Source organism: Ferrimonas sp., assembly GCF_048263965.1.
Lineage (GTDB): Bacteria > Pseudomonadota > Gammaproteobacteria > Enterobacterales > Shewanellaceae > Ferrimonas.
On record NZ_JBLXDO010000018.1, the window covers coordinates 1 to 57,146 of the forward strand.

50 protein-coding genes and 2 tRNA genes are annotated in these 57,146 nt (G+C 57.3%); 33 read left to right on the top strand and 19 right to left on the bottom strand.

Going from position 1 to position 57,146, the window contains the following annotated elements; translation table 11 throughout:
- Positions 1-128: 128 nt before the first annotated feature.
- Together ACN0RV_RS14650 and ACN0RV_RS14655 are read right to left on the bottom strand one after the other, a co-directional pair.
- Positions 129-1,661, bottom strand: a complete 1,533-nt coding sequence (locus tag ACN0RV_RS14650; RefSeq protein WP_417348662.1) for a glutamate synthase-related protein — start codon at positions 1,659-1,661, stop codon at positions 129-131.
- 68 nt (positions 1,662-1,729) lie between these two features.
- A complete protein-coding gene (locus ACN0RV_RS14655; protein WP_417348664.1) occupies positions 1,730-2,737 on the bottom strand; it encodes a diguanylate cyclase in 1,008 nt (335 codons plus the stop codon).
- A 357-nt stretch (positions 2,738-3,094) separates the two neighbouring features.
- Here ACN0RV_RS14655 and ACN0RV_RS14660 point away from each other — a divergent pair, with 357 nt between their 5' ends.
- From ACN0RV_RS14660 to ACN0RV_RS14690, 7 genes are all read left to right on the top strand, one after another.
- Positions 3,095-4,849, top strand: a complete 1,755-nt coding sequence (locus tag ACN0RV_RS14660; RefSeq protein WP_417348665.1) for a hypothetical protein — start codon at positions 3,095-3,097, stop codon at positions 4,847-4,849.
- 15 nt (positions 4,850-4,864) lie between these two features.
- On the top strand, positions 4,865-7,150 hold the full coding sequence (locus ACN0RV_RS14665; RefSeq protein ID WP_417348667.1) for a WD40 repeat domain-containing protein: 2,286 nt from the start codon (positions 4,865-4,867) through the stop codon (positions 7,148-7,150).
- A complete protein-coding gene (locus ACN0RV_RS14670; RefSeq protein WP_417348669.1) occupies positions 7,150-8,016 on the top strand; it encodes a toll/interleukin-1 receptor domain-containing protein in 867 nt (288 codons plus the stop codon). Before ACN0RV_RS14665 ends, ACN0RV_RS14670 begins: the two co-directional genes overlap by 1 nt.
- Before the next feature lie 175 nt (positions 8,017-8,191).
- Positions 8,192-9,376, top strand: a complete 1,185-nt coding sequence (locus ACN0RV_RS14675) for a PrnB family protein (RefSeq protein WP_417348671.1) — start codon at positions 8,192-8,194, stop codon at positions 9,374-9,376.
- On the top strand, positions 9,373-10,488 hold the full coding sequence (locus ACN0RV_RS14680) for an aminotransferase class V-fold PLP-dependent enzyme (RefSeq protein WP_417348673.1): 1,116 nt from the start codon (positions 9,373-9,375) through the stop codon (positions 10,486-10,488). Before ACN0RV_RS14675 ends, ACN0RV_RS14680 begins: the two co-directional genes overlap by 4 nt.
- A gap of 218 nt (positions 10,489-10,706) precedes the next feature.
- Positions 10,707-10,782 (top strand) — tRNA-Gly (locus ACN0RV_RS14685).
- A gap of 29 nt (positions 10,783-10,811) precedes the next feature.
- Positions 10,812-10,885: transfer RNA gene (locus ACN0RV_RS14690), tRNA-Cys, on the top strand.
- 311 nt (positions 10,886-11,196) lie between these two features.
- Here ACN0RV_RS14690 and ACN0RV_RS14695 read toward each other — a convergent pair.
- From ACN0RV_RS14695 to ACN0RV_RS14705, 3 genes are read right to left on the bottom strand one after another with little or no spacing between them, the layout of a single operon-like run.
- Positions 11,197-11,568: a lysozyme inhibitor LprI family protein gene (locus ACN0RV_RS14695; RefSeq protein WP_417348675.1), complete on the bottom strand. Its 372-nt coding sequence runs from the start codon at positions 11,566-11,568 to the stop codon at positions 11,197-11,199.
- 55 nt (positions 11,569-11,623) lie between these two features.
- Positions 11,624-12,379, bottom strand: coding sequence for a bifunctional 2-polyprenyl-6-hydroxyphenol methylase/3-demethylubiquinol 3-O-methyltransferase UbiG (gene ubiG / locus ACN0RV_RS14700; protein WP_417348677.1), 756 nt, complete (start codon positions 12,377-12,379; stop codon positions 11,624-11,626).
- A gap of 57 nt (positions 12,380-12,436) precedes the next feature.
- Positions 12,437-12,703 carry an acyl-CoA-binding protein gene (locus tag ACN0RV_RS14705; RefSeq protein ID WP_417348679.1) on the bottom strand — a complete coding sequence of 89 codons (267 nt, stop codon included), beginning with the start codon at positions 12,701-12,703 and terminating at the stop codon, positions 12,437-12,439.
- 262 nt (positions 12,704-12,965) lie between these two features.
- On the opposite strand from ACN0RV_RS14705, the gene ACN0RV_RS14710 reads away from it, so the two are divergent.
- From ACN0RV_RS14710 to ACN0RV_RS14730, 5 genes are all read left to right on the top strand, one after another.
- Positions 12,966-13,406, top strand: coding sequence for a hypothetical protein (locus ACN0RV_RS14710; RefSeq protein WP_417348681.1), 441 nt, complete (start codon positions 12,966-12,968; stop codon positions 13,404-13,406).
- 102 nt (positions 13,407-13,508) lie between these two features.
- Positions 13,509-14,798: an alkaline phosphatase gene (locus ACN0RV_RS14715; RefSeq protein WP_417348683.1), complete on the top strand. Its 1,290-nt coding sequence runs from the start codon at positions 13,509-13,511 to the stop codon at positions 14,796-14,798.
- 192 nt (positions 14,799-14,990) lie between these two features.
- Entirely contained in the window at positions 14,991-16,949 is a 1,959-nt protein-coding gene (locus ACN0RV_RS14720) for an alkyl/aryl-sulfatase (RefSeq protein ID WP_417348685.1), read from the top strand.
- Positions 16,950-17,106: 157 nt separating this feature from the next.
- On the top strand, positions 17,107-17,532 hold the full coding sequence (locus tag ACN0RV_RS14725) for a hypothetical protein (protein WP_417348687.1): 426 nt from the start codon (positions 17,107-17,109) through the stop codon (positions 17,530-17,532).
- An 84-nt stretch (positions 17,533-17,616) separates the two neighbouring features.
- Positions 17,617-18,432, top strand: coding sequence for an MBL fold metallo-hydrolase (locus tag ACN0RV_RS14730; protein ID WP_417348689.1), 816 nt, complete (start codon positions 17,617-17,619; stop codon positions 18,430-18,432).
- A gap of 67 nt (positions 18,433-18,499) precedes the next feature.
- On the opposite strand, the gene nrdG is transcribed toward ACN0RV_RS14730, so the two are convergent.
- The 3 genes from nrdG to pepF form a co-directional block, all read right to left on the bottom strand.
- On the bottom strand, positions 18,500-18,997 hold the full coding sequence (nrdG, locus tag ACN0RV_RS14735) for an anaerobic ribonucleoside-triphosphate reductase-activating protein (RefSeq protein ID WP_417348690.1): 498 nt from the start codon (positions 18,995-18,997) through the stop codon (positions 18,500-18,502).
- A 61-nt stretch (positions 18,998-19,058) separates the two neighbouring features.
- A complete protein-coding gene (gene nrdD, locus ACN0RV_RS14740; protein ID WP_417348692.1) occupies positions 19,059-21,176 on the bottom strand; it encodes an anaerobic ribonucleoside-triphosphate reductase in 2,118 nt (705 codons plus the stop codon).
- A gap of 498 nt (positions 21,177-21,674) precedes the next feature.
- On the bottom strand, positions 21,675-23,534 hold the full coding sequence (pepF, locus tag ACN0RV_RS14745; protein WP_417348694.1) for an oligoendopeptidase F: 1,860 nt from the start codon (positions 23,532-23,534) through the stop codon (positions 21,675-21,677).
- A gap of 85 nt (positions 23,535-23,619) precedes the next feature.
- On the opposite strand from pepF, the gene ACN0RV_RS14750 reads away from it, so the two are divergent.
- The 6 genes from ACN0RV_RS14750 to ACN0RV_RS14775 all read left to right on the top strand — a co-directional run bounded on the left by ACN0RV_RS14750 (position 23,620) and on the right by ACN0RV_RS14775 (position 29,050).
- Complete coding sequence (locus tag ACN0RV_RS14750; RefSeq protein ID WP_417348696.1) at positions 23,620-24,876, top strand: integrase arm-type DNA-binding domain-containing protein; 1,257 nt, start codon at positions 23,620-23,622, stop codon at positions 24,874-24,876.
- A 559-nt stretch (positions 24,877-25,435) separates the two neighbouring features.
- Complete coding sequence (locus ACN0RV_RS14755; protein WP_417348697.1) at positions 25,436-25,711, top strand: polyhydroxyalkanoic acid system family protein; 276 nt, start codon at positions 25,436-25,438, stop codon at positions 25,709-25,711.
- A gap of 108 nt (positions 25,712-25,819) precedes the next feature.
- Entirely contained in the window at positions 25,820-26,320 is a 501-nt protein-coding gene (locus ACN0RV_RS14760) for a phasin family protein (protein ID WP_417348699.1), read from the top strand.
- Between the two features lie 23 nt (positions 26,321-26,343).
- A complete protein-coding gene (locus tag ACN0RV_RS14765; protein WP_211219929.1) occupies positions 26,344-26,694 on the top strand; it encodes a phasin family protein in 351 nt (116 codons plus the stop codon).
- 16 nt (positions 26,695-26,710) lie between these two features.
- Positions 26,711-28,108 (top strand): wax ester/triacylglycerol synthase domain-containing protein, encoded by a 1,398-nt coding sequence (locus ACN0RV_RS14770; RefSeq protein ID WP_417348701.1) that lies wholly within the window; start codon positions 26,711-26,713, stop codon positions 28,106-28,108.
- Between the two features lie 9 nt (positions 28,109-28,117).
- Positions 28,118-29,050, top strand: a complete 933-nt coding sequence (locus ACN0RV_RS14775) for an alpha/beta hydrolase (protein ID WP_417348703.1) — start codon at positions 28,118-28,120, stop codon at positions 29,048-29,050.
- On the opposite strand, the gene ACN0RV_RS14780 is transcribed toward ACN0RV_RS14775, so the two are convergent.
- Genes ACN0RV_RS14780 through ACN0RV_RS14790 form a run of 3 tightly spaced genes read right to left on the bottom strand, consistent with a single transcriptional unit; the run spans position 29,001 to position 32,075 of the window.
- A complete protein-coding gene (locus tag ACN0RV_RS14780) occupies positions 29,001-29,588 on the bottom strand; it encodes a TetR/AcrR family transcriptional regulator (RefSeq protein WP_286339113.1) in 588 nt (195 codons plus the stop codon). The two genes, ACN0RV_RS14775 and ACN0RV_RS14780, sit on opposite strands and share 50 nt — an antisense overlap.
- A gap of 1 nt (position 29,589) precedes the next feature.
- The gene (locus tag ACN0RV_RS14785) at positions 29,590-30,087 is read right to left on the bottom strand and encodes a DUF2505 domain-containing protein (RefSeq protein WP_417348705.1); all 498 of its coding nucleotides are present in this window, start codon (positions 30,085-30,087) and stop codon (positions 29,590-29,592) included.
- An 8-nt stretch (positions 30,088-30,095) separates the two neighbouring features.
- A complete protein-coding gene (locus ACN0RV_RS14790) occupies positions 30,096-32,075 on the bottom strand; it encodes an SDR family oxidoreductase (protein WP_417348707.1) in 1,980 nt (659 codons plus the stop codon).
- 280 nt (positions 32,076-32,355) lie between these two features.
- Here ACN0RV_RS14790 and folD point away from each other — a divergent pair, with 280 nt between their 5' ends.
- From folD to ACN0RV_RS14815, 5 genes are all read left to right on the top strand, one after another.
- Positions 32,356-33,228 carry a bifunctional methylenetetrahydrofolate dehydrogenase/methenyltetrahydrofolate cyclohydrolase FolD gene (gene folD, locus ACN0RV_RS14795; protein WP_417348708.1) on the top strand — a complete coding sequence of 291 codons (873 nt, stop codon included), beginning with the start codon at positions 32,356-32,358 and terminating at the stop codon, positions 33,226-33,228.
- A 93-nt stretch (positions 33,229-33,321) separates the two neighbouring features.
- Complete coding sequence (locus ACN0RV_RS14800; protein WP_417348710.1) at positions 33,322-33,630, top strand: hypothetical protein; 309 nt, start codon at positions 33,322-33,324, stop codon at positions 33,628-33,630.
- A 2-nt stretch (positions 33,631-33,632) separates the two neighbouring features.
- Entirely contained in the window at positions 33,633-34,505 is an 873-nt protein-coding gene (locus ACN0RV_RS14805) for a patatin-like phospholipase family protein (RefSeq protein ID WP_417348712.1), read from the top strand.
- Positions 34,502-35,377, top strand: coding sequence for a fructosamine kinase family protein (locus ACN0RV_RS14810; protein WP_417348714.1), 876 nt, complete (start codon positions 34,502-34,504; stop codon positions 35,375-35,377). Before ACN0RV_RS14805 ends, ACN0RV_RS14810 begins: the two co-directional genes overlap by 4 nt.
- Before the next feature lie 108 nt (positions 35,378-35,485).
- A complete protein-coding gene (locus ACN0RV_RS14815) occupies positions 35,486-36,535 on the top strand; it encodes a hypothetical protein (protein ID WP_417348716.1) in 1,050 nt (349 codons plus the stop codon).
- Positions 36,536-36,867: 332 nt separating this feature from the next.
- Here the strand turns inward: ACN0RV_RS14815 and ACN0RV_RS14820 are convergent, their stop codons facing one another.
- From ACN0RV_RS14820 to ACN0RV_RS14830, 3 genes are all read right to left on the bottom strand, one after another.
- Positions 36,868-37,503: a DUF3299 domain-containing protein gene (locus ACN0RV_RS14820; RefSeq protein WP_417348718.1), complete on the bottom strand. Its 636-nt coding sequence runs from the start codon at positions 37,501-37,503 to the stop codon at positions 36,868-36,870.
- Between the two features lie 87 nt (positions 37,504-37,590).
- Complete coding sequence (locus ACN0RV_RS14825; RefSeq protein ID WP_417348720.1) at positions 37,591-38,979, bottom strand: amidohydrolase family protein; 1,389 nt, start codon at positions 38,977-38,979, stop codon at positions 37,591-37,593.
- 380 nt (positions 38,980-39,359) lie between these two features.
- A complete protein-coding gene (locus ACN0RV_RS14830) occupies positions 39,360-39,863 on the bottom strand; it encodes a hypothetical protein (RefSeq protein WP_417348722.1) in 504 nt (167 codons plus the stop codon).
- Positions 39,864-40,053: 190 nt separating this feature from the next.
- Between ACN0RV_RS14830 and ACN0RV_RS14835 the strand changes: the two genes are divergently transcribed.
- Positions 40,054-40,419 carry a hypothetical protein gene (locus tag ACN0RV_RS14835; RefSeq protein ID WP_417348723.1) on the top strand — a complete coding sequence of 122 codons (366 nt, stop codon included), beginning with the start codon at positions 40,054-40,056 and terminating at the stop codon, positions 40,417-40,419.
- Here ACN0RV_RS14835 and yfaE read toward each other — a convergent pair.
- From yfaE to ubiG (ACN0RV_RS14860), 5 genes are all read right to left on the bottom strand, one after another.
- Entirely contained in the window at positions 40,352-40,609 is a 258-nt protein-coding gene (gene yfaE / locus ACN0RV_RS14840; protein WP_417348725.1) for a class I ribonucleotide reductase maintenance protein YfaE, read from the bottom strand. The genes ACN0RV_RS14835 and yfaE overlap by 68 nt on opposite strands.
- A gap of 2 nt (positions 40,610-40,611) precedes the next feature.
- On the bottom strand, positions 40,612-41,748 hold the full coding sequence (nrdB, locus tag ACN0RV_RS14845; RefSeq protein ID WP_417348727.1) for a class Ia ribonucleoside-diphosphate reductase subunit beta: 1,137 nt from the start codon (positions 41,746-41,748) through the stop codon (positions 40,612-40,614).
- A 48-nt stretch (positions 41,749-41,796) separates the two neighbouring features.
- Complete coding sequence (gene nrdA / locus ACN0RV_RS14850) at positions 41,797-44,073, bottom strand: class 1a ribonucleoside-diphosphate reductase subunit alpha (protein WP_417348728.1); 2,277 nt, start codon at positions 44,071-44,073, stop codon at positions 41,797-41,799.
- 363 nt (positions 44,074-44,436) lie between these two features.
- The gene (locus ACN0RV_RS14855) at positions 44,437-45,114 is read right to left on the bottom strand and encodes an HAD family hydrolase (protein ID WP_417348730.1); all 678 of its coding nucleotides are present in this window, start codon (positions 45,112-45,114) and stop codon (positions 44,437-44,439) included.
- On the bottom strand, positions 45,107-45,817 hold the full coding sequence (gene ubiG, locus ACN0RV_RS14860) for a bifunctional 2-polyprenyl-6-hydroxyphenol methylase/3-demethylubiquinol 3-O-methyltransferase UbiG (protein WP_286339094.1): 711 nt from the start codon (positions 45,815-45,817) through the stop codon (positions 45,107-45,109). Before ubiG (ACN0RV_RS14860) ends, ACN0RV_RS14855 begins: the two co-directional genes overlap by 8 nt.
- A 315-nt stretch (positions 45,818-46,132) precedes the next feature.
- On the opposite strand from ubiG (ACN0RV_RS14860), the gene gyrA reads away from it, so the two are divergent.
- The 9 genes from gyrA to lapB all read left to right on the top strand — a co-directional run bounded on the left by gyrA (position 46,133) and on the right by lapB (position 57,118).
- The gene (gene gyrA, locus ACN0RV_RS14865; RefSeq protein ID WP_417348732.1) at positions 46,133-48,769 is read left to right on the top strand and encodes a DNA gyrase subunit A; all 2,637 of its coding nucleotides are present in this window, start codon (positions 46,133-46,135) and stop codon (positions 48,767-48,769) included.
- A gap of 115 nt (positions 48,770-48,884) precedes the next feature.
- Entirely contained in the window at positions 48,885-49,949 is a 1,065-nt protein-coding gene (gene serC / locus ACN0RV_RS14870; protein ID WP_417348734.1) for a 3-phosphoserine/phosphohydroxythreonine transaminase, read from the top strand.
- A gap of 22 nt (positions 49,950-49,971) precedes the next feature.
- Positions 49,972-51,072 (top strand): histidinol-phosphate transaminase, encoded by a 1,101-nt coding sequence (gene hisC / locus ACN0RV_RS14875; RefSeq protein WP_417348736.1) that lies wholly within the window; start codon positions 49,972-49,974, stop codon positions 51,070-51,072.
- A 68-nt stretch (positions 51,073-51,140) separates the two neighbouring features.
- Positions 51,141-52,421 (top strand): 3-phosphoshikimate 1-carboxyvinyltransferase, encoded by a 1,281-nt coding sequence (gene aroA, locus ACN0RV_RS14880; protein ID WP_417348738.1) that lies wholly within the window; start codon positions 51,141-51,143, stop codon positions 52,419-52,421.
- 191 nt (positions 52,422-52,612) lie between these two features.
- Complete coding sequence (cmk, locus tag ACN0RV_RS14885; RefSeq protein ID WP_286339089.1) at positions 52,613-53,296, top strand: (d)CMP kinase; 684 nt, start codon at positions 52,613-52,615, stop codon at positions 53,294-53,296.
- 102 nt (positions 53,297-53,398) lie between these two features.
- A complete protein-coding gene (gene rpsA / locus ACN0RV_RS14890) occupies positions 53,399-55,066 on the top strand; it encodes a 30S ribosomal protein S1 (protein ID WP_417348741.1) in 1,668 nt (555 codons plus the stop codon).
- 68 nt (positions 55,067-55,134) lie between these two features.
- Entirely contained in the window at positions 55,135-55,425 is a 291-nt protein-coding gene (ihfB, locus tag ACN0RV_RS14895) for an integration host factor subunit beta (RefSeq protein ID WP_028108420.1), read from the top strand.
- 255 nt (positions 55,426-55,680) lie between these two features.
- A complete protein-coding gene (locus ACN0RV_RS14900; RefSeq protein ID WP_417348743.1) occupies positions 55,681-55,968 on the top strand; it encodes a LapA family protein in 288 nt (95 codons plus the stop codon).
- Positions 55,961-57,118 carry a lipopolysaccharide assembly protein LapB gene (lapB, locus tag ACN0RV_RS14905; protein WP_417348745.1) on the top strand — a complete coding sequence of 386 codons (1,158 nt, stop codon included), beginning with the start codon at positions 55,961-55,963 and terminating at the stop codon, positions 57,116-57,118. The genes ACN0RV_RS14900 and lapB overlap by 8 nt, the downstream gene beginning before the upstream one ends.
- Positions 57,119-57,146: the final 28 nt, after the last annotated feature.

A 57,146-nucleotide genomic window follows, 5' to 3' on the forward strand; every position in this document is an offset into this window, starting at 1 on the left:
GAGTGCGCTTACGCCTTGCTATTGTTGGCTTGCCCATAATAGGTCTCCAATGTGTAAACCTATTTCAGGACGGGACAGATAGGCATAAAAAAGCGCCAACTCTGCTGGCGCTTTTTTGTGAGCCTGAGTCAGCGTTTGCGGGCGGAGCCCACACCGGCGTATCTCACTCCGGCGAGTTGGGCTACCTCCTTCTTCCAGCTGCACAGATCTGCAGTCTCGAACTCGGCCAGGCTGTGGTGGCCGCAGGCCCGTGCCATCATCTGCATCAGCTGGGTAGAGGCGGTCAGGAACCGCGCCAGCCGCTGGGCACCGTCGTCTACATCCAGGCGCTCCCGCAACTTGGGATCCTGGGTGGCGATGCCGGCGGGACAGAGGTTGGTGTTGCACATTCTGGCGCCTATACACCCCACTGCCTGAATGGCAGAGTTTGCCAGGGCGACGGCGTCGGCCCCCAGGGCCAGGGCTTTGATGAAGTCTGGTGCAGTGCGCAGTCCGCCGGTGATGATCAGCGATACATCGCTGGCACCGCACTGATCCAGGTAGCGGCGGGCACGGGGCAGCGCCGCCAGGGTGGGTACCGAGATGTGGTCCCGGAACAGGGCGGGGGCAGCGCCGGTTCCACCACCTCGGCCATCAAGGATCACATAGTCGGCGCCCGCGGCCAGGGCAAACTCGATGTCCGCCTCGATGTGGTTGGCGGAGAGTTTAAAGCCGACGGGTATGCCACCGGTGATGTTGCGAATGCGCTCGGCGAAATCCGCAAACTGGCTGGCGGTGTGCAGCTTGTCGAAACTCGCCGGAGAGATGGCATCCTGGCCTGAAGTTAATCCCCGGACTTCGGCAATCTTGTCGGTGACCTTCACCGCTGGCAGGTGGCCGCCTATGCCGGTTTTCGCGGCCTGGCCCCCTTTAAAATGAAACGCCTGGGCCAATTTCACCTTCTCTTCGGTGTAGCCAAACTGGGCCGATGCCATCTCGTAAAGGTAGCGACTGTTGGCCGCTTGCTCTTCTGGCAGCATGCCCCCCTCACCGGAGCAGATGGCGGTTCCCACCAACTCGGCTCCCTTGGCCAGAGCAACTTTGGCCTCTTGAGACAGTGAGCCAAAACTCATGTCGCTGACCAGCAATGGGATGGCCAGCTGCAGGGGCTTTTCCGCCCTGGGACCAATTATGGTTTCGGTGGTGACCCGGACCTCCTCATCCAGGGGACGCTTGGCCAACTGAGCGGTGAGAATCTGCAGGTCATCCCATTGGGGCAGCTGGGTTCGAGGGACGCCCATGGCCACCATCTCGCCGTGGCTGCCCGACAGCCCGTCTCTGGCCAGCTTGTGAATCGCCTCCACATAGGGCTCTTCCGGCGTCGCTTTGGCTTCGGGGCCTTGCGGCTGGTTCAGGTGGAGGGGGCGGCCGACCTTGGTGGCATCGAGTTTGGCGTGGCTGCCGTCGCAGAAGGGCTTATTGCCAGACTGTTTGCACTGACACAGGAAGGCGTCCTGATCCATCTCGGCGGTGAAGGGAATGGGGGTCAGGCCGGTGCCACGGTGGGACCCATCGCAGAATGGCTGGTTCTTTGAGCGGCCACAGGCGCAGTAATAGTACTCTTTTCCTTTCTCCAGACTGACTTTTTTCGGTTTGATGTCGGCGACGATGGGTTTGGTCATCCGCGGCTCTCCTTGATGCAGGGTGAACCCTTAGAGAACTAGGACAGTATTGTGGGATTGGCAAGGGATCAGCTGGCCAGCATCACTCTGTTGCGTCCAAGGTTCTTGGCCTGGTACAGGTGTTTATCTGCCCGGTTAAGCAATTGCTGCAGGTCATCGGCCTGGGTCACCAGGACAACACCAATGCTGACAGATAGGTTGATGACTCGCCCCTGGTAAATGAAAGCATGATGGTCAAAACCCTGACGTAGGCGTTCAGCCTGTGCCAGTGCCTGCTCCTCGGCATCACTGGAAAGCAAAATACAGAACTCTTCACCACCGATGCGAAAAACCTCGCCACCCTCGGCATACACTTGACGCATCAGGGCACCACTTTGGCGCAGCATCTCATCGCCGGTGTCGTGACCGAAGCGATCGTTGATCCGCTTGAAGTAATCAAGATCGGCCACCAGCAGGGCAAAGGGTATTCCGGAGCATTCCAGACGCTGCCGATACTCGCGGTAGGATTGGCTCAGGGCATGGCGGTTGTAACACCCGGTCAGGGCATCGCGCATCGCCATGTCACAGAGCAGTTGAGCACTCTTCTCCCGGTTGGCTTCATACACATGGGCCAGTGCCCAGATGCACAGGTAGGCCAGTACCAGGTTAATCAGCAGCAAAGAGAGGGGCAGGGTGTTGCCAGGGTGCACCATCAGGGTGATAACCGCGGCAGACAAAGTTAATCCGGTGGCCAACACGCCTTGGCGTCTTCCCAGGATGACGTAATGCACCAGGGGGAAAAACAGGAACCAGGCGAAGATCGCTTCAGAGACCGGCTTGGCGAATACGGCGATCACCGCCAGAGCGACGGCACAAGAGACATAGGCAAAGCGCAACAGCCCAAGATCATGATGGGTGCGGCTGTATTGCAGCAGGGCTACCGAGCCGACAGAAAACACCAGCTCCAGGCCGGCGAGCATGTAATTGGCACTGATAAAGAGATTGGCCAGGGCAACAGCAAAGGTTGCCAATGCCAAAGCCAGGCACAGTCCTTGAAAGACGCGCAGTCGCAGTGTTTGTGTATGAGCCAGATCCATCTTAACTCCTGTTTTACTGCTCTTTCCTGAGCAGCACTAAGATATGCTCTAACAAACACTGACCAAATTCAATGCTGGCAGAGGATGGAACGGAGACATTCATTGTTGCTTTCTTCAGCGCTGGTCCGACCATAATTCGAAAAGTTGGGCCTTTGTCATACTGTTTAAAATAAATTGATTTGAATCAGTTGTTTGTATGTGGTTTTATGAACCACATTAGAAAAATTCCGATTAAGGTGCCCACCGCACCGGAGACGACCCTTGATACCCGCTGATCCCCACCTCTCTGCGCTTCCCTTTGTTATTGGTGTGTCCGGACACCGAAATCTTGCTCCAGAAAGAGAACAGGAAACCAAGATGCATATCCGAGGGGCTCTCAGCTATTGGTTGGAGCAACTGGATGAGGTGACCCCGCTGTGGGTGTTGACCGGGCTGGCAGCCGGGGCGGATACCTGGGTGGCGGAAGTGGCCCTGGAGATGAAGCAGCAGCCCGGCGGACAACGTATCCGGGTGAAGGGGTGCCTGCCCATGCCCCTGGCCCATTACCGGCAGGATTTCGACCAACTGGGATACGCCCCGGATGCGGTTGTCCGCCTGGACTCTCTGGTGGAGACACTCCAGCAGCAGGGAGAAGAGATGCTGGTGGTGCCAAGCCACCTGTCTGATGAGCAGCAGACCTTTGCTTACTCCGACAGCCATTACGGTGATGAGCGCAATACTCTCTATCTGAATCAAAGCCTGTTTGTCGCCAAGTACGCCAACGTGCTGCTGGCGCTGTGGGACGGGCAGCCTGCCAGAGGCTCAGGCGGTACCGCCGATGCGGTGGCGTATAAGTTGGGCCTGCCACCTGTGTGGCCTCTGGGTGAAGCTAACCCAGCGCTGGAGCCTGTGTCCCAATTCGATGGTCAGATGGGGGGGGTGGTGCATCAGTTGCCACTGACTCGAGTCGGGGGCGAGCCTGTTATCACGCCAGAGTTTTGCGCCTTAAAGGTGGAGGGCCTCACGGGCGAGGCGCCCGCCTTTGGACACCTCTGGATCAGTCAGCATGACAATGGCATGGGGGAGGGCTCATGTAGTGAATTTCTTTCCGCCGAGCTGTCACGTCTGTTGATGGACTTAAACCAATACAACGCTCTGCCGGTGCCCGAGGTGGCCAACCCCTATCCGGCTGCTGGGCTGGCGCAGACTCAACCGATTTTCCTGCGAGCCGATGGCATCGCCCTGGAGCGGCAGTCTCGATACCGTCGTACCGTTCAGCGCTTCTTTATCTCAGCCCTGCTGGTGCTCGCCCTTTATGAGATTGTGTCCAACTTCCTCGATGGCGATATGGGGGCCTGGATCTTTGCCGGGATGCTCGGAGGCCTGCTCTACTGCGCCGTGCTGGTTAAGCAGGCCGCGCGCAATGAACTTAAGTGGAAGTATCAGCTGGCCCGTGGCATCGCCGAAGGGATGCGCATTCGTGGCTTCCTGAACCTGTCCGCCGTGCCTCCCAAAGCGGCGCCGCTGATCCCCAGACGCTTCAGGCAGCATCTTCCTTTGCTCAACCATGCCATCGCCATCGCCGAACTGGACTGGTGGCGGGCGCCCACCGCCTTCGTTGCCGAAGCCACCCGGGCTTCGTGGATCCAGGACCAACGCAACTTCCTCAGTGCAAGGCTAAGTCAGGAGGGGGTGGGCAAACTCAAATGGAGCGAGCGATTCTACAAACGCCCCCTCTACGCCGCCGAAGTGTGTCAGAAGTGGGCCAAAAGCCTGTTTAACGGCAGCATCGTCTTTGCCCTGGCGCTGTTTATGGTGGTGGTGCTGCAGTATGTGCTGGGCAATCCGGTGTTTGCCGACAGTAAAGATTACCTGATGCTGGGGCTGCAATACGCCTTGATGGCCGCCGGTGCCATCGCCCTGTGGAGCGAACTGGCCGGTTATGAGACCACCGCCGAAGGCTACCGCAGCATGGACCAGCTTTATCAGCGGGCCGATGGCCTGCTCAGTGGTGAGATGAACCCCGCCAAAGAGGCGATGCTGACGGAGCTGGCCCGGGAGGCGATGTTTGAACACGTCACCTGGCACAACGCCGAAGCAGAAAACGACTTAAAACAGAAACAACAACCTTGAGATGGATGAAGATTGATGAGTAAGCAAAGCCGTTGCGAAACCCTGACCGACAACGAGCTGGAACAGGGCTTGCTGAAGGATACCAAACTGGACAGAAAGTACCGGGTAGAGTGGGGCCAGGGGCCTGACTACACCCTGATCTGTGACGATGAGGATACCCGTAAGCCCTATCAGCGCCACTCAGGGGACGTAATTGCCCTGATGCCCCTGCGTAAGATGGACCGGACCTTTGTTAGCGTCGGCCTGGACCACAACATCTGCGTATCCTCCTTCAACGGTCGTCAGCAGCACCTGCTCACCGGCCATGACGACCGCATCATTGGTTTGATTGAGCTGGACAAGGGTAAGCTGCTCAGTGTTGCCAAGGACAACACGGTTCGGGTCTGGGATCTGTTTGTAGGTCGTGAGCTGTCGGTCATGGAAGCGGAAGTGGCCGAACTCAGCTGCATCAAGCTGTTCTCCAACTCCGAAAAGCTGGCCATCACCGAGCCCAAGGATGTCACCATCTGGTCCTTTACCGGCGAGAAGGTGGCGGTGATGCAGGGACTGAAGTCTGCCATCAATGAGGTGTTCACCCTGGATGACGGCAGCTGGTTGATCAAGACCGAGAAGAATCCGCCCAGCATCTGGTCTGCCACCGGCAAGTTCCTCCATCAGTTCAGATTCGACTTCAGTTTCGAGGAAGACCTGGCCGAGCTGGATGGCAACCGCCTGCTGCTTCGTCGTGATACCAGCATCAGCCTCTGGTCTACCGAGGGCGAGTTGCTCAGCAGCCACGAAGCGGACGACGACCTGGTGGCGGCCTTCAATACCCTGAAAAAGGGCCAGCGTGACAGCCGCAATCATATGGCGGACCACCCTGAGATCATCGATTACCCTCACCTGAGAAACCCGCTGCACCTGCCACACTCCCGCTTTAATGCCCGCGAGGAGATCGAGTCGCAGGACCTCAAGCTGAGCGGCGAGCGCAAGATGTTCTGGGACTTCTTCAACCGCCCCCTGTTTGAGCCGGTTAAGACCGCCATGAAGGGCACCATCGCTTCGGCTCGTCGTCAGCTTCGCAAGTTGGATGAGAAGCAGCAGGCCACCGCCGAAGAGCGCGACCTGGCTGAGCGCAAGCGCAATGGCGCCGCTCGTTGGAGCTGGTTGTTCCTGATTCTAACCCTGGCACTGGCCGGCACCGGTTACCTGGCCTTTATCGGCAACACTCTGGTGATGGATCTGGCCCGTCAGGTGGTAACTGAGCAACTGGATGCCGCCAGGCTGGCGGGTAAACGCGATTTCTATCTGGTGGTGGCGGTCCTCTTCGGTGCCGCCGCTGGTGTGATGCTGCTGCTGGGTCTGATTCTGTTTGGCCGCAACCGCAAACACCGTGGTCGTCAGTTGCAGCTGGAGGAGAACCTGGCGGTTCAGGCGGTGATTGCCCCTGCCTATCACTCCATGATCAAGCGCATCAAAGCTTATCGCCGCAATCTGCTAAGCCAGATCCCGATCTTCTCCGACAACGAACTGTTTGCCGGTCGCAAGGTGGCTGAAGTGATCAATCACCAGATTGACAACACCCTGAAGCAGATGGCGATGGACGAGTGTGGCCTGGAGAAGAAGGAGATTATCTACACCGACCATGAAGCCATCGTTCTGGCGGACTGGGCGCTGATTCAGGATGACGATAAACGTCGTCAGGTGAAATCCAAGCTGAACTTGAGCAATGAGCTGAGTTTCTGGACCGGTGCCGACAAGCAGATACTGTTTGCGGTGCAGTACGTTCAGTACATCTTCCTCACCGAAGATAAGGTGGATGTGTTCACCACCTATTACGACTTCATCGCCGGCAAGTGCATCGGTAAAGAGGCCAACGCCTTCTACTACAAGGATGTCACCAACGTAGCTAAGAGGGATGTGGACCGCAGCAACGGCTACAACGCCGACAATGGCTCCATCTCCGCCACCGAGATCACCCTGTCCGTGGCCAGTGGCGAGCGCATCCGCCTGACCATCCTCAACGAGGACAGCGTCAGCTCCATGGCCAACGACGCCAAAGACAACGAGAGCACCTCCATCGAAGTGCGTATCGAGCAGCTGGAGCAGGATCGTCGTGAGATCCTGGAAGACACCGAAATGGATGAGGAGGAGCGGGAAGAGGAGCTGGCAATGATCGACGCTCACATGACCGATCTCCACAACCAGGACGTAGTTCAGGACACCACCGCATCGTCCACCAAGGCGGAGGAGACGGTGCGCAACATCCGTAAACAGCTGCATGACCACAAGCAGCACGGCCGTAGTGAGGTGAAGATCTAATGCGACTCTTCCTGAGCTACTCCAGCCGGGACTTTCCTCTGGCCTCTGCCATAGTGCAGGGGCTGGATGCCTTGGGTCATTCGGTCTGGTTTGCCCCCGAACAGATTGGCGCCAGCCGCTGCTTCGCCACCGAGATCAGCGCCGCCATGAAGGAGGCAGAGGTGCTGCTTCTGCTGGCCAGCCGTAACTCAATCGGCGATGCAGCCCATCCAGGCTCTGCCGAGGTGATGACCGAGATTAAGATGGCCCGGGAGAAGAAGATCCCGGTGGTGCCCCTTAAGGTGGATGCCAGTCTGGAGTGTGGCGGTGCCGAAGGGTTTGATTATCTGCTGAAGAACTTCCAGTGGCTGGACCTGGAGTCGATGTTGGCCATGGAGGATCACAACGCCATCGCCAAGCTTATCGACGCGGCCCTAATCACCGGCGCCAGCGCCGACACTCAGCTGTTTGATCACCAGCTCATGGAAGTGGAAAAGCTGCTGCGGGACAAGCACTGGCAGAAAGCCAAGGCGCTGCTTGAGGCTCTGGTGATGCCTGCGGATCTGCGCCAGCAGCAGGAGCTGCTGAAGCTGGTGGCTTTGCTGCAGTCCAGGCCCATTAAGAGCCTGTCCAAGCAGCAGGCGGATTGGTTAGTGGGCAGGTTGACTGCTCTGGCTCAGGGAGAGCATGCATCAGTGGCTCTGTATATGTTGGCGCTGATCTCCCAGGGCTTCTACCAGGCCAATGCCATTGCCGATGCCACGCCAGGAGTGGCTAACCTGAAGCAGCAGGCCCAGCCTTTGGGTCGGCTTAAAGCCAAGTACATCAAGATGACCGACGCCATACTGGCTGACAGCACCGCCTTTGCCACCAACTGGCGTTACTGATCGGCATGCAACATTACAGGGCTCCTTCGGGAGCCCTTTTTTATGGCTTTACACTGGAACGCATTGTGTACGCCAATCGAAACACCCCGGTTGTTGAAATTGTGTTGCTAAGGGGGCAGGGTTAACCAATAACAAGGAGCCTGCCAACGAGCGGGCAGAAAAGGAAGGAAGCGCCATGACCCACACAGAGTCGTTCGATCGCTGGATTCGCAGCGAGTTTATTCAATTGAATACCGAGCTAGAGCAGCTCTACTTTGCCCAACAGGACAGGGCCAATGTCCTGGGAGTGGGGGACGAGCTGAAACAGGCAATGGAGCGCCGCGGGCGCGAGCACATCAGTCGGTTGCTGGCCGAGGGCAATACCGACCAGGGGTTTGACGCCAATTTCGATCTCCTCGGCAATGTGGGGATGTACATGGCAGCCTGTCGCCGCCATGATCTGACCGAGCCTTCCAGAGAAACCAGCTCGCCCCTGAAAGAGGCGTCGGCGCTGGCGCTTCATATCGGAGCCTCGCTGGGCGTCACCCCCAGGTTTGCCACCAGTCACCTCACTACCCACTGTATGGCGAAAGAGGGCCAGCCCAAGCGCTTCACCTCTTTGGAAGATGAAGCCCTGTTCATCGACTTCAACACCCTGGCGGTGCTGGCCTACAAGCGGGCGGCCGATGCCCTGGTGCGTATTTTGCCTATGGGGATCACTCACCCTATCGCCCCCTATCTGCTGGAGGACGCCAGGGCGGCGTTGGTGGATGTGGCCAAGTGGAATCAGGTGCTGTTTGACCGCCTGGACGGAGATCGTTTCTTCCATAGTGTGCGCCCTTACTACAAGCCATTTCGAGTCGGTCAGCATGAGTATCGCGGCGCCAATGCCGGCGACTTTGCCGGCATCAACGTCATCGACATGCTGCTGGGCTTGTGTCAGGCCAACAATCCTTTCTACTCACAGCTGCTGGTGGACAAGTTCCTCTACATGATGCCTGAGGACCAGACCCTGCTGCGGGATGTGATGCGTCGCCGCAGCTTCCTGGATCAGTTGTTGGAGGTGCCACCGGCGCAGCAACAGAGCGACTGGTATCAACAGGTAGCGTCCAAGCTTATCGAGGTGCTCGATGCCCATGGCCATACGGCTCACCAGCATCATGACCAGCTTGTATCCCGCTTTATTGCCAAGCCCTCGGAAACCATGGCCAAACAGCACCTGGCTCAGGTGACTGCCAGTGGACCGCCACTGGAGGTGCTACTGCGCTCTCTGGCCAAGCTCAGGGATCTGCGCATGGCGGCGGACCGGGATGACATCCCCAGTCGTCACACAGAGGTGGCCCAGCTGAAAGCCAGTGTAAGCACAGGAGGGCAGAAGTGAGTCAGTTTCCCGTTGAGCCGGTAGAGGGGATCTATCTGCAGAGTCACTCTGTAGGTCGTCCCTGGCTGGGTGCCCAGCAAGCGGTGGCAGATCGATTTTTCCAACCCTGGAGTGAGCAGGGTGAACCCTGGGGCCAATGGCTGGAGGGAATTGGACGGTTTCAAACTGGCTTGGCCAAACTGATTGGGGGTAAGCCAGAGCAGTTCTGTCCCCAGGTCAATCTTTCCAGCGCCCTGACCAAGCTGCTGGGCGCCATCGAGCCAGATCCCAAGCGAGCCGTGTTGCTGATGTGCGAGGAGGACTTCCCCTCCATGGTGTTTGTGGCGCAGCAGGCGCAGGCCTGGGGCTGGCAGCTGAGGTTGATTCCCAAGGGCAGCGACGTCACCGAACTGCCCATGTGGCAGAGTCAGCTGACCCGAGAGGACGTGGGCCTGGTGTTCGTCACCCAGGTGCAGTCCAACACCGGCCAACAGGCACCGGTTGAGTCTATCTGCAGTTTTGCCAGAGACAGAGGCATTCGCTCCGTGGTCGACATTGCTCAGTCCATGGGCATTCTGCCGATGCAAATAGAAAGCTGGCAGGCAGACGCGGTGATCGGCTCCTGCGTGAAGTGGCTAGGGGGAGGGCCCGGTGCCGGCTTTATCTGGCTGTGTCCGGAGTTTATCCCTCAACTGGCCCCCAAGGATGTGGGTTGGTTTTCACACGCCAACCCCTTTGAATTCGACCCCCACCACTTCGAGTATCACGACGAGGCGGCGCGCTTCTGGGGGGGCACGCCATCGGTGATGCCTTACTTGCTGGCGGCTTATGCCCTGGAGCAGGCGGCAGAGGTGGGCATTGAGCGGATTCGAGCCCATAATCTGGCACTTGTGGATATGCTGGTCGTCTCCTGCCCTCAGTGGATTCGTTCACCCACAGAGGTTCATCGACGAGGCGGCACGGTGATCATTGATCCCGGAGCACGCCTGGCTGATGTGGAGGAGAGGCTGGTGAAGCTTAAGGTGCATTATGATCGCCGCGAGCTCGGCCTCAGGCTCTCCCCCCATCTGTGCAATACCCCAGAGCAGCTGCAGCAGGTTGCCGAGCTATTGAGCGCTTTGGCGGCCAAATGATCGGTCGGATTCCGGGTGATGCTCTCTTAGCCTGGAATCGCGCGGCAAATAGGCAAACGATCCCTTGGGGGGTTGCAGAGAAAACCTGTGCCGCTACAATGACTCTCGTCCTCTGGAGACAGAGACAGAAAGATTAAGCGGCACTAGCTCAGTGCAGGGTAAAGAGCAGCGCAACCTTGCTGTGATTAGCCTGACACTAAATAGATGCGAAGATTTAAGCGGCACTAGCTCAGCTGGTAGAGCGCAACCTTGCCAAGGTTGAGGTCACGAGTTCGAACCTCGTGTGCCGCTCCAAACTTTCCCTGACCGGGAATCAAAAATATGGCGCGTTGGCAGAGTGGCTATGCAGCGGATTGCAAATCCGTGGACCTCGGTTCGACTCCGGGACGCGCCTCCACTTTGACGAGAAAGCGGTAACCTTTGGGTTGCCGCTTTTTTCGTTTCGGGCGTTTAATGGCGAAGAGGATTGCAAATCCGTGGACCGTAATTCTGCCAACCCCCTCGACTCCGGGACGCGCCTCCACTTTTGACGAGAAAGCGGTAACCTTCGGGTTGCCGCTTTTTTCGTTTGGATTCAGAGTGGCAGGAGCAGCGGATTGCAAATCCGTGGACCGTAATTCTTCCAACTCTCGACTTAGCCTGTGTCGCCAAAGCAAAAAGAAACGGCCACCTTTGGTGACCGTTGTACTTATCGTCTGTGATGGAGCCTCAGTAGACATCTTCCAGTTCGAGGGCGCGCTCCAAAGTCTCTTTTACCTTGCAGTGCAGGGCGTCGGTGATCCCCCCGGTGCCACTGGCCCTGTGGGAGAGGAACTCGCACTTGGCGTCACGGTAATCGATCCATTGTCGGTGCAACCCCTCAAGCTCCTTTTGCCGCTCAGGAGTAAGTCGCTCCAGTGCCTGCTCCAGGGCGTAGAGTAACCTTTCCGTCTTCCTGTCCAGTTCCAGCTCCAAGCAGCTGTTCAGTTCAGTTTCGCTGCTGGCCTCTCGGGCACACAACTCATATTCGCCGCTGTAGCGCATCTCCTCTGCCAGGGTGGGCAGAGTCAGCAACGCCAGGCAAAGGCCTAGGGCACGCATGAGGGTCTCCTGATGACGTCTCGTACACCCAGACTATGCATTAGGCGCTTAATACTCAAGTATCTTGCTGTATTGAAGGATCTTTAATTGCTGACATCAGGTAGTTCACCTTGTCGCTGGAGCTAAGTCGCCAGCGGCGGGTTAGCGGGTTGTAGCTCATGCCACGGGGAGAGTCACACCGGAAACCCATGGGGGTGAGGGCGTCTGCCGCCTCTTCGGGCGTCACGAAGGCCTGCCAACTGTGAGTGCCCCTGGGCAAAGCCCGCAGAACGTACTCGGCCCCGATGATGCCGATCAGATAACTTTTCCAGGTGCGATTCAGTGTGGCCACCACCATCATTCCCCCGGGATTTACCAGATCGCCGCACTCTTGCAGCAGGCGCGTGGGGTTCGGTACGTGCTCCACCACTTCGGTATTGAGCACCAGATCAAAGCGGGCACCTTCCTCCACCAGTGTCTGGCTCAGGCAGTGACGGTAGCTCAGATGGGCAGACAGTTCCCAGCCATTTTGCCGGGCAACCCGAACATTGACCGCGCTGGCATCGATGCCCAGGACCTGATGCCCTGCGCGAGCCAGGGGCTCGGTAAGAATGCCGGCGCCGCAGCCGACGTCGAGAATAGATAAGGGGGTATTGCCGAAATGTCGTTGAATTTCATTGAGAATGTGGTGAAGTCGTACTCGGTTAAATTCGAGCACGGTGTGGAATGCGCCGTCTGGTTTGCGCCACTCTTCGGCGAGGGCGTCAAAGCGCCGAACCTCCTCGGGAGAGAGGTTGTCCGGCGTTCCAATGAGCTTGTCTTTGCTGAGCATGGCCCTTAACTCTCTGAAATAGCTAAGTATGACATACGAAAGTCAGGGCCGTTGGGATCACCCTTGTTGGCGGATAAGGGTTTTCACCAGATCGATGTAGCGCTGCTTGCACTCATCGGATTGGGTGCCCGTCAACGCTTTCCAGGCTTGATACTTGGCGTGTTCTGCCATCTTGAATACCGATGGAGCGCTGCCTGTCACGTCTCCCTGAGTTGCCTGCTTGAACAGGCCATAGAGCGACAGCAGGTGGTCATTGCTTGGGCGGCTGGGCAGTTGCTTCACCTCTTGCTGGCTTTGCTCAAATGCCTGGTTCAGTTCATCCATGTGGGGTCTCCTTTGGGTGGGTTAAGGCTAAAGCTAGCGTCTTTAATGAGGACTGACCAGTCGATTAGATCAAGAAAACGTCGATTTTCCATTGGCTTGTCTTCGAACCTCGGTGAACTGACCGTGGATTGATGTATAGGGGCTAGCAACGCTAAACCGTGCAGAAATTGTGACTTAAATCGCTGTTTCTATGGTGTCAGGTCAATAAACGCGCTGTAGGGGACAGTAGACTGGTTTCAGCACAACGATTAATGGAGGCGTTATGCACCAAGGCGCTCAGCAGAAGCAGACCCAGGAATCCAACCTGAAACGCACCCGCGTATGGCGCTCGCTCCAGCAGGGATGGCGACACTGGGTGCCCGAAGGGGGACGGGTCGCTATGTGGGACCCGGATGATGAGCTGGAAACCGGTCTGGTTCAACTGGGTTATGAAGTGCTGGACAGGGAGCAGTCTGCACAGGGACCGCTGCACGCCTTACTGTTCCGCGATCTGGCCCCGTTGGCCATTTTGGCATTGCCCGGCATCGAATCCCTGTTAGCCCGCCTTCGCCCAGGCGGCGTGTTGATTCAGATCTGTCAGCAGGGCGGTAAAGGTTGTGCCGGTCTGAGCATAGTCTCAGGTTTCAAGGCGGGCTGGTCATTGAAGGCCCGTTATGAAGGGGCGGAAGCGGACCGGGGCGTTACCCTGGTTTGGAAGCCCTAATCTGAAGATCACCCAAGCCAGCAGGCCGAGATCGCCTCTGCTGGAAATTGCTGTGGAAACCGGGCATGATCCCTGGTCTAAGTACCAGAGGATATAGCTATTATGTTGAAAAACATGGCATTTGGTGTTGCTTTGCTGGCAGCTTCAGCTCAGGCGGTCGACGCACCCAAAAACGTCATCTTCTTCATTGGCGACGGCATGGGACCCGCTTATACCACTGCTTATCGCTATTACCAGGCTGACAGCAAAGTCAGTCAGGTGTCAGAAACCGTTTTTGATCGCCTGCTTAGCGGCAGTGCCAGTACCTTTCCCCACGATGATACCGTCGTCACCGACTCTGCCGCAGGTGCCACTGCCCTGGCCACAGGCACCAAGAGTTACAACGGGGCTGTTGGTGTGGATGAGCATAAGCAACCTCTGGACAGCATGCTGGTGCAGGCCAAGTCTTTGGGATGGCATACCGGGGTGATCGCCACCTCTCATGTGACCCATGCAACGCCAGCCAGTTTCGTCGCCCATGCCCATTCCCGCAAGAACTACCAGGAGATCGCCGAACAGTTCTACAGCCGCCGTCTTAACCAAGACCAGCCACTGGTGGACCTGATCCTCGGTGGTGGGCAGCGTTACTTCCCCATGGAACCCAATCAGTTGGGGCAAAGAATGGTGAACTGGGGTTATCAGTATGCAGATACGCTTTCCCAAGTGGACAGCCTGACGCGCCTGCCTGCCCTGGGGCTGTTTGCGCCGAAGCAACTGCCTTATGCCATTGACAGTGATCGGCCTAAGCGCCTGAGCACCATGGTTACCGCCGGATTGCGTCTGCTGAGTCAGTCTGACACCCCCTTCTTCCTGATGGTGGAAGGCAGTCTCATTGACTGGTGCGGTCACGACAACGACATCGCCTGCGCCATGAAGGAGATGGAGGATTTTGCCGGTGCCATCGAGGTGGCAGAGGCTTTTGCACAGGAGCGCGGGGATACCCTGATCCTGTTCACGGCCGATCACTCCACCGGTGGTCTGACTCTGGGCGCCGACGGGGAGTACCGTTGGGAGGCGCAGACGGTGAAGCAGGTCAAAGCATCATTGCGCACCATCACGGACGCGCTGTTGAACCAAGCGCCGGAGCAGTTTCCACCGATCTTGGCCCGCTATGTGGGTTTTGAGTTGACTCAGGATGAACTGAACGAGCTGACCCAAGTGTCTAAAGAGGAGGAAGCGCTGCGCTGGAAGCTGGCGAGCATCCTCAGCGCCCACAGCTATACCGGGTGGACCACCAGCGGCCACACAGCCGTCGATGTGCCCCTTGGGGCTATGGGGCCTGGGTCTGAACAGTTCAGGGGTCACCTCGATAACACCGAGATCGCCGAAGCCTTAAAGCAGATGATTCGCTAGTCTTATCTGCACCGATGAGAAGCCCGCCAAATGGCGGGCTTTTTTGTGCACCAATGTAAAGAATGACTGAAGAAGTAACCTCAGAGAAACTAATTTTTTACCAGGGTGACAAAGGGAGTGCCGGGAGTAGAAATGGCGTGAATTAGATCAATAAGATGTTAGGTTATAAGAACAATTTCAGGGGAGAGCGACATGAACAGCAAGGAATGGGTGTTTTTGAGTGCAGCAGCCTTGGTATTGGCAGGCTGTGGTGGCGAGAGGCCTCCGACCCCGGTGGGGGAAGCCAGCGAGTTTACCCATGCACACAACAGTCGTGTGGCTCAGTCTCTGCCCCTGGCCAGCCAGCAGGCGTTCGAGGATGCCCGCCGCGGCTTGATCGCCTCTCCTGAGTCCCTGACCGTTAAAGATGAAGAGGGAACGGTGATCTGGTCGCTGCAGCAGTACGCTTTCCTGATGGATGATGCGCCGGATACGGTTAATCCCAGCCTGTGGCGTCAGGCCCAGTTGAATAATCTGGCTGGCTTGTTTGAGGTGAGCCCCGGGATCTACCAGGTACGAGGTTTCGATCTGGCCAACATGACCCTGATTCGTGGTGAACAGGGGTGGATCCTGGTGGACCCGCTGACCAGTTTAGAGACCGCCCAGGCGGCGTTGGCCTTCGCCTTTGATCACCTTGAATCCGATCCCATCACAACCATCATCTACACCCACAGTCATGTGGATCACTTTGGCGGCGCCGAGGCGGCCAGAGAGTACGCCGACGGCGAACTGACGGTGGTGGCGCCAGCGGGTTTTATGAAGGAAGCCACCAGTGAAAACATCCTGGTGGGCACCGCCATGGTGCGACGGGCCGGCTACCAGTATGGACGTAAGCTGTCAGTCTCGCCGCTGGGGCATGTGGACCTGGGGTTGGGCAAGTCGGTCGCGTTTGGCACCGTGGGTTTGATACCGCCCAACCTGGATGTGATGCAAACCGGAGAACGCCTCACGCTGGATGGGGTGGAGTTTGAGTTCCAGATGGTCTCCGGCTCAGAAGCCCCCTCAGAGTTCACCTTTTACCTTCCTCAGCAAAGGGCTTTCTGCGGCGCCGAGATGGTGTCGCAAACCATGCACAACCTCTACACCCTCCGTGGTGCCAAGGTTCGCGATGCTTTGGGGTGGAGCAGATACATCGATGAAGCAGCGAACCGCTACCAGGATGCCGAGATCTATTTTGGCGGCCACCACTGGCCGGTGTGGGGGCAGGAGAGGGTACAGGGTTTTCTGAACAGTCAGCGTGACCTCTATAAATTCATCCACGACCAGACCCTGAGGCTGGCCAATCAGGGCTACACGCCGGGGGAGATCGCCGAACAGCTGCAGTTGCCTCAAGGGTTGAGGGAGGAGTTTTCTGCCAGAGGCTATTACGGCACCTTGAAACACAATATTCGAGCGGTCTATCAATTCTACTTTGGCTGGTATGACGGCAATCCGGCACATCTGGACCCACTGCCACGCTCCTCGGCGGCCAGGCGCTATGTAGAGCTGGCTGGCGGCGCCGAAGCGATGCGCAATAAGGCGACCGCAGCCATGGATCTGGGTGAGTACCGCTGGGCAGCCGAGCTGCTTAATCACCTGGTGTTCTTCGACCCCGATGACAGCAGTGCCAAAGAGATGCTGGCCCGGGCTTACGAGCAGATGGGGTATCAGGCCGAATCTGGTACCTGGCGTGACTCCTATCTGAGCGCTGCCCTGGAGTTGCGGGAGGGGGTGCCCGAGGGGCTGAGTATGGAGAAGAAGATGGCCGGAGTTCTTTATCAGACCGATACGCCTCATTTCCTCGACGCTCTGGCCACCAGAGTCGACTATGAGGCCGCCGGTGTGGAACGCTACGCCCTGGTACTAGAGATCCTGGGCGCCCAGGAGCGTTATTTGCTGGAGATCGCCAACGGGGTACTGCACTACCGGACCTTGAATGATGAGCCAGAAGAGTCCATTCCGTATCTCGGGCTCAGCCGCAAGCTGTTCATCCAGGTGGCCTCTCGTCAGGTGGCTATGCAGGACCTGGTCACCGGTGACAACCTCAGTGTGGATGGCAGCATCATGGACATGGTGGCCTTCTTCCGACTGTTTGAACCTGTTAACGGTGATTTTTCCATCGTCGAACCATAAAATTATTTATCTTGATGACCGGCGCCGAAGCGAATAAACTTCGGCGCCGATTTACTTTCCGGTTACAAATGTATTCCGATCCGGTAAATCGACTCTTCTTCAGGAACCTCGGGAGCGTGCCGCTCTCTAAAGGTGGAGTGTTTAAGGGACGGTATTGATGAACTGGCTAAAACGCGGATGCTACTGGGCCGCACTGGGATTGATCCTTTTCCCATTTCTTGCCCTGCTGTTTGAATTTCCTCTGGCCTTCCAGGTGTATGATGATGTTGGTCACCGCCACGGTGCCAGCAGCGAACTCAAGCAATTTGTGCTGGCCAACTACTGGCTGCCCTCATGTTGGTTGGCGTCGGGCCTGTTGCTGATCGGTGCCGGCATCGAGCGGCGTACTCTGCCCATGGCCTTTGGCGGCGGACTGCTGCTGCTGTTTCCCCTGATTCATTATGGTGTTGCTCGTCTGAGTGCTTCATTGCTGAGCAGCTGTGACGATTGCCGGGTGTTCGGTCCCTCCGAGCTTGTGGTGAACATCATCATCGTGATGTTGGGCGCCCTGGTTCTGCAACGCTGGCGCAATCCGAGCGCCTGAAAGACCGGGCCTGTCGCCTTGTGCGCCTGTGAACCCTCTGTTAGCTTGAAAGGTTAGACAAGCGAAAGGGCGCAGGGGGATGCGATGCCAGTCAGGGAAAGAATGGCTCATGAAGGGGTTGAAGGCGTGCGGGTAGGGCGCTTCAATCAGGGGATCAACACCACCTTCATCCTCTACCGCATCGGCGAAACCCAGATTGACACCGGACCGCCAAACCAGTGGGCCACCATACGTCGTCTCCTCGATGCCCAACCTCCCAAGCGGCTGTTGCTGACCCATCATCATGAAGATCATGCGGGCAACGCCGCCCGAATCGCCACCCGCTACCATTTGACCCCTCTGGCGCCCGAATTGGGCCGGGCCAAGCTGGCTCGGGGTTATCGCATTCCCCCTATTCAGAGGCTGATCTGGGGCAGCCCACAGCCTGTGGAGACCCAAACTCTGCCTGAGCAGGTTCCGATGGCTGCAGGTGGAGCGCTGCATGCGGTTCATACCCCGGGACACGCTAAGGACCTGACCTGCTTCCACTGGCCGGATCGGGGTTACCTGTTTAGCGGGGATCTCTACCTGTCCAAGTCGATCCGTTACCTGAGGGCGGATGAAAACCTGTTGCAGTTGATGCAGAGCATCAACAAGGTGCTGGCGCTGGAGTTTGATGTGCTGTTTTGCCCTCACAGGGGCATAGTCCCTCAGGGCCACCTGGCCTTGAGGGAGAAGCTGGATAACCTGCGCGGACTGTGTGACAAGGCCAGTGCTTTGCATCGGGAGGGGATAGAGCCTGACGAGATCATCAACCGGCTGTTGGGGCCGGAAGATTGGCTGTCCAAGCTCAGTGGCTACAACATCAGCAAGGGCAACCTGATCAGGCAGGCGGTGGCAATCGATTCGGCTAAGGTGTAGCGATTTACGACGACAATGACAAAGGGGCCTGAGGGCCCCTTTGTTGTCTGCCTTTGGCGTGCGGATGTTACTCTACGGCGGGCACGCTCTCCTGCGCCCTTTGTGAGAGGCGGTGGATCACCTGGTTGCTGCTGCCTCGCCAAAGCAAAGAGGGATCCGCCAGTTCCTGTTCGAAACGGCCGTCGATCAGCACATCCAGATAGGGCAGCAGTGCCCGCTGCGCTTCGTCCAGCTCATCCAGGCGGTAACCTGTCCAGCACCAGATGTCTTTGTCTGGGCAGTGCTCCTTGACCCGGGTCACCAGCTCGAGAATGGCGGGTACATTGGCCGGGTGCAGAGGGTCTCCGCCGGAGAGGCTCAGGCCACGGCGTTTGATGCGGGTGTCGCTCAGATCACGGATGATCTGGTCAGCCATCTCCTCGGTGAAGGGGTGACCGGAGTCCAGTCGCTGGGTGCTCTGGTTGTAACACCCCTTACACTGATGGACACATCCCGCCACAAACAGGGTGCAGCGAGTGCCCAGTCCATTGACCACGTCCACCGGATAATAGTTGTGATAGTTCATTGAGGGGCCCTTCATCAAAAAGGGCAGGGACAGGCCCTGCCCTCTATCATGTACTCAAATGCTACAGGTGCTTAATCCGACGCTTTACCTCTTCCTGCTTACCCTCGTTGAAGGGACGGGCGTCAGGGCTGCCCAGGTAACCGCATACACGTCGGGTCACGGACACCTTAGCCGGATCATGGTTGCCGCACTTGGGGCAGGTGAAGCCTTTTGAGGTGCAATCGAACTCACCGGTGAAGCCGCACTTATAGCACTCATCGATGGGGGTGTTGGTGCCATAGTAGGGCACGTGCTGGTAGGCGTAATCCCACACGTCTTCCAACGCCTCGACGTTTTTCTGCATGTTGGGGTACTCGCCGTAGCAGATGAAGCCACCGTTGGCGATTTTCGGATAGGGCTTCTCGAAATCGATCTTATCGTAGGGGTTCACCTTCTTTTCCACATCCAGGTGGAAACTGTTGGTGTAGTAGCCCTTATCGGTTACGCCGTCGACAACGCCGAACTGGCGCTGATCGATCTTGCAGAACCGGGTGCACAGGTTTTCACTGGGGGTGGAGTAGAGGCTGAAGCCGTAGCCGGTTTGTGCTTTCCAGGCGTCGGTAGCGGCGCGCAGACGCTCTACGATGGTCAGGGCCTTGGTGCGCATCTCCTCGGAGTCAAACACGTGACCACAAGCCCCGTACAGGGCGTTTACGGTCTCATGCAGACCAATGTAGCCCAGAGAGATGGAGGCTCGGCCATTTTTGAAGATTTCACTGATGTCATCGTCCGGCTTCAGGCGAACACCGCAGGCACCCTCCATGTACAGGATGGGGGCCACCCGTGCCTTAACGCCTTCAAGGCGGTCGATGCGGGTCATCAGGGCCTTCTTCGCCAGCGCCAGGCGATCGTCCAGCAGTTCGAAGAACAGGTTCTCATTGCCCTTGGCTTCGATGGCAATGCGGGGCAGGTTAAGGCTGACCACGCCCAGGTTGTTGCGACCTTCGTGCACCAGCTGGCCGTCCTGCTCATAGGCGGACAGGAAGCTACGGCAACCCATGGGGGTTTTGAAGGATCCGGTCACCTCGACCACACGGTCATAGTTGAGGATATCCGGGTACATACGCTTGGTGGAGCACTCCAGCGCCAGCTTCTTGATGTCGTAGTTGGCGTCGCCCTCTTTGTGGTTCAGGCCATCGCGGATGGCGAACACCAGTTTGGGGAACACCGGGGTCTTGTGGTTCTTGCCCAGGCCCACCATGCGCACCTTGAGGATGGATTGTTGGATCAGGCGGCTCTGCCAGCTGGTACCCAGGCCAAAGCCGAAGGTTACGAAGGGGGTCTGGCCATTGGCGGTATGCAGGGTGTTGACCTCGTACTCCAGGCTCTGGAAGGCGTCATAACACTCCTTCTCGGTGCGAGCCATGGCGTAGGCCTTCACGTCGGATACCTGCCACTCCTTGCCCACTTCCAGGTGCTTTTCGTAGCTCTTGGTAACGTAAGGTTCCAGCACCTCATCGATGCGGTTGATGGTGGTACCACCATAGATGTGGCTGGCGACCTGGGCAATGATCTGTGCGGTCACCGCGGTGGCGGTGGAGATGGACTTGGGTACGTCGATTTCGGCGTTACCCATCTTAAAGCCGCCGGTCAGCATCCCTTCCAGATCGATCAACATGCAGTTGAACATGGGGAAGAAGGGGGCGTAGTCCAGGTCGTGATAGTGGATCTCTCCGCACTCATGGGCCTTGACCACATCCCGAGGCAGGATGTGTCGGGTGGCGTAGTGCTTGGCAACGATGCCGGCCAGCAGGTCACGCTGAGTGGGGATCACCTTGGAGTCCTTGTTGGCGTTTTCGTGGAGCAGGGCAGCGTTGCTCTGATCCACCAGGCCACGGATCTCCCGGTTCAGGCGGCTATTGGATTCGCGGGCAATATCGCGGTCGTGGCGATATTCGATGTAGGCACGGGCCACCGCTTTGTAGGGGCCCGACATCAGATGGTTTTCCACCATCTGCTGGATCTCGTCGATGTTGACGTTGCCAGACTCAGCCAGTTCCTGCTCAATGGTGTCGGAGACACGTTGAGCGTAATCATCATCCTTGACGTCAGCTGCCATGGCAGCCCGTGCGATAGCGTCGCGAATCCTTGCGCTATCAAAGGGCACCTGACAACCGTCTCTCTTAATCACAACTGGCATGAGAAAAAATCCTTAAGAATGTAGGAATAGGCCTTGACAAGCACTACATCTTGTTGCCTTGTCTTGAATATGGCCCATATGTGGGGGTACGACGCATATTAAGCGCCAAAATTCCGTCGGATAAATTGATCGCGATCAAGAAGATCACTACCCAAAATTCGAATGAGGTTACCGCCAGGTGATTCATTGGTTTTGATCAAGTTTTTCAAAAGTAATCAAGATGTATCGGTGATGATCCTTTGATGTGATCTCTGAACACAGAGTCGGCGGTTGTCGATGCAAAAATGAGGGGGGCAGAGTGTGATGGAAACAGTGTTCGTCATACTCGTCCCTGTGGATGGATTCACAGCTTGTGGAAAACCCGCTCCGCCCCTTGGTTGCCCTGCCTTAGAGCTGTGGTTAGATCCTTGTTAAACAATCGATCGCAAAAAGCGGTTTTTGATAACAAAAAAAGGGAGCGTTTGCTCCCTTTTTGCTCAGTGCGAAGTGACCCTCTTTTTACAGCTTTTCGCTGCGATCAAGAATGGTTTCCATCTCGTCCATCAGTCGGTTCATTCGCTTAAAGATCGCTTCATAAGGCTGGGCGGAAGCCAGGTCGACCCCGGCGTTTTTCACCAGGTCATATGGGTAGTCGCTGCCACCGGACTTCAGCAGGTTAAGGTAGCGATCGTAGGCCGCCTTGTCGCCGCTGAGTACCTCATCGGCGAAGGCCGCAGAGGCTGCGATGGAGGTGGCGTACTGATACACATAGAAGTTGTAGTAGAAGTGGGGCACATAGGCCCACTCGATGCCGTAGGCGTCATCGATGGCCATCACGCCTTTATCGTGACCGTGGTAGCGACGCAGCAGGTCCAGGAAGATCTCTGAAGCGCGGGTGTCACTCAGGGGTTGGCCCTTCTCCACCTCTTCGTGGATGGCACGCTCAAATTCCGCAAACATGGTCTGACGGAAGAAGGTCTGGCGGAACTTCTCCAGAGTTTGGCCCAGGTAGTAGAGGCGTTCATTGTCGTCAGCGGCGTTTTTCAGCGCGTAGTCGGTGAGCAGGTGCTCCTGGAACGTGGAGGCGATCTCTGCGGTAAAGGTGGCGTAGCCTGCGGTGGCGTAGTGCTGATTGGCGTTGGCATACACCGAGTGCGTGGCGTGGCCCCACTCGTGGGTCAGGGTAGACACCGAGGTGTAGTCATCGTTGTAGTTCATCAGCACGTAGGGGTGAACGTCGTAGGCGCTGCCGCTCATGTAGGCACCAGAGCGCTTGCCCAGTTTGGGGTAAGTATCCATCCAGCGCTGATCCAGGCCGGTGCGGATCTTATCGACGTAAGCATCGCCCATGGGCTCCAGGGAGGCCAGCATCATCTCAATGCCGCGCTCGATGGGATAATCACCTGTGGCTTTGACCACGGCTGGGTAGATGTCAAAATAGCCTTGATCATCCAATTTCAGCATACGAGAGCGTAACTTAAGGTAGCGCTGCAGGGTGTCCAGGTTGGCGTTGGTGGTGTCTACCAGGGCGCTGTATACCTCAACCGGAATGTTGTCTTCGCTCAGGGCTGCTTCCAGGGCGGAGTCGTGGTTGCGGCTGCGAGCGTTGAATACGTCGGCTTTGACATTGGCATCCAGCAAAGAGGCGATGGTGCGACGGTACTTGGACAGGGTGCCAAAGAAGTTGTCGAACGCCTTTTTACGTACGTCGCGATCCGGGTGGCTGCGGAAGCGGGCGTAGGTGGCCTGGTTCAGGGTCACCAGTTCGCCATCCAGTTCCACTTCAGGCCAGGGCAGTTCGGCATTGGTGAAGGTGGCGTAACTGGAGTAAGGAGCACTGGTGATGGTGCCGGCGGCGGCCAGAATCTTCTCTGCAGCGGGCGCCAGGGTGTGGGCCTTGCCGCGCAGGATGTTTTCCAGCGGGAAGCGGTAGTCGGCCAGACGAGGCTCGGACTTCACCATGGCCATGACCTTCTCTTCACCCAGGCCGATCAGCTCAGGGTTGATAAAGGAGGAACCCTGGTGGAAGCGGTTGGCCAGCATGGCGATGGACTGACGCTTGGCCCCGTTGTCCGAGTTCCGCAGATCGGTGTCGGCATTGAGGTTGGCGTAGACATACAGCTGGGACAGGGTCTTGGACAGGCCGTAATAGAGATCCATGGCATCGGCCAGGGTTGCGGCAGATTGACCCAACTTGCCCTGATAGGCGGCGAGTTGGTCCAATTGCTTCTCCAGGCTGGTTTTTTGACCCTGCCACTGTTGCCAATCGGCGTAGAGTGGGGTCAGATCCCAGTTCTGTTGAGACTCCTCGGCCACCAGGGCCGGTGAAAGGGCGGCGCCGGCAAACAGGGCCAGGCCAATCAGTGACTGCTTAAACATTGTAAGTCCATATAATCGTTATGGTTAAAGACAGCAGCAGCTTAGCAACTGTGACGCAATGCTGTGAAACAACATTGGTAACAGAATGAAAAAGAGTGACAAGGCGCACCAAAATGACAGTGCGGGCATCAGAATGACCCCGAAACAGCAGGTGCTGGCCCTGTTGGATCAGTGCCTGGCTACTGGTGTGCGAGGTCGGGTGCAGGCGGTAATCAAGCAGGCGATCGCCGACATCGACGGTCAGGGAAAGGCATCGGGTTATCAGCATGCGGAAAGCGACATCAATGAAGCGGACTATCCCGGCCTTATCTTTAAGGTCGGCCGACACAAGCGCCGCTGGGTCTATCGCTATACCCCCAAGGGGGCGAAGAGTACCCGCCAGCTCACCCTGGGCTATTACCCGCAGATGGACCGCCAAGCGGCGATCGAGGCCTGGCAGCAGTACAGGCTGGCGCTGCAGGGCGAGGCGCCAGCCCCCCAGGGTACGCCTTTGCCTATCGGTGTTGAACAGTTCGCCGAATGGGCGAAATCCCGGCGCCGTCGCTGGAGAGCGGAGGTGCGACAGCTGGAGAGCCTGTTTGAGGGTGAGTTTGCCAATCGCACCGGCGAGTCTCTGACTCTGGAGGAGGTGACGTCGCTGGTGGCGCCTCAGCAGCCTGGAGCTAAGCACCGGCTCAGTCTGCTTCGGTTGTTCTTCAGGGTGGCTCGAGGACTGGAGTCTGTTCAGGGGTGGATGAGCCAAGGAGTGGCCTGTCCGTGTGAAGGCGTTAGCCTGACCCGTACGACCGTCTTGAACCATAAAATTGGCTGGAGAGAGGTCGGTCGATACCACAAGGCGGTGTTGGCGCTGGACGACTCTGAGGCATACAAACCCCTTCTCCTGATGCAACTGAGTAATCTTGTCGGGTTCAAATCTCTGTGCCAGTTAAGCTGGTCTGAGTTGGATCTGGAGAGGGGCTTCGCCCGCCTTCAGATCGAGGGAAAGACCCGTTTCCTGATGCTCTCACCGGATACTCTGGTCTGGCTCAAGCGTCGTCATCGCGACACCTCAGTGGGTCCTTGGGTGTTCAGCTGCCCCACGGATTCCAGTAAGCCGCTCCCGGAAAGTTACCCAGTAAAACTAATGAGTGTTCTGAAGGGGCAGTGTGGCCTGGATAGGCGCTTTACCACCGCGTCCATCAGAGAGCTGGCCTGTCATTGGTTGGAAGAGCAGGGGAGAGAGGTGCCTAACCGTCCTTGGCCGCTGGTTGAAGAGAAGCCGACAGAAGGGCAGGTCGGGGAGCTTTCTGAGCTATCAAGAATATGGGTCAAAAGGCTACACATCCAAAAGTCCGCCAGCTGATTCAGACAGACATCTGGCCGCTTCCATTTTTTATCGGCTTTTACGTGGTGTAACTGCTTTTGTAATCTCGTGGTTTTTGATGGCTTTCTGCGGCCATGTGTGTGGGCTCATGCTCGCCAAACATGACGCCCCACTGTTTACCGGCCTTGCCTGGTCCCTTGGTTTCAATTCCATGGACGGCTCCAGATAAAAGAGGCACCTTTGGGACGGTACCCTTGTGGACTCAGGCAAATTTCCGAAGCGCCTGGGTCTTCCCCCTCCAGATTTCCGGCGTCTTTGGGTAGGTGTAAATCGATTGGGGCAGCTAGTGCTCTGCCCTGTTCGTGGTTACATCAAGCGGTGGTCTCGTCACCTCTGCGCTGACATTTCGAGACGGATTCCAAGGTAACCATTAGAAATTATTATTCGGTATGTGTGGGTTTTTTCAGAGTGACAGAGAGAGTGAGAGTGACAACCCGATGACATCAATGTGGAAAAATTGCTCTGGTCTGGTAACTTAAACCGTATAGGAAGCAGAGGGGCGACAGACCCCTTCATTTGTATCAGGGAGACCAGGCCAATGACTGCCATCTACATTCAGCGTAACCACACTCTGGGCCATCAGGGCATCCGCGATCTCAGTGAGCAGGTCGCCCAGTCATTGGCCAACGACTACCAGGTCACCTGGCAGTGGCAGGGTGAGCAACTGACCTTTCGTCGCAGCGGTGCCAAAGGCGTGCTGGTTCCCGAACCTCATCAGGTGACCATAGAGATGAAATTGGGCCTGATGTTGATCCCTTTTGCCCCCGTCATTCGACAGGGCATTGAGTCGCAACTGGACACCCTCCTTATCTGACACAAGATTGACCAATCTCAATTTTTCCCTGCCGTTTAGAATGTCCCTTCTAAAGATCCGCCGTACTCTGACCATGACAAAAGAAAACTTTCCCGTCATGGAGGCAACATGTTGAAGCGACTATTTGGATCAAAGAATGCCGATGCCGACACCCAAGAGGCACTGTATCGGAAAATCTGGCTGGCAGGACTCGGCGCCTATTCCAAGGGTGCGGAAGAGATCAGCCAACTGTCTGAGCGAGGTCTGGGCCTGTTCGATGAGCTTCTTGAGCGGGGTAAAGAGCTTGAGTCCTCAACGGTAGAGCGCGTATCCGAAGCATCCAGCCAGACCAAGGATGCCTTCGAGGCGCAACTGCACAACCAGGTTCAGAAGGTAACCGGTCTTGAGGCCGAGCAACTGGAAGAGCTGGAGTCCAAGATTGATCGTCTGACTGCACTGGTAGACAAGATGGCCGAAGATAAAGCCGCCGCCAAGGTAGCCCCTAAAGCCACCGCGACCCCTAAGGCTCCGCCTAAGGCCGCCGCCAAGCCAGCCGTTAAGCCTGCAGCAAAACCAGCAGCTAAGCCTGCGGCCAAGACCACTCGCCGTACCACCACTAAACCCGCCTAATGCCGCGGTGTAAGGAGCACATGATGAGCAACGAAGTTAAGGGAATGCCACCCGTAGAAGGCGTTGATAACGAGCAACTGGCTCGAAACATCTGGCTCGCCGGCCTGGGTGTTTACAGCCGCAGCATCGAAGAAGCGAAGGAGCTGGAAGGCAAATCCGGTGACCTGTTCGAGAAGCTGGTTGAGCGCGGTCGTGAAGTGGAAGCCAACACCCGAGCCCGGGTCGAGGATAATCTGGATCGCGCCAACGAAGAGGTGGAAGCTCGGGTTCACAACCTGTTTTATCGCCTCAGCGGCATCCATCCACGTCAGATTGATGAGCTGAACGCCAAGGTAGATAAGCTGGCCGAGGCAATCGAGAAGCTGGCCAAGTAGGCCAGAGGGAGGGCGCATGACCACTCTGTCCCTGTCTGAGCTGGTGTTCCTGCTTTTCGAAAGCGACTCGACACCATTGCATGTGTCAGGGCTGATGATGTTGCGCCCTCCGCAAGACGTCCAAGACTTTGGTCTGCGTCTCCACCGGCAGCTGGTACGCTGCGGACCGGTGGTGGCGCCATTTGATCAAGTGATCCACTTTACGCCCTCCCGGGTGCCCAAATGGCAGCCGGTGGATGAGGTGGATCTTTCCTACCATGTCCGTCTCGCCAAATTGCCCAATCCCGGTGATGCAGACCAGCTGATGGAGTTGGTTGCCCGCATTCACAGCTATCGACTCGACCGCAGTCGTCCTTTGTGGGAGCTGTGGGTGATTGATGGCCTGGAAAGCGGCGATATCGCCCTGGTGATGAAGTTCCACCACGCACTTACCGACGGCCTGCGCGCCGCCAGCCTGGTGGCGGACAGTTTTGAGTTGTCTGAGCGCCTGGGATACCTGGTGCCGTTCTGGCAGTTGGGCAGTCGAATCGATGAGCAGCCTCCGGAGCTCAGTCAATGGCTGGAGGCCCTGTCTCCCTCTTTCTGGGTGAAGCAGGCCAAGATAGGGCTGGACAGCCTGAAGCTGTTGGGGATGGCTGCGGGAGACCGCCTGTCACTGACTGCCAGTGGCATACGTCTGCCCTTTACCGCACCGCGTACCCCTTTTAACGACATCAGCTCGGACAGGGCCAAGCAGGTGATCCTGGCCAAACTGCCGGCCAGTCGACTCAGCCGACTGGCCACCTATACCGGTGCCCGATTTGATGATGTGGTGCTGACTCTGTGTGATATGGCCCTGCACCGCTACCTCAAGGTGCACAACTGGCGGGACAGGGACCCCCTGGTGGCCATGGTGCCGCTGAGAGACGGTGAGGACGGCGACCGGCTGCATATGATCTCCGTTGGCCTGGTGGAACTGGGCAAGCCTGGCTTGACCCCGATGCAGAGACTGAAAGCCATAGGCAGGACCAATCGCCGCATCAGAGAGCAGACCCGGCGAACCAGTGCCAAAGCCTACAATCGATACTCCTCCGCGGTGAATGCCCTGGCCCTGGTGGCGGCTCGTTATGACAACAAGCAGTGGCTGCCACCCGCGGCCAACATGCTGATCACCGAAGTGGAGGCGGCGGACCATCCTCTCTCCCTATTGGGGGCCAAATTGACTGCCAGTTACCCTCTGTCTCTGCTGATGCCGGGCCAGACCCTCAACATGACCTTGATGCATTACGATGGGGTGCTGCACTTCGGCCTGGTGTGTTGTCGTCACTCCTTGCCGGGTATCGAGTCTTTTGACCGCTACCTTGAGGAGGGTTTGGAAGAGCTTGAGTCCTCAGTGTTTTCTCACATATCATCTAGACTCGCTCCCGCAAACTAAGGAAACTGGATGTCCAGCTGGCGTGCTAAGGCTTTAAACAAGGTCCTCTACCGGGCGATTCGTGGTCGCCTGGAGCGCTGCAATGACATCCTGTCGGTCCGGGGGGTGATTGCCGGACTGGATAAGCTCAACTCCTACATCGGCACCCCAGGCGGCCTGGAGTGGGTCGATGACAGCCTCTCCGGTGTACCCTGCCAGTGGATTGTCAAAGGTCGTCCTGCCGGCGACAGCATTCTGCTCTATTTCCATGGTGGCGGATTTTGCTTTCGCTCTCCCCAGGTGCACAGCGCCATGCTTCACTACCTGAGCCGCCATACCCAGGCTCGTGGCGTCATGGCTTTCTATCGACTGGCACCGGAGTTTCCTTTCCCTGCCGCCCTGAATGACTGTTTTACCGCCTACCGCACCCTGCTGGAGCAGGGGGTACCGCCTGAGAAGATCATTCTTGGGGGGGACTCTGCCGGGGGCAACCTGGCTCTGGCCACCATGCTCAAATGCAAGGATAAGGGGTTGCCCCAGCCGCTGGCCGCCTTGCTGTTCTCCCCGGCGCTGGATCTGACCATGAACAGTCAGTCCGCCTTTGTGATGCGCAATGAGGATCCCTTCTTCGACCTGGGCAGCCTGATGCTGCTGCGAAACTCCTACCTCAATGGCCACACGCCCTGTGATCCTTTGGCTTCGCCTCTGGCGGCGGATCTCAGCGATCTGGCGCCGATCATGGTGCATGTGGGCAGTCTGGAGATTCTGCTGGACGATTCGGTGCGGTTAAAGTCCAAGGTGAGGCGTCAGGGCGGGGTGGCAGACCTGACCATTTGGCCAGGCCTGCCGCACGTGTTTACCCTGTTTCAGCAGCTGCCCGAAGCCCGCGAAGCCATGGAGCGCTGCGGCAAGTTTATCGATCAGTGTCGGCAAAATTCAGTTGCCGCGTCAGGTGAGGATTAACCAGAGAGATGAGGCGGTGAGCGCCACGCTCCACCGCTTTCTCGTCGCTGTCGCCTGAGTCGAAGCAGAGCCAGGACAGGCCCAACAGGAACAGGTTGTCCGCCAACTCTTCCCGGTTTTCCCCCTTAAGCTGCAGCAATGCCTTGTCTTCCAACGCCGCCAGGCTGTGGGAGGTGAAGCTGTGCAGCTGCTTCATCAGCCTCTGGGCCCGGCGATTGCCGCTGTCAGGGGCGACGGTCTGCAGATCCAGAAACAGGAAGCGGTAGTGCAGGCACACCCTTAGCAGGGAGTGCAGGAACACCCAATACTCAGGCTCGCTGATCTCCTCCAGGTCTACCCGGGCCAGCAGGGTGCTCACCGCCAGCTCACACTCCTTGGAGAGCTGGTTGATGATCTCCTCTTTACCCTTGAAGTGGTAATAGAGGTTCCCCGGGCTTATCTCCAGTTCGGCGGCAATGTCCAGACTGGTGATGTTGGCCGAGCCATGGTGGTTGAACATCGCCAGACTGGTGTCGAGAATGCGCTGACGGGTACCCATATCAGGCGGGCTCTGTGGTCAGCTGTGTTTGCAGGTAGCGCCACTCGGCGTTGGCCATGCGCTCAATTTCGTCGTGGACAAAGCGAGTCAGCTTGTTGCCGATAAAGGGCAGGGCGCTCTTCATCTGCATATCTACCCGATTGACGCAGCCGCTATCCGCGGGCTCAAACGTCATGGTGCCGGTGATCTTGATGGGAACACCCACCAGCTCCACTGACATCTCACAGCGGTAGACAGGTCCCTGGCCCAGTTGCCACTGCTCCTCCTGCTTCACCATGTTCTGTGAACCCAACAGTCGCTTGAGCACCGCTGGGACATTGCTTGCTACTTCCCGCTTGGTCGCCAGAGTCAGCACGTCATCCTGATTCAGATGTTGAGGAATACGCACCTTGTGACACCCGAGGGCCTCATACTTCTCTTGTATCAGCTCCGACTCGCTGAAGTAGCGCAGCAGTTCATCGGTGGAGCAGGCATAGGTGTGGGTGAGTTCCAATTTCATCGTTTCTCCTAAAAGTGAATGCCCCGGAGCATTGCTGCCAGGCCAATCATCTGTTGCTGTTGGCTGTAATTCAGTTTTTCTTCTTGCATCTCTCCGGACTCAGGGAACATCCGGTAGAGCATATTCATCACGATCTCCGCCAGCCTTGGGGAGAGGGCGTGCATCACCGCACCGGCCACGCCAAGGCGGGTGGCGATACGCTTGGGTCTGTGCACGATTGCGGTGGCGATCAGGTCTGCTGCTTGCTCGGCGCTCAAGGTTGGCACCGCTTGGTAAAGCTGGATGGGGGCGATCATCGGGGTGTCCACCAGCGGCATGTTGATGGTGGTAAAGCGTACTCCCAGGTCTGAGTATTCCGCCGCGGCGCAGCGGCAGAAGGATTCCAGGGCGGCGTTTGAGGCCACATAGGCGCTGAACCTAGGGGCATTGGTGAGTACACCGATGGAGGAGACGTTGATCACCTGGCCGGACTCGGCGTCGGCCATGGCGGGTAGACAGCCAAGGATCAGCCTCAGGGCACCGAAGTAGTTGATCGCCATGGTGCGTTCATAGTCGTGGATGCGCTCGGTGGAGGCGGCCACAGAGCGACGAATGGAGCGCCCGGCGCAGTTGATCAGCAGGTCCACCCGCTCATGGGCACCCAGTATCTTTTTCACCAAGTCATGGGTGACCTGCTCATCGGTGAGATCGCAGGTGAAGGTCAGCGCCTTGCCGCCAAGCATACGAACCTGCTGCTCGGTCTCCGCAAGCCGCTCGGCACTTCTGCCCAGCAGCAGTAATTTTGCACCAAAGGGCGCCAGCCTCAGGGCGGTGGCTTTGCCAATGCCGGAGCTGGCGCCGGAGATCAATACCACCTTGTTGGTCAGGCGCTCGCGCAGGCTGTCGTCCAGGAACAGGTCAGGATCCAGATGCCGCTCCCAGTAGTCCCAAAGGGGTACCACATAGCTGGCCAGATCCGGGCAGCTGATCCCCTCTTTGCGCAGCAGCGCCTGGGTGGCCTGGGCGTCGAAGCGAGTGGGGTAATTGAGCAGGCTCAGGGTTTCCTGTGGTATGCCGTAATCACTCAATATGCGCCGGGCCAGTTTTACCAGCGGCGGGTACTGGCTGGCCAGCTGCAACCAGGGCTGGGGCAGCAGGCTGGAGAGTTTGAGATTCAGTCCCAGAGACAGGGTGGGACCGTGTCCTGCCTGTGAAAGCAGGTTCAGTACCTGGCCGGCGTTGTAGGGTCTGGGGTCGGTCAGATGGAAGCACTGCATCTCCAGCTGTGGCTGGCGGATCAGGTAGGCCATGGCCTCGGCCACGTAGTCCACCGGCACGATGTTGATGGGCCCGCCTTCGAAGCCCACCAGGGGGAACCAACTGGGCAGGGCGTTACGCATCTTTTGCAGCAGCTTGAAGAAGTAATAGGGCCCCTGGATGCCGTTTGCCTCCCCGGTCTGACTGTCGCCCACCAGGATGCCGGAGCGGTAGATGCGCCAAGGCATCCCTTGCTGCTGGCGGACCACCTTCTCGCAAAGGTGTTTGGAGAGGAAGTAGGGGTGAGTGAGCTGCTCAGCCTCGGAGAACATCGATTCGTCGAAGCAGCCCCGGTAGAGGCCGGCGGCGGCAATGGAACTCAGATGATGGAAGCAGCCGGCATCCAGCTCCCCGGCGCAGGCTAAAGCGGCTTCCGTAGCCTGGACATTGGCCTTGACCACCTCGTTGCCATCGCGACGAAAGTCGTTGTAGGCGGCCAGGTGGATAAAGTGCTTGATGCGTCCTTTGAGTTCGACACGATCGGCCTCGGACAATCCCAGGGCGGGATCTTTCAGGCTGCCCGCAACGGGGCGGATCTGGTCGGCAGCATTGAGCTCCTTGGCCAAATCTTCAAGACGAGTCTGTGCCGCCTGATCCCGGACCAGGCAGTAGAGGGTGTCGCCACCGCTGAGCAACCGACGGATCAGTTGCCGTCCCAGCAAGCCAGTGGCTCCGGTTACAAAGTAGCTCATCTGCCGCTCCTTCCTTGTGGCCCGGGAGGCGCTCCTGCGCCCCTGAGATGGGAGGCTAACTTTTCACCTAAGTTACCCCTGAAGGTAATTAAGTAGTTGACCCAAATCAATATCTTTCCAGGTATTCCTTCATAAAGGATCGTAATCCTTGTTTCTCTTAATGAAATACCGAACCCTCAAAACGACCAGAAAACCAGCGGTCGCAACCTCCCCTATGGAGCAGGGTTGATCCCTTGCTCTAAGATGGGGCGTTTTTTCAAATTCCACCCAAAGGAGCAGCATGAATCAGCCCAAGCGAATCGATGGACGGCGCATCGCCGATGATCAGGTGAACCAGGTGGCCCACAGGGTCCGTGCCCTGACCGATGCCGACAAGCGCCCTCCGGGCCTGGCGGTGGTGATGGTGGGGGACAATCCGGCCAGTGACGTCTATGTGCGCAACAAGATTCGTCGCTGCGAACAGGCGGGGATCCTCAGTGTGGAGCACCGCCTCAGTGAGCAGACCACCGAAACGGATCTGCTGGGTCTGCTGGGCGATTTGAATCAGGATGAGCAGATAGATGGCATTCTGGTGCAACTTCCTCTGCCAAAGCATCTGGATGAGGGACGCATCCTCAAGCAGATTTCTCCGGCCAAGGACGTAGACGGTTTCCACCCGGTCAACGTGGGCCTGCTGGGGATCGGTGACAAGCGTGCCCTGGTGCCCTGCACTCCGGCTGGTTGCGTCATCCTCGCCAAGGAGGAGTTGGGGGACCTGACCGGTAAGCATGTGGTGGTGGTGGGTCGTTCCAACATCGTCGGCAAACCTGCCGCTCAGCTGTTCCTGGCCGAAGATTGCAGTGTCACCATAGTCCACTCCCGCAGCAGCAATGGTGCCGAACTGGCCCGCCAGGCAGACATCCTTGTGGTGGCCGTGGGTCGGCCGCAGATGGTGGACGCCAGCTGGGTGAAACCCGGTGCTGTGGTGATCGATGTGGGCATTAACCGCATCAGCACCGAAGAGGGTACCCGTCTGGTGGGCGATGTCGATTTCGACCAGGTGGCGCCCATCGCAGCCGCCATCACTCCGGTTCCGGGTGGCGTGGGCCCCATGACCATTGCCGGTCTGCTGAACAACACCCTGACCGCCTACGAAGCCCGCGAGCAGGACTGAGCTGACTCGGCCACAAATGTGAGACACAAGGGTCAACAGGCCCTTTTGTGTGGGTTAGACTGGTGCAACTGAGTGAAACACAGGAATCGATAGATGGTATTACCTGGATTTGAAGGGCATGAGACCACAGAGTTTGCCCTGATCCGACTGAGGGTGAGCTTCAAACTGGAGCCTCAGCATGTTTCCGGGCTGGAGCGCCTGTTTGAACAGTACATGGACTCGGCGATCTCCGACTCCAACGTGATGTCCAGCCAATACCTGGATGGGGAGATGCAGCTGGAGATGAGCTTCTTCGGCGCGGATCAGACCACGGTGAAGATGGAACTGGCCAGATTGCACAAGGTGGTGCAGAGCCTGCTGAGTCCCACACCGGTGTTTACAGTGACTGTCGACAAGGAGTAGGGATGACCCAGGACAGGGACGGTGCTGCCATTCTAAGCCCCAGAAGGCACGCCCTTGTTGTCGAGGGCGGTGCCATGCGGGGCATCTTTGCGGCCGGGGTGCTGGACAGGTTTATCGAAAGAGAGCATTTTGCGTTCGATGGCTGCTTTGGTGTCTCAGCAGGCTCTACTGCACTGGCCTCCTATTTGTCCGGGCAACGAGGCCGAACCCGCAAAGTGATTGAGGACTATTCCTGTAGGCCTGAGTTCATCAATCCCTGGCGATTTGCGCGCGGCGGTCACCTACTGGATCTCGACTGGCTCTGGCCCATTACATTGACCGAATTGCCATTTGACTTCGATGCCTTCGAAGCCCGTGGCATTCCTCTCTATATCGGCCTGACCCGGGCCAGCGATGCTGCACCGTTGCAACTGAAAGCCGACCGTCACAATCTGGCGATGGCGATGAAAGCTTCCTGCTCTCTGCCGCTGGCCTATCGAGATTTTGTGTCTCTGGGAGGGGAAGCCTACACAGATGGCGGGGTGTCAGACTCGATTCCGGTAGAGGCCGCCTGGCAGGCGGGGTTTACCGAGATTACCGTGGTATTGTCTCAAGGCGCCGGCTATCTGAAGTCGGCGCCACGCTTCCCCGCTCTGATGCGCTGGGCGTTTCGTCGTCATCCGGAGCTGGGTGAGGCGATGCTGCAGCGTCATCATCATTACAACCGCACCTTAAACTTCCTAACTACTCCGCCAGAAGGCTGCACCATTCGCTTGATCCAACCGCCTCCGGAGTTTCCCGTAGGTCGCCTTACCAAGGATTCGACGTTGTTGGGCCAGGGCTATGAGATGGGTGCCGCAGCCGCAGATCTCTACCTTGAAGGGCTCGCCACGTGAGCCTCTCCTGGGCTGCGGTAGAGCAGGGAATGGCCGATGCCCTGAATGCCCCAGTGTCTCTGTCTGCTCCGCGGCCGGTCACCGGTGGCGACATCAACCAGGCCTACTCAGTCAGTGATGGCCTGCGTCGATGGTTTGTGAAGGTCAATCGCCTTAACCACGGTGCCCTGTTCAAGGAGGAAGCCGAGGGGCTGATTGCCCTGGGCGACATCGCGCCTCAGCCCCTGTGCTGGGGCGACGCCGAGGGTTGGCAATACCTGGTATTGCCCTGGATGGAACTGGGGCGACCGAGCGATGAACATGCCCTGGGGCAGGCCTTGGCCAAACTGCATCAACAAATGCCCAAAGACAGACGCTACGGCTGGCACAATGACAACCATATCGGCACCACACTGCAGCTCAATGGTTGGCACGACAGTTGGCAGAGTTTCTGGTGGCAACGTCGATTGGAACCACAGCTTAGCTGGGCCATCGAAGCGGGCGCGCCGAGACTTCGTCGCTGGCTACAACCCCTGAAAAACGCCAGCGACACCTTGCTGGCGGACCACAAACCACGACCGTCGTTGCTTCACGGCGACTTGTGGCGAGGCAATGCCGGCTTTGATGGAAACCGTCCGGTTATCTTCGACCCCGCCTGTTACCTGGGTGACCGGGAAACCGATCTCGCCATGACCCACTTATTCGGCGGCTTCTCGCCCTCTTTCTATCAGGGCTATGACAGTATCTTGCCGCTGGCGCAGGGCTGGCAACGCCGGCAAGCGTTGTACAACCTCTATCATCAACTCAACCACCTCAACCTGTTTGGCGAGGGGTACCTGGATATGGTGATCTCCGGCTGCACAGAGGTGGTGAAGCAGGCAGAACAGATTTAAGAGTTTGGGCTGATTCAAGACAGTAAAGTCAAAGGTTGATTTGGCCCAAACAACAACAGGTGCATGATGTAAGCTATTAATCAATCTGACATTGCTTGGGAGAAGAAATTGAAAAAGGTTTTATCTGCAGTTCTTGGTCTAGTCATTGCGAACGCCTCTTTTGCTTCGTGCGATATCGAGTACGCAAAGCAGGCGATGAAAGAGCATGATGCCATGTATAAGGCTTTTCGATTTTATCTTACCGGAGTGTCTCAATATACAGATGAGCTGTTTTACGAAAGGACGCCTGTTTATGAAATATATGAATCTTCAGAAAAGTTTTCAAAGGCAATAGTCGCCAACGGTTTTGTTGTAGAGCTCATGGCCTCATCGTCAATAAATAGCATGGAAGGGTGTTTTCAAGAAATTGAAATGTACACCGCGCGCATGAAAGAATATAAGAGGGATTCGGCTATTCTGTCAAAAATTTTGAGCCACACCTATGAGCAGTGTGCTGACAGCGGTGACAGTCACTTTAGAAAGGAACTAAAGAAATATTATGACAAGCGAGATTCTTATCAATATTTTCATGACCACATGGTTAATGAAAGGATAGCCACTCTAAAAAATAAGTGTAACGATGAGTATGAATTTACAAGCAAGGCTATCGAGCTATCAAAAGTTTGCAGTAAGCGAAAATCTAACGATGCAATGGATAGAATAGACCGTATAGAGCAAAAATATAAAGGTTATCTTTCTGAAGTTGAAGCGTATTATAAGAGGAATTATGTCGACGCCAATCCCTACCATAAATACTATGGATCTAAAGAGGAGCTTGTCGAATACTTTAACAAATATGGCAAGGCGGCTGAGCAGAGTGTTAAGAAAGTCCTGGATCAAGCAGAGCATTGTTATCAGGGAGCTAATGACAAAATTGCTGACATGAATGAGTCATCTAAGATTTTAACTAAGAGCGCTTACCAAGACATCAGTGAAAACTACAGCTATTGTTCAAAGACAGATCCTGAATTTGCCAAGAAGCTCAAGGGATACATGGATAAGAAACAAGCTTTTTTTGCATTTGAAAAAGAGCTGGAAAAAGAGTGGTTGGAAAAGATCAGGTCACTTTGCTATAAAGAGGTTGAATTTATTAAGGGCAGTTTTAACCTAAAAGGTTAGGTGAACCCTGTGCTCCATTTGTTCCGAAGTAATGTTAACCCCGCATACATGGCCACTAATCCTGAGGTGGGGGCCATGTGTCGCAAACAGGCATAGTGGCACGAGGGAAAAAGACTGCTTTCACAGTTTCCTTTGGACAGTGGATTTTTCAATCTTGCTAAGCCGTTGCTCGTTAACTCTAGCGTAGTGTTTTACACGTGAGTTGGCAAAAATGGCGGGCCATACAGTACCTGAGTTAAAGTAATGCCTGTTTGGGCAAAATGATTGTCTCGGCATGATAAGAACCAAGAGCCAGTTTGCGTTAGCCTGTGTAACTATTTTGGTTAAAGTCGTCAGTCGTAGTCCTCAACCAAAGACGCATTCATTCGGTAGCCCATGGTTAAATCACGGGTTCCATCGACGATATAGACGCTTTCAGTCTCAAGCTGAGACGTCAGTGTTCCCTCTACCCAGACAGGGTACTTGGCGTTTCTGAGCTTGTAGCCGCCGGGAAACGATACCAGCACGATCTGGTTTGCCGGAGGCGGTGGCATATGAATACAGGCTCCAGCGTAAGGCACCAGCAGAAACTCTGTGACGACCAGGGCTTCTGAGGAATACTCCAGAGGGATTAAGAAGCCAGGAATGCGTACTTGTTGGCCGTCAAAACGGCGAGTTAGGGCGGAGGCCGCCAGTTGTTGTTGCTCTATGTATTTGTTTCTGAGTGCCAAAAGATGGTCTGCATCTAACCCCTCAGACGCTAAATCCTTTTCTAGTGATGCGGCGGTGGCTTGGTCCGAAGGTACGTTAGAACTTCTGAGTGTCAGAAACCGTTGCAGTTGCCGCTTCTGTCTCTCGGTTAATGTTGGCAAGGAAACCGATTCGGCTTGGGTCTGAGGGCGAAGCTGTTGCCAATCCAGGTCAATAACAGAGGCCTGTACGTTTGCCGCGAGCATGATGGCCAGCAATGGCAGGTAGGGTTTCGTCATCTGGCTGCTCCTCGGAGTATTGCTCGACGCCGTCAACGGCGCCTTTAATACGCACCGCCCTTGATAAAGGGCGGCTCTTCAGGGTGTTCAGGGGTTTAAGGTGTTCTTGTAGATCACACCGTCTTTCATGATCAGTCTGATGGTTTCAGGGCTGGCGGGGCGGGGTTCGGCATCAAACCATTTGGTTCCTGTGCCCACAACGGAAAAGTCCTCCAGGGGGTTTCCGTCCAGCAACAGAATGTCTGCGTATGCCCCAACCTCGATCACCCCAAGCTTTCCCTCAGGGTAGGGGTTGGTAAAGTCGCCAGAAAGCTGAGAGATCTCACCGCCGATGGACGTCAAAGTCACCATGGATTGGAAGGCGCCAAAAAACTCGTGATTCAGGTGTTTTTCATAGGCAATCTGGATGTTGCACGCATCGACTGAACCGACGCAGTCAGTTTGGAAGCCGCGCTTGACCGGACATTTCTTCATGTTCGGGATGTAGTTGCGGAAAGTTTCGGTGGCAGACTTCGCTTTCGCCAGGCTGGAGGGAACATTCTTTACCGCCGGAATATCCAGAAGACCAGGGTCAAAGGCGGTCAGGTTGGTGGTGATATACGCGCCTTTTTTGTTCATGACTTTGGCAATGTCACAGTCAAAGGCGAAACCATGCTCAATCGACATCACACCGGACTCCAGAGCGCTGAGAATGGCCTCTTTACGGTAAGAGTGCGCCATTACATAACTGCCGTAGCTGTTGGCCACCTCGACCGCGGCCGCGATCTCTTCCGGGGAACCAGCCAGTAACTGCCATGGGTCGAATGCGGACACTACCCCGCCAGACTGCATGTATTTCAGCTGAGTCGCGCCCATACGGAAGTTGTTTCGACCGTATTTTTTAACTTCTGCCACGCTGTCCACTTCTTGAGAAAGGTTGAGGCGGCCGAAGTTGGTTTCGGCACCAACAGGGGCAGAAAAATTGGCAAAGTCTGCATGGCCTCCCCGGGTACTCAGAAAAGCACCTGAGGGATAAAAACGCGGACCAATGATGTCACCGCCATCTATGGCTCTGCGCAGGCCGCCATTCGCCCCGCCGGCATCCCGGACGGTGGTGAAACCTTGCATAAGATACATTTCGGCCATGCGTGAACCGTGAATGGCAAAATCTTCCCAGGTTTTATCGGCTTCCATCGCCGGAAGATTTGGGCCCATCAACATCAGATGGGCGTGGTTTTCTATGAACCCTGGCGTCAGGGTTTTGCCTTTCCCATTAATCACCAGGGCATCGTCCCTAACGCTAATTGCACTGGAGGAGATGGATTTAATCAGGTTTCCTTCCACGAGCACATAATGGTCTTTGTACAGCTTGTTTTCTGTGCCGTTAAAGATGTCGACATTGTTAAAGACAATCTGAGGTTTGAGAGGGCCTTCATCGGCTAAAACGAAGGAGGAGGCGGCGGTGAACGCCGAAAACAATGCGATGATTTTATTCATTGCTTATCAAGACCTATTTGGGGAAATGGCCGATAGAAAGCGGGTTGGAACCCGGCTCAGCTCGTACGCACCGATTTAGCTTAGAACAGCTTGGGGCATTTTCCAGCCGCCTGGGTCAAGGCCCGGAACAGGCTCCAGGGTGGAAGGCAGCATGAAGGGGGGAATCGCGTTTCAGGTTAAGGTGCCGGTTGTGGATGAACTGGGCGTTTGTGGCTTGGTGAGTTTGTCTGTTTTACGCCGCCTGTGTGCGCGGTTGAGAGAGGGAGAACCCTCCTTTCTGGATAAAGGATTTGCAGTGACCATCTACAAAAACAGGAGCCCAAGTGGCTCCTGTTTTGGGTTGGCTGATTGCCGTGTGGCTCGGGGCGGCGGCGCAGCCCTTATTTCAGCAGCAGAGGACGCTGTTCCACCAGCTGCAGGAACTGCTCCATCTCGATCTTGTACAGCTCAGACAGTTGGCTGATGAAATCCTGGTGTTGCCAGTCGCTGCCACGCTGCTCGGCGACGGCGCTCATCAGGGTAGAGGAGCTCTCTTGGTGCAGTTCTACCGGGCGCTCGCCCAACAGTACGCCGGTTTCCGCATCAAACACCTGCAGCATCAGCGGCAAACGGCCTTCGGTCAGTTCGGGCTCGACAAACTTGTCGCCCAGGCTCTTGGCTTCGAAGGGGCAGTCCATCACCAGGCCATTACCGAAATCAAAGGAGAGCAGCAGGGCAGGGGAGCGGTAGATCACTCCGGCCTTCACTTCGTGGCTGCCCTGACCCAGAACCTGTTCCACCTCTGGATGGCTGGGGGCTGGGATGGCAATCAGGATGCGGTTGGACTCGCCGGTAAACAGGTCGACGGAAGCGCCTTCTGGCGGGATCTTGGTAGATTCGGTCATGAACACTCTCTTTAGCGTGATAGCAGTGTGCGGCAAGTGTACCAGAGCCGGAGACACATGCTAGAGCTTGCATCCACTTGCGACGAAAGAGATGCCTAAAAATCAAGCGCTTCAAGATTTACGCCCCGGATTGTCCGCTGAACCGGCTGATTTTGGACTAGGCTAGAGTGGCAACGGAGGAGGCCGAAATATGGTGCGTAAGACATTCAAAATTGGCCTGGTTTTCTTGGCGCTCGCCGGTTTGACCGGCTGTAGCGAAGACAATCAGCAGAGAGTGGAGCTGGCCCTGACCGAAGCGGGTCAGGCGATGGAGGTTCTGGGCAACAGCGCCTCGGAGCTGGCACAGGTGGCCTGGTTGGAGAGTCAGCGTTTGTGGGAGTCAGGTGAGACCCTGGCTCGGGAAAAGCAGCTGGCGTTCAACCAGTGGCGTCAGCCAGCACAGCCCATGAACCGCTATGGCGGCATGGAGCTGACTGAGGCCCAGGTGGTCACTGAGGTGCCAAAAGAAGATCCGTCTCAGGCACACAGCAACAAGGAAGAATCTCATCACCCCTGACCAGGGCCATGGGGGTGGAGAGATAGCGGATACGACCTTCGAGCAGCCGGGTCTTGCAGGCACCGCAGTAGCCACTGCGGCACTCACTGTAGTGACCCTCAAGGGTGGTAAGCAGAGGCGTGTTGTCACCCTGATGGCTGACCGGCGTCCGTTCGCCTACCTGAACCTTGAAGGTTTTGTTGTCCGCCAACCTCAGAGTTCAAACCCGGACAGATCGTCCTGGTCCACTTCGTTCTTGATCTGGTTGGTCAGGTAGGAGGACACCTCGACCTCCTGCGGGGCTACCTGTACCGCATCGCTTTCCAGCCACTTGCTCATCCAGGGCAGGGGGTTGGAGCGTTTGGGGAACAGCTCAGGCAGACCCAGGGCGTTCATCCGCTGGTTGGTGATGAACTCCACGTAGTCCTCGATGATCTTCTTGTTCAGGCCCAGCATGGAGCCATCCTTGAACAGGTAGGCGGCCCACTCCTTCTCCTGCTCGGCGGCGCGGCGGAAGATCTCCACAGACTCCTGGAAGCACTCCACGGCGATCTCCGCCATCTCGTTATCATCCTGATTGGTGGCCATCAGGTTCAGCATGTGCTGAGTGCCCACCAGGTGCAGCTGCTCGTCACGGGCGATAAAGCGGATGATCTTGGCGTTGCCCTCCATTACCTCACGCTCGGCAAAGGCGAAGGAGCAGGCGAAGGAGACGTAGAAACGGATCGCTTCCAGTACGTTGATGGACACCAGGCACAGGTACAGCTTGCGCTTGAGCTCGCGGCGGCTGATGGTGAAGGTCTCGTCGCCCACCTGGTGCTCCCCCTCGCCAAACTGCTGGTAGCGCTGGGTGTAATCGATGAGCTCATCGTAGTAACCGGAGATGTCGCCGGCACGCTTCTGGATCTCGCTGTTGGTGACGATGTCGTCGAACACCACCGAGGGGTCGTTGACGATGTTGCGAATGATGTGGGTGTAGGAGCGAGAGTGAATGGTCTCATAGAAGGACCAGGTCTCAATCCAGGTCTCCAACTCCGGCAGGGACACCAGGGGCAGCAGGGCCACGTTGGGGCTGCGGCCCTGGATGGAGTCCAGCAGGGTCTGGTACTTCAGGTTCGACAGGAAGATGTGCTTTTCGTGATCCGGCAGCTCGGCAAAATCGATGCGGTCCTGGGTCACGTCCACCTCTTCCGGGCGCCAGAAGAAGGAGAGCTGCTTCTCGATCAGCTCTTCGAAGATGGGGTGCTTCTGCTGGTCGTAACGGGCAACGTTTACCGGGTTACCCAGGAACATGGGCTCCTTGAGGGCGTTGTTGGCTTCCCGGGAAAAGGTGCTGTATCTGTGGCTCATGGTCATATCCTTGGCTGAGAGAGCGGCCCCGCAGGCGGAGCCGGCCGCTTAAATCTTACAGGCGCCGCCGGCGCAATCATCGGCTCCGTCGGTCTTACTGCTGGAGTCCGACTGGCCATCCCGGGTGTTCTGATAGTACAGGGTCTTGAGGCCGTACTTGTAGGCCAGCATCAAGTCCTTGAGCAGGACGTTCATGGGCATCTTGTTCTCATTGAAGCGGCCCGGATCGTAGTTGGTGTTGGCGGAGATCGCCTGATCGACGAACTTCTGCATAATCCCCACCAGTTGCAGGTAACCGGTGTTGTCCGGGATGTCCCACAGTAGCTCGTACTGGTTCTTGAGGGTCTCGATGCCGGGCACCACCTGCTTCATGATGCCGTCTTTGGAGCCCTTGACGCTTACCAGGCCACGAGGCGGCTCGATGCCGTTGGTGGCGTTGGAGATCTGCGAGCTGGTCTCCGAAGGCATCAGCGCGGACAGGGTGGAGTTGCGCAGGCCGAACTCCTGGATGTCGGCACGCAGGGCTTCCCAGTCCAGGTGCAGCGGCTCTTCGCAGAACTGGTCCACCGCCTTCTTGTAAGTATCGATGGGCAGCAGCCCCTGGGCGTAGGTGGTCTCGTTGAAGCCCGGACAGGCCCCTTGCTCCTTGGCCAGATTGTTGGAGGCCTTGAGCAGGTAATACTGAATCGCTTCGAACGCCTTGTGGGTCAGGGCATTGCCGCTGCCGTCGGAGTAGCGAGCGCCGTTCTTCGCCAGGTAGTAGGCAAAGTTGATCACCCCGATGCCCAGGGTACGGCGCTTCATGGAGCCCAGCTCGGCGGCCGGTACCGGGTAGTCCTGGTAGTCCAGCAGGCTGTCCAGGGCACGAACCGCCAGATCCGCCAGCTCTTCCAGTTCGCTCAACTCGTCGATGGCGCCCAGGTTGAAGGCGGACAGGGTGCACAGGGCAATCTCGCCATTGGGGTCGTCCAGGCTGTTCAGCGGCTTGGTGGGCAGGGCGATCTCCAGGCACAGGTTGGACTGCTTCACCGGGGCCACCTTGGGGTCGAAGGGGCTGTGGGTGTTGCAGTGGTCCACGTGCTGGATGTAGATGCGGCCGGTGGAGGCGCGCTCCTGCATCAGCAGGCCAAACAGGCTGACCGCTTTCACCGTCTTGCGGCGAATGCTGCTGTCCGCTTCGTACTGGGTGTACAGGCGCTCAAACTCTTCCTGATCGGCGAAGAAGGCATCGTACAGGCCGGGTACGTCGGACGGGGAGAACAGGCTGATGTCGCCGCCGTCAATCAGGCGCTGGTACAGGGTGCGGTTAATTTGTACGCCGTAGTCCAGGTGACGGATACGGTTGGCGTCGGTGCCGCGGTTGTTCTTCAGTACCAGCAGCTCTTCCGCTTCCAGGTGCCACAGGGGATAGAACAGGGTGGCGGCACCGCCGCGAACCCCGCCCTGGGAGCAGGACTTCACCGCAGTCTGGAAGTGTTTGAAGAAGGGCAGGCAGCCGGTGTGGAAGGCTTCGCCGCCACGAATGGGGCTGCCCAGGGCCCGGATGCCGCCGCCGTTGATGCCGATGCCGGCACGTTGGCTGACGTAGTTGACGATGGCCGCCGAGGTGGCGTTGATGGAGTCCAGGCTGTCACCACACTCAATCAGCACGCAGGAGCTGAACTGGCGGGTGGGGGTGCGCACGCCGGACATGATGGGCGTGGGCAGGGAGATCTTGAACTTGGAAGTGGCGTCGTAGAACCGCTTCACGTACTCCAGACGTTCGCCCTTGGGGTAGTTGGCGAACAGACAGGCGGACACCAGCATGTAGAGGAACTGGGCGCTCTCGAACACCTCACCGGTGACCCGGTTCTGCACCAGGTACTTGCCTTCCAGCTGCTTCACCGCCGCGTAAGAGAAATCCATGTCACGCCAGTGGTCGATGTGATCGTTCAGCTCATTGAGTTCTTCACGGCTGTAGTCGCTGAGGATGTGCTGGTCGTACTTACCCGTTTCCACCATCTTGGTGACGTGGTCATACAGGTGAGGGGGCTCGAAATGGCCATAGGCCTTTTTGCGCAGGTGGAACACCGCCAGGCGGGCAGCCAGGTACTGATAATCCGGGGTCTCCTCGCTGATGAGATCAGCGGCCGCCTTGATGATGGTCTCGTGGATCGCCTCGGTGGTCATGCCATCGAAGAAGTGGATGTGGCTGGCCAGTTCGACCTGGGAGACAGACACATTGTTCAGATCCTGAGCGGCCCAGTAGATCACCCGATGGATCTTGTCCAGATCCAGGGGTTCCTGTTTACCACTTCGTTTAGTGATGAGGAGAGATTTAGTCATGTCCGATTTCTCGTTCCAGAGCCACCCACTGCGGCAAAGGTGGTCCCTGAAACATTATCCTTAGTTTGAGTACCTGAGAATTGCCGATCACCGCTTGAACGGCAATCACCCCTGATTGTGTGTGTTTTTATTATCGGGCACTACATGTAGTAGTGCCGATGGGTTGATCTACAAGATAAGGCGGTTTTCGGATCTGTGCAATAGGTCCGGATGTGATCAAATTGTGGGTAAGCTTGTGAATAATTAGGTGGGGGAAAATATGTGCTTCTGCTAAGCCTTACCACCATTGGGCTGAGGAAAATGCAAGTGTTTTTTTCACAAAAACAACGGGGCAAAAAAAATTTTTTGCCCCGGTTCGTATGACTATTTTTGAGTCAGATCGCGAATGAGATCGAACAGATCCTCCGGACGATCGCAGCGGTGGTGAGCCGGCCAGGTGTGGGCCTGATCCTCTTCGCTGATGTAGCCCCACAAGGCGGCCACACTGATCATTCCGGCGCGGTTGGCGGCCACCACATCCCGCTCCGCATCGCCTACGTAGAGGATGCTGTCCGGGGTCAGAGACAGCGTTTCGGCGCCCAGGTGCAGTGGAGCAGGGTCGGGCTTGGCCACCGGCAGGGTGTCGCCTCCCACCAGAACGGCACTGCCAGAGAGCTCAGGTTGTTGAGCCAGCAACTGACGAGCCAGCCCTTCGGGCTTGTTGGTGATGATCCCCCAGGGCAGCAGGTTCTTATCCAGGTAGCCGAGCATCGGGGGGATGCCGTCATAGGGACGAGTATGGTGGCTGATGCGCTCGGCGTAGGCGGCCAGCAGGGTGTCACGCATCGGCGTGATGTCGGTGCGATGAAAGCTGTCCCCGAGGCCCGCCTTGAGCAGACCCTTGGAACCATGGCTGGAATAGAGGTAAGCCTGCTCGTCGGTGATGCCGGGGTAGCCGAACTTGGCCAGGGCCACGTTGGCGGCATGGCCCAGATCCAGGGCGGTGTCCAGCAGGGTGCCGTCCAGGTCGAACAGCACCCCCTTGATGGCGGCGTTACTCATTGGGCTTAACCGCGTGAATCATATAGTTGATGTCCATGCGGCTGGAGAGACGGAAGGTCTCGGTCAGTGGGTTGTAGAGAACGCCGTCGGCGTGCTGAACCCGCAGGCCGGCCCGCTCACACCACTGAATCAGCTGGGAGGGGCGCAGGAACTTGCTGTAGTCGTGGGTGCCTTTGGGCAGCACCTTCACGATCTGCTCGGCGCCGACGATGGTGGTCATGTAGGCCAGAGGGGTCTTGTTGATGGTGGATAGGTACAGGTGACCACCGGGTTTGACCATCTGGGCGCAGGCGCGAACCACGGATTCAGGGTCGGGCACATGCTCCAGCATCTCCATGCAGGTCACCACATCGTAGTGGGCCCCCTTGTGTTCGGCGTGGGCCTCGGCGGTACACAGCTGGTAGTCGATATCCAGCTCACTCTCCAGGGCATGCAGCCTGGCTACCTCGATGGGCTCTTCGCCCATGTCCAGGCCGGTGGCACGGGCACCGGCTTTGGCCATGGCTTCGGTCAGCAGGCCGCCGCCGCAGCCCACATCCAGCACCTGCTTGCCAAACAGGCCATCGGCGTGACGCTCAATGTAGGCGGCGCGAAGGGGGTTGAGTTGGTGCAGAGGCTTGGAGTGCCCCATGGGATCCCACCAGGTGGAAGCCAGCTTCTCAAATTTGCCCACTTCTACGGGATCGACGTTTGACTGCTGCATTCTGTGTCCTTTCTTTAGATACTGCGTGCCAGCCTCTGATCGGCAGGCTCCGATGACGCCAGTATACGATGGCGCCGGATGGGGAGAAAGACAGGGTTGGGAGGAAAACACCTCAAACAGACACAAAATGGTACATTTTACCCACGCCTTCGCACGTTTTTTGGTCAGTTGTAAGCCGTTGTTTCCTGAGGCAAGAAACGCAGCTTTTCAACGCCAATGTCTGTGCTACAATGCCGAATTACCGTTTTTGCCGGCCTGGCCGGCTCGGCGGGGAAATTGGGATTCTCTGCCGCATTTAGGGGACACTATCTGTCTATGACTGATCTGGCTAACGAAATTACGCCGATTAATATCGAAGAGGAGTTGAAAAGCTCCTATCTCGACTATGCCATGAGCGTGATTGTCGGGCGTGCATTGCCCGACGTCCGGGACGGCCTTAAGCCTGTTCACCGTCGCACCCTGTTCGCGATGAACGGCCTGGGTAACGACTGGAACAAACCCTACAAGAAATCCGCCCGTGTGGTGGGTGACGTTATCGGTAAATACCACCCCCACGGTGACAGTGCGGTCTACGACACCATTGTGCGTATGGCTCAGCCTTTCTCCCTGCGTTACTGCCTGGTGGACGGCCAGGGTAACTTCGGTTCCGTCGACGGTGACTCCGCGGCGGCAATGCGATACACCGAAGTGCGCATGGCCAAGATCTCCCACGAGCTGCTGGCAGACTTGGATAAGGAAACCGTGGACTACGTGCCCAACTACGATGGCACGGAACAGATTCCAGAGGTGTTGCCCACCAAGGTGCCAAACCTGCTGGTCAACGGCTCCAGTGGTATTGCGGTGGGCATGGCCACCAACATTCCGCCTCATAACCTCACCGAGGTGATCGACGGCTGCCTGGCCTTTATCGACAACGGCGACATCAGCATCGATGAGCTGATTGAGATCATTCCCGGTCCCGACTTCCCCACCGGCGGCATCATCAATGGCCGCAAGGGGATCATCGACGCCTACAAGACCGGTCGCGGCAAGATCTACGTGCGTGCCCGGTCCGATGTGGAAACCAGCAGCACCGGCAAAGAGTCCATCATTGTTCACGAACTGCCTTATCAGGTGAACAAGGCCCGTTTGATCGAGAAGATCGCCGAGCTGGTGAAGGACAAGAAGCTGGAGGGGATCTCCGGCCTGCGCGATGAGTCCGATAAGGACGGCATGCGCGTGGTGATTGAACTGAAGCGTGGTGAAGTGCCGGAAGTGGTACTGAACAACCTCTATGCTCAGACTCAGATGCAGACGGTATTCGGCATCAACATGGTGGCACTGGGCAACAATCAGCCCAAGCTGTTCAACCTGAAAGAGACTCTGGATGCCTTCGTGACTCACCGTCGCGAAGTGGTGACCCGTCGTACTGTGTACGAACTGCGCAAGGCGCGCGAGCGGGCTCACATCCTCGAAGGTCTGGCCATCTCCCTGGCCAACATCGACCCTGTGATTGAGCTGATTCGTCACTCACCGACCCCGGCAGAGGCCCGCGAAGCCTTGCTGTCCCGCGGTTGGGAGCTGGGTAATGTGGCCTCCATGCTGGAGAAGGCCGGCGATGACGCCGCCCGCCCAGACTGGTTGACCCCAGAGTTCGGCATCCGTGACGGCCTCTACTACCTGACTCAGACTCAGGCCCAGGCGATTCTGGATCTGCGTCTGCAGAAGCTGACCGGTCTGGAACACGAGAAGATCCTCGACGAGTACCGTGAACTGCTGAATGTGATCGCCGAGCTGATGCACATCCTTGCCAGCCCAGAGCGCCTGATGGAAGTGATCCGTGAGGAGCTGGAAGCGATTCGAGCCGAGTACGGTGATGAGCGTAAGACCGAGATCAGCTCCGCCTCCGCAGACATCTCCCTGGAAGACCTGATCACCGAAGAAGACGTGGTGGTGACCCTGTCCCACGCCGGTTACTGTAAGTACCAGCCTCTGAGCGATTACGAAGCCCAGCGTCGTGGCGGCAAGGGTAAGGCGGCGGCCAAGATGAAGGATGAAGACTTCATCGAGCGCCTGCTGGTGGCCAACACCCACGACACTATCCTGTGCTTCTCCAACGCAGGTAAGGTGTACTGGCTCAAGGTGTACCAGCTGCCTCTGGCCAGCCGTACTGCCCGTGGTAAGCCGATTGTGAATCTGCTGCCGCTGGACGAAGGCGAGGTGATTCAGGCGATTCTGCCGGTCCGTGAGTATGACCCAAGCAAGTACATCGTGTTTGCTACCGCCAAGGGCACCGTCAAGAAGACCGCCCTGGACGCCTACAGCCGTCCTCTGTCTTCCGGTATCCGCGCCATCAACCTCAACGAGGGTGATGAGCTGATCGCCGTGGACATCACCGATGGCAGCAACGAAGTGATGCTGTTCTCCGACGCCGGTAAGGTGGTGCGTTTCGACGAGTCCAACGTCCGTTCCATGGGTCGTACCGCCACCGGTGTGCGCGGCATCGCCCTGGATGACGTGGACCGTGTGGTCTCCATGATTGTTCCTCGAGACGATGGCGCCATCCTCACCGTGACCCAGAACGGTTATGGTAAGCGTACCGCCGAATCCGAGTACCCAACCAAGAGCCGGGCCACCAAGGGGGTTATCTCCATCAAGGTGAGCGAGCGTAACGGCGCCGTGGTGGGTGCGGTACAGGTGCAGGACAACGACGAGATCATGCTGATCACCGACGGCGGCACCCTGGTGCGTACCCGGGTTCACGAGGTTTCCGAAGTGGGCCGTAACACCCAGGGTGTTACCATCATTCGCACCATGGAGGGCGAACAGGTGGTGGGTCTGCAGCGCATCGATGAGATCGAAGAGCCTGAGCTGCCGGAAGGCGAGCTGGTTGACGGCGAGCAAGCGGCAGAGGGCGACGCCCCAGCCCCAGCCGCTGACGCGCCTGCGGCCGACGAGGCCAGCGACGAGTAACCACTGCTTATCGCGCAATAACCGAAAACGGACGCCCAGGCGTCCGTTTTTTTATTCCTTAGCCGGAGAAACTGGTGTTAAATGGGGTGTTTTGTCTAAACATAGGATCCGAGGAATGAGCGTATATAACTTTTGCGCCGGTCCGGCGATGTTGCCGACCGAAGTGATGGCCAAAGCCCAGAAAGAGCTGGTGGACTTTAATGGCCTGGGCGTATCGGTGATGGAGCTCAGCCACAGATCCAAAGAGTACCTGGCGGTGGCCGAGGCGGCCGAAGCCAACCTGCGCGAACTGATGAACATCGGTGACGACTATGCGGTGCTCTTTACCCACGGCGGCGCCCGCGCCCATTTCTCCGCCATTCCCCAGAATCTGGTGGGGGCCGACGAACAGGTGGATTACCTGATCTCCGGTCAATGGTCCGCTGGCGCAGCCAAAGAAGCCGCCAAGTACGCCAGGGTCAACAGCATCGACCTGCGCAGCGGTAATAGCCTGGACATGATCCAGGTCAGCGAAGCAGGGCAGGGGAGTTATCTGCATTACTGCCCCAACGAGACCGTCGACGGTGTGGCCATCTTCGATGAGCCGGTGACCGACAAACCGCTGATTGCCGATTACTCCTCCTGCATTCTCGGCCGGGAAATCGACATTAACCGCTATGGCCTGATCTACGCCGGTGCCCAGAAGAACATTGGCCCGGCCGGGCTGGCGCTGGTGATCGTTCGCCGCGACCTGATTGGTCGGGCGCAAGCCACCACCCCCTCAATCCTGGATTACGCCCTGCTGGATAAAAACGATTCCATGTACAACACCCCGCCCACCTACGCCTGGTACCTGGCCGGCGAGGTGTTCAAATGGCTCAAGGCCCAGGGCGGGGTCGGCGCCATGGCACAGCTGAATCGCCAGAAGGCGGCGCTGCTGTACGATTTTATTGACAGCAGTGACTTCTACCAAAACCGGGTGGATCCAAGCCATCGCAGTGAGATGAATGTACCTTTCCAGTTGGTCAATCCGGATCTGGACGCCCAATTCCTGGCTCAGTCTCAGCAGGCTGGCCTGATGGCATTGAAGGGGCACCGCAGTGTCGGCGGTATGCGGGCCAGCATCTACAACGCCATGCCACTGGAGGGGGTTCAGGCCCTGGTGACCTTTATGAAAGCCTTCGAGCTGAACAACAAATAAGAAAGAAGATAAGGAAGCACTAGTGTCAAATGAACTGACCAAGCTGGCCAATCCAGGCGTGGAGGGGCTGATGCCCTACCAGCCAGGCAAGCCGACGGAGGAGCTGGAGCGAGAGCTTGGGATCACCGATATCGTCAAGCTGGCCTCCAACGAAAACCCCCTGGGCCTGAGCCCGCTGGCCAAGGCCGCCATGGAGCGCGCCATGCCGGAACTGGCGCGCTATCCGGACGCCAATGGCTACTACCTGAAGCAGAAGCTGTCCGAGCGATTGGGCTGCAGCAGCAATCAGATCACCCTGGGCAATGGCTCCAATGAGGTGCTGGAGATCCTGTTCCGTACCTTCGTCGGTGCCGAGGATGAGGTGATCTTCGATGCGCACGCCTTTATCGTCTACCAGTTGCTGACCCAGTCCTGTGGTGCCACCGCGGTGAAGACCGCCGCCAAGGCGTGGGGCCACGATCTGGAGGCGATGCTGGCTGCCGTTACCGCGCGTACCAAGCTCATCTGCATCGCCAACCCCAATAACCCCACAGGGACCTTCCTCACCGGCGACGAGCTTGAGGCCTTTATGGACAAGGTGCCTGCCGAGGTGCTGGTGGTGCTGGACGAAGCCTACTACGAATATCTGGAGGCTGGCCAACGTACCCCCAGCATTCAGTGGCTGGCCAAATACCCCAATCTCTGTGTCAGCCGCACCTTCTCCAAGGCTTATGGCCTGGCGGGGCTGCGGGTCGGCTACCTGGTGGCGTCCGAGGCGATGACCGACCTGCTCAACCGGGTGCGGGAGCCCTTCAACAACAACTCCCTGGCCCTGGCGGCCGCCGAGGCGGTGCTGGAGGATGAGCAGTACCTGCAGCAGGGCATCGATCTCAACAAGAGTGAGATGGCGCGTCTAGAAGCCTATTTCACCGAGCGTAACATCCCCTTTATCCCCAGTGTGGCCAACTTCATAACCATCGAAGTGGGCCGGGCCGGCGCCATCTACGAGGCGCTGCTGAAAAAAGGGGTGATAGTGCGTCCCATTGCGGGTTATGGTATGCCTTCTCACCTGCGCGTGAGCATTGGTCTGGAGTGGGAAAACTCCCGATTTATGCAGGCGCTGGATGAGGTGATGGCCGAATAACCTCGATTCAGTTAAAGCAGTTTCAAGGGGCCAACAGGCCCCTTTTCATTTCTATGCGGGAGTAGTCCATGGAGCAGTTACACCTTTCTCCAATTTCTCGGGTTGACGGGGTTATCACCCTGCCCGGTTCCAAGAGCATCTCCAACCGTGCTCTGTTGCTGGCCACCCTGGCCAAAGGCACCACCAGACTGACCAATCTGCTGGACTCGGACGACATCCGCCATATGCTGAATGCCCTGGACAGCCTGGGTGTGGGTTACCGCTACGATAAGGAGGCGGCCACCATCGAAGTGGACGGCCTGGGCGACCGCCTGGCCCGGGGCCAGCAAGCGGAGCTCTATCTGGGCAACGCCGGCACTGCCATGCGCCCCCTGGCGGCGGCCCTGGCCATCGGCAGCGGCAAGTTCGTGCTGACCGGCGAACCCAGAATGAAGGAGCGCCCCATTGGCCACCTGGTGGAAGCCCTGGCGCCCCTGGGCGCAGACATCCAGTACCTGGAAAACCCCGGCTACCCGCCTCTGGCCATCAACGCCGCCGAGTTGTGCGGTGGCGAGGTGGAGATCGACGGTTCCATCTCCTCCCAGTTTCTCACCGCGCTGCTGATGGTGGCGCCTCTGCTCAAAGAGTCTTTGACCATCCGCGTCAAAGGGGAACTGGTCTCCAAGCCCTACATCGACATCACCCTGGGAATGATGGCCCGCTTCGGCGTCGAGGTGAACAACCGCGATTACCAGAGCTTTGAGATTGCTGCTGGCCAGCAGTACCTTAGCCCCGGGGACTACCTGGTGGAGGGCGATGCCAGCTCCGCCTCCTACTTCCTGGCGGCCGCGGCCATCGGTGGCGGCAGTGTCGAGGTGCGCGGTGTCGGCACCGACAGCCTGCAGGGGGATAAGCACTTTGCCGACGTGCTGGAGGCGATGGGCGCACAGGTTGAGTGGGGCAGGGATTTCATTCGCTGCAGCAAGGGTGAACTCAATGGGGTCGATATGGACATGAACGCCATCCCGGATGCGGCCATGACCATCGCCACCACCGCACTGTTTGCCAAGGGGCCTACCGTCATCCGCAACATCTACAACTGGCGGGTGAAGGAGACCGACCGCCTGTCCGCCATGGCCACCGAGTTGCGTAAAGTGGGGGCCGTCGTGGAGGAGGGTGAGGATTACATTCGCGTCGAGCCGGTGGCCCAGCTCAATCACGCTGAGATTGAGACCTACAACGATCACCGCATCGCCATGTGTTTTGCCATGCTGGCCGTGGGCGGTCAGGAGGTCACCATCCTGGATCCCGGCTGTACTGCCAAAACCTTCCCCGACTTCTTCGAGCGCCTTGCCGCCATCAGCCAATAGCAGCTGCTAAACTTGGTGGTTTGCCACTCCTCTGGGTCAAAATGACCCAGAGGAGTCAGCAATTTACACCTAAGGGCTTACTTTAACTCGGGAATCTGTATAATGGGCCCGCTTTCCAGCCGCCGACGCGGCCGGAACCGCCAGGGTTATGGTCCCCTGGTGGAGAAGAAAAAGAATTTTTGGAGACAAGCATGCCTCAACAGGCCCCTGTGATTACCATTGACGGACCCGGTGGGGTAGGGAAAGGCACCGTGTGCCATCTGCTGGCTGAGAAGCTGGGTTGGCACTTGCTGGATTCAGGCGCCATCTATCGCGTTCTGGCACTGGCGGCTCTGCACCACAACATCGAGCTGGACAACGAAGAGGGCCTGGCCCTGACGGCGGCTCACCTGGATGTTTCATTCAGCCCCGATGAAGAGGGCGGCATCAAAGTGGTGCTGGAAGGGGAAGTGGTAAGCCGGGAGATCCGCACCCAGGAGTGCGCCAACGCCGCATCAAAAGTGGCTGCTTTTCCACGGGTTCGAGAAGCTCTGCTGCGTCGCCAAAGAGGATTCCGGGTGGATCCTGGCCTGATTGCCGACGGCCGAGACATGGGAACAGTGGTGTTCCCTGACGCAGAGGCTAAAATCTTTATGACTGCCAGTGCACAAGAGCGCGCGCGCCGACGTTACTTGCAGTTGAAGGAGAAGGGCTTAGATGCTAGTATTGACCGCCTTTTGGCGGAGATACAGGAGCGCGACGAGCGCGATGCCAACCGTAAGGTGGCACCTATGAAGCCCGCTGAAGACGCATTACTGATTGATACTACGGAGCTGTCCATCGACCAGGTGGTTGATAAGGTACTCCGCTTCGTAGTGGAAAAACTGGGCCGATAACGGTCCGCAAATCGCCCGTTTCAAGGAGTGAAGTGGGTTTTTGGCAACTACCCCATGTCCAGGATGGCACATGGATGACCACTATATATTTGTTGATTAAACATGACTGAATCTTTTGCTCAACTGTTTGAAGAATCCCTGAAGGATCTGGAAACCCGCCCCGGTGCCATCGTTAAAGGTACCGTTGTTGCTATCGAGAACGGCATCGTTCTGGTTGACGCCGGCCTGAAGTCCGAGTCCGCCATCCCTGCCGAGCAGTTCAAGAACGCTAAGGGCGAGCTGGAGATCAACGTAGGCGATTCCGTAGACGTTGCTCTGGACGCTGTTGAAGACGGCTTCGGTGAGACCCAGCTGTCTCGCGAAAAAGCCAAGCGTCACGAAGCATGGCTGCGTCTGGAGAAGGCCTACGAAGATGAAGAAACCGTTATCGGTATCATCAACGGCAAGGTTAAAGGCGGTTTCACCGTCGAGCTGGAAGGCATCCGTGCGTTCCTGCCTGGTTCCCTGGTAGACGTACGCCCTGTACGTGACACCACTCACCTGGAAGGCAAAGAGCTGGAATTCAAGGTGATCAAGCTGGACCAGAAGCGCAACAACGTTGTTGTTTCCCGTCGTGCGGTTATCGAGTCTGAGAACAGCGTTGAGCGTGAGCAGCTGCTGGAGAACCTGCAAGAAGGTCAAGAAGTTAAGGGTATCGTTAAGAACCTGACCGATTACGGTGCCTTCGTAGACCTGGGCGGCGTTGACGGCCTGCTGCACATCACTGACATGGCTTGGAAGCGCGTTAAGCATCCTTCCGAGATCGTGAACGTTGGTGACGAGATCAACGTTAAGGTACTGAAGTTCGACCGTGAGCGTACTCGCGTATCTCTGGGTCTGAAGCAGCTGGGTGAAGATCCATGGGTAGCCATCGCTGGCCGTTACCCAGAAGGTACCAAGCTGACCGGTCGCGTGACCAACCTGACTGACTACGGCTGCTTCGTTGAGATCGAAGAGGGCGTTGAAGGTCTGGTACACGTATCCGAAATGGATTGGACCAACAAGAACATCCACCCATCCAAGGTTGTTAGCCTGGGCGACAGCGTTGAAGTTATGGTTCTGGACATCGACGAAGAGCGTCGTCGTATCTCCCTGGGTCTGAAGCAGTGTAAAGCTAACCCATGGGATGAGTTCGCATCCAACTTCAACAAGGGCGACAAGGTTTCCGGTAAGATCAAGTCCATCACCGACTTCGGTATCTTCATCGGCCTGGAAGGCGGCATCGACGGTCTGGTTCACCTGTCCGACATCTCTTGGAACGTTGCTGGCGAAGAAGCCGTTCGCGACTACAAGAAGGGCGAAGAGATCTCCGCAGTTGTTCTGTCTGTAGACCCTGAGCGTGAGCGCATCAGCCTGGGTGTTAAGCAGATTGAAGAAGATCCCTTTAACAAGTACCTGTCTGACAACAAAAAAGGTGCTATTGTTAAAGGTACCATCACTGCAGTTGACGCCAAGGGCGCCACTGTAGAGCTGGGCGAGAACGTTGAAGGTTACATCCGTGTAGCTGACATCTCTCGCGATCGCATTGAAGATGCTTCCACCGTGCTGTCCGCCGGTGAAGAAGTAGAAGCCAAGTTCATGGGCGTTGATCGTAAGAACCGCACCATCAGCCTGTCCATCCGTGCTAAGGATGAGGCCGATGAGAAGGAAGCTATCGATACCCTGAACCAGCGTGAAGAAGCTACCTTCTCCAGCGCTATGGCTGAAGCCTTCAAAGCTGCTAAACAATAATCGCCTGTTGATTGGGGAACTTCGGTTCCCCATAAAGGCGACTGGTATTGGCTTTTAGGAGAGCGAGGATGACCAAGTCCGAACTTATCGAGAGATTGGCCAGTAAACAGTCGCACCTGTCCGGTAAGGAAGTGGAAGGTGCAATAAAAGAGATGCTGGAGCAGATGGCAACCACACTGGAGCAGGGGGATCGCATTGAGATCCGCGGCTTCGGTAGCTTTTCGCTTCATTATCGGGCTCCTCGGGTTGGCCGTAACCCCAAGACCGGGGATGCCGTTGAGCTGACTGGCAAATACGTACCTCATTTCAAGCCGGGCAAAGAGTTGCGCGAACGCGTCAACCAAAGCCTACAGGGTTGATTAAATAAAAGCCTTCGCATAGCGGAGGCTTTTTTGTATCTGGCGCCGAGTTGAACCGGTGTTCTGCAGTGACGGAACCGTACCGGAGTCCGGCCCGTTCGATTTACGCGCGCAGCCCGACGGCTGCCACGGGACACCTTGATGGGTGAGCTCTATTCCAACAAATATTCTCCGTCAAAGAACATCGCACCCTAGCCATGATTTTCTTTTTATAAGATAATCTTACTCCCTGTCTGATGCTCATGAGGAGCCACAGTGAAAGCCCTGCTTATCACGGCACTGGTTGCTGTCTTCTTCGTGGTTGCCATGGCCTTTGGTGCCCGCAACGACGAGTTGATCACCCTGAACTACTTTATTGCTCGCGGTGAGTTCTCTCTGCCCATGGTGTTGGCGGTAACCTTCTTCAGTGGGTTTGTGATCAGCTGGCTGATCACCATGGCACTGATGCTGGGTCAAAGATTCAAGCTGAGACGAATCCTTGCCCGAAACCAGCAACTGGAGAAGCGATTAGCCGAGCTCGAGTCCAACGACACCAATGCTTGAGCTGTTTTTCCTACTCCTGCCTATCGCCGCCGCCTACGGTTGGTACATGGGCCAGCGCAGCGCCGGCCAGACCGAGCGTAAGCGCAGTCGTGCTCTCTCCAAGAATTATTACGATGGCCTGAACTACCTGCTGTCTGATCAGCCGGATAAAGCCGTCGATCTCTTTATCGAACTGCTGCAGGTGGATGAAGAGACCTTCGAGACCCACCTCTCCCTGGGAAACCTGTTCCGTAAACGGGGTGAGGTAGACCGCTCCATTCGCATTCACCAGAACCTGATTGCCCGGCCTCACCTGAGCACAGAACAGCGAGACGCAGCGATGATGGAGCTGGGTAAGGATTACCTGGCCGCCGGCCTGTATGACCGGGCCGAAGACCTGTTTCTGAAGCTGGTGAAAGAGCCTGATCACAGTCAGGATGCCGAGCGTCAGTTGCTCTCCATCTACCAGGCCACCAAGGAGTGGTGGAAGGCGATCAAGGTTGCCCGCAAGTTTGGCCGGGTGAGTCGCAAGGAACTCAAGCCGGTGGTAGCTCACTACTATTGTGAATTGGCCCACCAGGCAAAAGACCCGGTCGAGAGGATGAAGCTGCTGGACAAGGCGCTCTCTACCGACAGTCACTGCGTTCGCGCCATGGTGGAGAAGATTCGCGCCCTGGAAGGCAAAGACAACGCCGGTGCGGCCAAACTGGTGAACCAGTTGGTGGCGGCGGCGCCGGACATGTTGCCCGAGGTACTGGATGACGCCGAAGCGATCTTCGGTCAGCTGGATATGGACGATCAATTCGTGGCCCTGTTGCACTCGGTGCTGGAGCGTGACGGTAACGTCAGTACCCTGCTGAAACTGGTGGACATCACCGCCCAGACCTCGGGGCCTGATCAGGCGGAGATGCTGCTGCTGGAGCAGCTTAAGCGTCAGCCCACCATGCGTGGCTTTCATCATCTGATGAAACTGCAAATGGAGCAGGCGGATCTCGGCGCCGGCAAGGAGCGCATCGACATGCTCTCCAAGCTGGTGGAAGCTCAGATAAAACTCAGGCCCATTTACCGCTGTCGTCGCTGTGGCTTCCCCTCACACAGCCTCTATTGGCACTGCCCCTCCTGCAAGAGTTGGGGGGAGGGCAAGCGTATACGCGGCCTCGACGGAGAATAGATAACCTGCGCTGGTGCGCAGCAAACTC

Excerpts from the sequence above, each read along its gene's own strand:
- ACN0RV_RS14650 (WP_417348662.1), bottom strand. The coding sequence starts at position 1,661 with ATGACCAAACCCATCGTCGCCGACATCAAACCGAAAAAAGTCAGTCTG.
- ACN0RV_RS14655 (WP_417348664.1), bottom strand. The coding sequence starts at position 2,737 with ATGGATCTGGCTCATACACAAACACTGCGACTGCGCGTCTTTCAAGGA.
- ACN0RV_RS14660 (WP_417348665.1), top strand. The coding sequence starts at position 3,095 with ATGCATATCCGAGGGGCTCTCAGCTATTGGTTGGAGCAACTGGATGAG.
- ACN0RV_RS14665 (WP_417348667.1), top strand. The coding sequence starts at position 4,865 with ATGAGTAAGCAAAGCCGTTGCGAAACCCTGACCGACAACGAGCTGGAA.
- ACN0RV_RS14670 (WP_417348669.1), top strand. The coding sequence starts at position 7,150 with ATGCGACTCTTCCTGAGCTACTCCAGCCGGGACTTTCCTCTGGCCTCT.
- ACN0RV_RS14675 (WP_417348671.1), top strand. The coding sequence starts at position 8,192 with ATGACCCACACAGAGTCGTTCGATCGCTGGATTCGCAGCGAGTTTATT.
- ACN0RV_RS14695 (WP_417348675.1), bottom strand. The coding sequence starts at position 11,568 with ATGCGTGCCCTAGGCCTTTGCCTGGCGTTGCTGACTCTGCCCACCCTG.
- ubiG (WP_417348677.1), bottom strand. The coding sequence starts at position 12,379 with ATGCTCAGCAAAGACAAGCTCATTGGAACGCCGGACAACCTCTCTCCC.
- ACN0RV_RS14705 (WP_417348679.1), bottom strand. The coding sequence starts at position 12,703 with ATGGATGAACTGAACCAGGCATTTGAGCAAAGCCAGCAAGAGGTGAAG.
- ACN0RV_RS14710 (WP_417348681.1), top strand. The coding sequence starts at position 12,966 with ATGCACCAAGGCGCTCAGCAGAAGCAGACCCAGGAATCCAACCTGAAA.
- ACN0RV_RS14715 (WP_417348683.1), top strand. The coding sequence starts at position 13,509 with ATGTTGAAAAACATGGCATTTGGTGTTGCTTTGCTGGCAGCTTCAGCT.
- ACN0RV_RS14720 (WP_417348685.1), top strand. The coding sequence starts at position 14,991 with ATGAACAGCAAGGAATGGGTGTTTTTGAGTGCAGCAGCCTTGGTATTG.
- ACN0RV_RS14725 (WP_417348687.1), top strand. The coding sequence starts at position 17,107 with ATGAACTGGCTAAAACGCGGATGCTACTGGGCCGCACTGGGATTGATC.
- ACN0RV_RS14730 (WP_417348689.1), top strand. The coding sequence starts at position 17,617 with ATGCCAGTCAGGGAAAGAATGGCTCATGAAGGGGTTGAAGGCGTGCGG.
- nrdG (WP_417348690.1), bottom strand. The coding sequence starts at position 18,997 with ATGAACTATCACAACTATTATCCGGTGGACGTGGTCAATGGACTGGGC.
- nrdD (WP_417348692.1), bottom strand. The coding sequence starts at position 21,176 with ATGCCAGTTGTGATTAAGAGAGACGGTTGTCAGGTGCCCTTTGATAGC.
- pepF (WP_417348694.1), bottom strand. The coding sequence starts at position 23,534 with ATGTTTAAGCAGTCACTGATTGGCCTGGCCCTGTTTGCCGGCGCCGCC.
- ACN0RV_RS14750 (WP_417348696.1), top strand. The coding sequence starts at position 23,620 with ATGAAAAAGAGTGACAAGGCGCACCAAAATGACAGTGCGGGCATCAGA.
- ACN0RV_RS14755 (WP_417348697.1), top strand. The coding sequence starts at position 25,436 with ATGACTGCCATCTACATTCAGCGTAACCACACTCTGGGCCATCAGGGC.
- ACN0RV_RS14760 (WP_417348699.1), top strand. The coding sequence starts at position 25,820 with ATGTTGAAGCGACTATTTGGATCAAAGAATGCCGATGCCGACACCCAA.
- ACN0RV_RS14765 (WP_211219929.1), top strand. The coding sequence starts at position 26,344 with ATGAGCAACGAAGTTAAGGGAATGCCACCCGTAGAAGGCGTTGATAAC.
- ACN0RV_RS14770 (WP_417348701.1), top strand. The coding sequence starts at position 26,711 with ATGACCACTCTGTCCCTGTCTGAGCTGGTGTTCCTGCTTTTCGAAAGC.
- ACN0RV_RS14775 (WP_417348703.1), top strand. The coding sequence starts at position 28,118 with ATGTCCAGCTGGCGTGCTAAGGCTTTAAACAAGGTCCTCTACCGGGCG.
- ACN0RV_RS14780 (WP_286339113.1), bottom strand. The coding sequence starts at position 29,588 with ATGGGTACCCGTCAGCGCATTCTCGACACCAGTCTGGCGATGTTCAAC.
- ACN0RV_RS14785 (WP_417348705.1), bottom strand. The coding sequence starts at position 30,087 with ATGAAATTGGAACTCACCCACACCTATGCCTGCTCCACCGATGAACTG.
- ACN0RV_RS14790 (WP_417348707.1), bottom strand. The coding sequence starts at position 32,075 with ATGAGCTACTTTGTAACCGGAGCCACTGGCTTGCTGGGACGGCAACTG.
- folD (WP_417348708.1), top strand. The coding sequence starts at position 32,356 with ATGAATCAGCCCAAGCGAATCGATGGACGGCGCATCGCCGATGATCAG.
- ACN0RV_RS14800 (WP_417348710.1), top strand. The coding sequence starts at position 33,322 with ATGGTATTACCTGGATTTGAAGGGCATGAGACCACAGAGTTTGCCCTG.
- ACN0RV_RS14805 (WP_417348712.1), top strand. The coding sequence starts at position 33,633 with ATGACCCAGGACAGGGACGGTGCTGCCATTCTAAGCCCCAGAAGGCAC.
- ACN0RV_RS14820 (WP_417348718.1), bottom strand. The coding sequence starts at position 37,503 with ATGACGAAACCCTACCTGCCATTGCTGGCCATCATGCTCGCGGCAAAC.
- ACN0RV_RS14825 (WP_417348720.1), bottom strand. The coding sequence starts at position 38,979 with ATGAATAAAATCATCGCATTGTTTTCGGCGTTCACCGCCGCCTCCTCC.
- ACN0RV_RS14830 (WP_417348722.1), bottom strand. The coding sequence starts at position 39,863 with ATGACCGAATCTACCAAGATCCCGCCAGAAGGCGCTTCCGTCGACCTG.
- ACN0RV_RS14835 (WP_417348723.1), top strand. The coding sequence starts at position 40,054 with ATGGTGCGTAAGACATTCAAAATTGGCCTGGTTTTCTTGGCGCTCGCC.
- nrdB (WP_417348727.1), bottom strand. The coding sequence starts at position 41,748 with ATGAGCCACAGATACAGCACCTTTTCCCGGGAAGCCAACAACGCCCTC.
- nrdA (WP_417348728.1), bottom strand. The coding sequence starts at position 44,073 with ATGACTAAATCTCTCCTCATCACTAAACGAAGTGGTAAACAGGAACCC.
- ACN0RV_RS14855 (WP_417348730.1), bottom strand. The coding sequence starts at position 45,114 with ATGAGTAACGCCGCCATCAAGGGGGTGCTGTTCGACCTGGACGGCACC.
- ubiG (WP_286339094.1), bottom strand. The coding sequence starts at position 45,817 with ATGCAGCAGTCAAACGTCGATCCCGTAGAAGTGGGCAAATTTGAGAAG.
- gyrA (WP_417348732.1), top strand. The coding sequence starts at position 46,133 with ATGACTGATCTGGCTAACGAAATTACGCCGATTAATATCGAAGAGGAG.
- serC (WP_417348734.1), top strand. The coding sequence starts at position 48,885 with ATGAGCGTATATAACTTTTGCGCCGGTCCGGCGATGTTGCCGACCGAA.
- aroA (WP_417348738.1), top strand. The coding sequence starts at position 51,141 with ATGGAGCAGTTACACCTTTCTCCAATTTCTCGGGTTGACGGGGTTATC.
- cmk (WP_286339089.1), top strand. The coding sequence starts at position 52,613 with ATGCCTCAACAGGCCCCTGTGATTACCATTGACGGACCCGGTGGGGTA.
- rpsA (WP_417348741.1), top strand. The coding sequence starts at position 53,399 with ATGACTGAATCTTTTGCTCAACTGTTTGAAGAATCCCTGAAGGATCTG.
- ihfB (WP_028108420.1), top strand. The coding sequence starts at position 55,135 with ATGACCAAGTCCGAACTTATCGAGAGATTGGCCAGTAAACAGTCGCAC.
- lapB (WP_417348745.1), top strand. The coding sequence starts at position 55,961 with ATGCTTGAGCTGTTTTTCCTACTCCTGCCTATCGCCGCCGCCTACGGT.